Here is a 57,671-nt window from a genome sequence, read left to right as displayed (position 1 = left end):
GCTATTTATCAGGGAAATCATTAAGAGAGAGTCAATTAGGATTGATTTTTAATGGGCTGTTAAAAGTACCGATGCAGTTTTTTATTCTGTTAGTAGGAGTAATGGTGTTTGTATTTTATCAGTTTAATCCGTCACCATTAAATTTTAACCCAAAATCAGGAGAAGCAATAGCAAATTCCAACCTTGAAACAATAGAACAATATGTAAAATTAGAAGAGCAACATCGTTTTATTGAAGGAAGAAAAAAAGCGCTGATTTTTGAAGGGTTAACTCCTGATAATGTAGCACAGATTCAAGAGTTTAATGAACAAGATAAGATACTAAAGGAAGAGGCGAAAACTATTATTTCAGAAGTAGATCCGTTAGTAGAAACAAACGATAAAGATTATGTGTTTATTCACTTTATTCTAAATAATTTACCCAAAGGATTAATAGGTCTATTATTAGCAGTAATTTTATCAGCAGCCATGTCTTCTACAGCATCTGAATTAAACGCTTTAGGAGGTACGACAGCAATTGACTTGTACAAACGCAATACCAAAATAGAATATAGTGAAGAGCATTATGTGAAAATGTCAAAATGGTTCACTTTAGGTTGGGGGATTTTAGCAATTTTAGTCGCCTGTGTAGCTAATTTATTTGATAATTTAATTCAACTCGTAAATATTATAGGTTCCATTTTTTACGGAAACGTGCTAGGGATATTCTTATTAGCCTTTTTTATAAAATATGTAAAAGGGAATGCGGTATTTGTTGCAGCAATAATTACACAATTAATTATTATAGTAGTTTGGTATATTGACTTGCTACCTTATTTATGGTTAAATGCTTTAGGATGTGGATTAGTAATGTTATTAGCAACACTAATCCAAACATTTTCTAAAGACAACTAACTTTTTTCTATTCGTAAAGCATCAATAATATCAGAAGCAATTAACGCTTTGTATCCTTTTTTACAAGCGGCTTCGTCACCTGCTTTTCCGTGGAAAAATACGCCTAACAAAGCGGCGTGTAAAGGAGTGTAGTTTTGTGCTAATAATCCAGTTATGATTCCTGTGAGTACATCACCGCTGCCCCCTGTTGCCATTCCTTGGTTTCCAGAAGTGTTGAAGTATAAGTTTCCTTCAGGAGAAGAAATCACAGTATATGCATTTTTTAAAACTACGATGCATTGATGTTTTGCAGAAAACTCAAGTTGTTTCTGAAAACGTTCAGTTGAGGTGTCAGATTTTCCAACCAATCTATCAAACTCTTTAATATGTGGAGTTAAGATAGAGTTTTTAGGAAGTAACGATTTTAATTCTTCGTTTTGAGCAATAATATTAATAGCATCGGCATCTATTACTAACGGACTATTACTTTCCGATACTAATTTTTTCACAAGTTGTGTCGTTTTTTCGTTAACACCTATTCCAGGACCTATCCCGAGAATGTCGTATTTAAAAATTTCTGGGAGTTGGGTCACGAATTCTTCATTCTCATCGGTTAGGCACATTGCTTCTGGAATAGAAGATTGTATAATTTGATACCCGCACTTAGGTATATAACTAGTTAACAAGCCTGCACCACTTCGTAAGCAAGCTTTAGAAGATAGTACGGCAGCACCCATTTTTCCGTAAGAACCAGCTATTAACATTGCATGACCATAATTTCCTTTGTGAGATTGGCGAGTTCGAGATATTAAAAGATCAGTAATTTTTTCGTTTAGAATGTAATAGTTGCTCTCTTGTTGCTGAATAAAATCTTCATCTAAGCCAATATCAACCGTTTTCCAATTTTTTACAAACGTTCCATTTTCAGGAAAAAAGAAAGAAAATTTTGGTCGTTGAAAACTTACGGCTAAATCTGCCTGTACAACAGTTTCTGAATCAGGTAACTTGTCACAATATAATCCTGAAGGAACATCAACAGCATACACAGTTTTTTTAGCATTATTAATGCTTTCAATAACATGTTTTATAAAACCAGTAATTGGTTTGGAAAGTCCAAAACCAAAAATAGCATCAATAATCACGTCATATTCAGAAAAATCAGGAACTTCACTAATAGACTTTATAGTAATGGTATCATCAAGCTTTTGAAAATTAATATCACAATCTGGGCTAAGTGTATCTTTAAACTGAATTAAAAAAGGTTGTACAGTATATTTTTTACTTCTTAAAATTCTGGTAATAGCAAATCCATCACCACCATTATTTCCAACACCACTAACAATGGCAATTTTTAGAGAGCGATTTAATAAAGGCTCAATGGCTTTTACAAACGCTAAAGATGCTTGCCCCATCAAAGCAAAAGAGGTAATTCCTTTTTTAGTAATAGTGTGTTCGTCAGCTTTTCGTATTTGAGTAACGTTGATTATTTTTCGAAGATTTTTCATGTAAGAAATTTACAACTTTACATAAAAAAAGCAAAAATAAACCCACAAAATTCTTGTGGGTTTATTATACTAATAATTAAAAGTAGTTTTTATTGAATTCTAGCGTTAACTAAACTCATAATACGTTCAAATTGTTCTTTAAGTCCCATATCAGAATTATCAAACTCAATAGCATCGTCTGCCATAACTAAAGGAGAATCTTCTCGGGTAGAATCTATTCTGTCTCGCTCTTGTACATTTTGTAAAATTTCTTCATAATTTACATTATCACCACGATCTAATAATTCTTTGTAGCGACGCGTAGCGCGTTTGTCGGCAGAAGCAGTCATAAATAATTTTAATTCAGCATCAGGAAAAACTACAGTTCCAATATCGCGACCATCCATAACAATCCCTTTGTTTTTACCCATTTCCTGCTGCTCACGAACTAACTTTTTTCTAATTTCAGAAACTTCAGCAACTTTACTTACGAATTTAGAAACTTCAATGGTTCTAATTTCTCTTTCAACATTGGTTCCGTTTAAAAACATTTCAGCAAAACCAAGTTCTTCATTAAATGTAAAAGACAAAGAAATATTATGTAAGTCAGCAATTAACTTTTCTGAATTAAAATGATTTTCAGAAATATAATTATGCTGCATAGCATATAAAGTTACAGCTCTATACATAGCGCCTGTATCAACATAAATATAGGTTAATTCTTTGGCTAATTGCTTTGCTATAGTGCTTTTTCCTGTAGATGAAAAACCGTCAATGGCTATGGTGATTTTCTTTGTCATGATTCAAAAAAATAGATAGCAAATATACATTAGAATTTTAATATAGGTAGCGAGTTTATTAGCTCAAAAAGAACTAGCCATCGATGTGGTTTTAATGTGTTGGCTAGTATAGATTTACGATGAAAAACTAAGATGTTTTAATAGAGAAAAAAACTTTAGTTGCCTGTTAAAAATAGATTTTATATATTTCCCTATTAATTTTATTAGTTTTATTATAGTTTTGTTAAGAAAAACTATAAATTTGACACCCTTAAAAGAATCCCTTAAATGAAAAGAAGCACTAAAAGCATATTATTACTTTTAGCATCATTTCTACTGTGTATAAATTCAAGCGCTCAAGTGCTTGAAAGCGTCGTTGTTAATGATTTAGTGGGGGTGAGTAATAGATCTCTTTGTGATCAAGTAGGAGGGACAGATTATTCTTTAGATATAAGTTTTACTGGAATTTTTGAAGATACTAATACTTTTACAATAGAACTTTCCGATGAAAATGGATCTTTTTCAGATTCTTCTAAAGTAAAAACGTTAAGAACACTTATCAGTACAGCTGCAAATGACTATAACAAAGGTCAAGGTATGGATAATATCAGTTTTCAGTTGCAAGAAGGAACTTATGGAAAGAACTATGTAATACGTGTAACTACGAGCAATCCTGTACAAACAGTACAAACAGCTTCGTTTGAAGCGTATTATGATATGTTTACAGAAGGTGAGTTATCTATAAATAATGGTAATAATTTTACATTGTGTAATGGTGAATCAAGAGAAGTTTTTTTAGATACTGATGTAAATAGAGAGTATTTATGGTATAGAAGAGTTGATGGTATAGACGAGTTAGTAGTAACTACTCAAGAGCCAAAATACACTATTACAGAGACAGGAAAATATTTTGTAGTAGTAGATTATGGTTTTTGTGGGGGGCCAAAATCAAAGTTTTTAACCGTTGATGGTCTTAGTGGGGCAGATACGCAAATTAAAGGGGCTTCGACTATTGAAATTTGTGGAGACCAATCTCATACATTTGAAGCAAATGCTACCAATACTACTTATGTATATAATTGGTATTTAGATGACGAATTAAAACAATCTTCAAACGACCCAACATATACTACACCAACTGTAGGGCAATTTGGTACATACCGTTTAGAAATAGAAGCAGGAACATGTACTACAGTTTCAAATGATGTTGTACTACAACAACAAACAGATGCAGGATATACGGTAACTAATGAAGGTGCACTGAAAAGAGTTATATTATTTGGAGAATCAAAAGAGCTGTGTATAAGTCATGATGCTACACCTGTTGAAGATGTAACTATTGAATGGTTTAGAAACGGACAAACATTAGGAACAGCAGTACAAGATCAATTATGTATTGATGCAACAACAGCAGGAACTTACTTTGCAAGAGTTACAAAAAGTACAGGGTCGGCTTGTGATGCAGTAGTTGATTCAGAGGAGTTTGTATTATTAGCTGTAGATTCACTTAATGTAGTAATTAGAACTGCTACAGATTATGAAGAGTGTAATTCAGCTACTACTAAGTTAAGTATGGTAGGTGTAAAAGCTATAGCAGAAGATGGAAACGAGTATGATTTAACTTCCGATCAAATAGCGATGCTAAACTTTGACTGGAAAAAAGATGGAGTTTCTACAGGAGGAACAAGTGAAGAGTATACTGTCAATTCATATGCTGATAATGGTTCATATATATTAACAGTAAGCACAAATACTGGAAAGAGTGGTGATTCTAATGCTATTGATGTAAAGTTAGTAGAGGTACCTCAGGTATCTTCTACATCAACTTCAAATTCTTTGTGTGCAGGTTCTTCTATTGTTTACACAATAGATAACTTTAATATGAGTTATACTTATCAATGGATAAAAGATGGGGATGAAGATGTAACCCCTTCAGACCCTCAAACATTAGTAGTAACTGAAGTAGGTGAGTATGTGTTACAATATTCAGATTCAAGCTGTAGTAATGAATTAGCACCTATAAATGTAATTCCTTTTGATGATTCAGCAGTAACAGTTACTCCATCAGAAATTGTTGTGTTGGAAGAGGGCGGTTCAGCTATAGTTGTGGCAGCTGGTGGAGAAAATTACGAATGGTATCAAGGAGAAGATACTTCAGGAGCTTTGTTGTCAACAACAGAACAGTTAGAGGTAACTGAATTAGGTTTTTATACAGTGCAAGTAAAAGTAGGTAACTGTACATTATATAAGACAATAGAAGTAGTAGAACCTGATGGACAAATTATAGTGCCTAATATTGTGTCTCCTAACCAAGATGGAATTAATGATACTTGGAAATTGTCAAATTCATATGCATATCAGCCTAGTGTGGAGATAATATTGTATAATTCAGGGGGAAAAGAAATTTTAAAAACAACTGATTACAAAAACGATTGGCCTGTAGAGAGTTTAGGCAATCAAAAAATATTTTATTATAAGATTATTAGAGAGGGCAAGCTGATTAAAGCAGGGACGATATCAGTAATAGATTAAATTTTAGATGATTAGAAAAATTACTTTACTTATTATTTTAGTATTAAATGTGTTTGTGGTACAAGCACAATTTTCTGGTGGTGAACAGCAATATAGTAGCTTTAGTTCACGTAATTTCATGAAGTTTAATCGCTTTTTAACCGTGCCGACTTTTTCTGCGTTAAGAGAAAATAAAACATCGCTTTCTGCAATCGTAAGAAATAGTAATGTAGAATTTGAAGATAATCCAAGATTATATTTGGCTACATACTCAGGAAAAATGCGGGAAAATGTAGGAGCAGGTCTTGCTATTTATCAACAAGAAGTTGGAGTTTTTAAAGATTTCGGTGCCTTAGCTAACTATGCGCACCGTTTACAGTTAAATGAAACGATGGATTTAACTTTTGGATTTAACTTCCTGTATAGTAGAAGAAGTGCAGATGGTTTAAAGGTAAATTCAGCAGAACCAGATCCTCAAATTTCAAATTACCAAGATCTTCCTATCGTTAATTTTCAACCAGCTATAACATTATCTATTGGAAAGTTTGATGTAGGAGTATTTTTTGAGAATCTAGTAGATTTTAACTTGAAAAAGAGTGAAATGGCTACTTCTTTTGGAGAAAAAACATTTTCAGGGCATTTAATGTATTCACATGAATTAACCTATGCAAAAGGACTTTTTGAAGGAGCTGATATACGAATGTTAGCAATGGCAAGAAAGCCAGGAGATGGCGAATTTGGTTATGGAGCAAATGCTATTGTAGATTTACCTAAAGCAGGTTGGGTAAAAGCAGGTTATGATAAAACGTACGGTATCTCAGCAGGTGTTGGAGTAAACTTGTCTGATAAGTTAGCAATTGGTTTTACCTATGAAAAGAGCAGTTTTGCTGCAACTAATGAAATAGGGTTGATTTATAATTTTGGAAAAAAATCGTTTACAAGAGAGCGTCCTAAAAGAAGAACTGGTAACGTAAAAGTAAACCTTCCAGAACGAGCTCCAAAGAAAGAAATTGAATATAAAAATCCAGAACACAACGATTTATCTGATGAAATTCAAAAAGCGCAAGATTCTATTGATATTTTAAATAAAAAGGTTGATGAAGTATTACGTTTATTGAAAAATCAACCAGCGCCAAAAACAACTACAAATACTGTAATAATAAAAGATACAGTTCAAGCAAAAGATACTTCGTTAAAAAGAAGATCAAATACACCATGGCGTAAGAGTACAATAACACGCTCAGGCGGTGGAGGTACAATGTATTATGTAGTTTCTGACCAGTTTAGAAGTAAAGAAAATGCAGAAGCGCTAATAGATAAATGGTCTCGATTAGATATTGAAGCAAAATATGTATTTGAGCCTAAGAAAAAGTTATATTATGTTTACCTCGATAGGTTTGCAAAAGAAGAAGATGCAGAAGAAGAGGTTGATAATTTTAATGATAAAACTCGATTATTTGAAAAGAATGATGAGAAGAAAGATAATTCAACCATAAAAGTTAAAAAAGCAACAAAAGATCCTGTCTATGTGGTTAAAATTACTTTAGGAGGCTCACTGAGTAGCTATGAAGAACCTAAAACACAACCGCCAGCCAAAGTTTACCCAATGGAGGCTGAAGGAGTAGAACCAGGATACTATTTAAGAGTATATGTTAACTCAAAAAAAGCATTAGCAGATAGAAATGTAGATGAATTACGAAATGATGATATAGATGCAGATTATTTTGTAGATCCAAAAACAGGATTTATGCATGTTTACATTTTTAAAACAACAGATAGAACAGAAGCTATAAAAATGTACAATACAAATTTAAACGGAGCCTTTTACGATCGTAAAGCAATCGTACAGATAAAATAGAATACATAACTTAAGAACTTGATTAATTAATTCCCCCAATTGAAATTATGAAAAGAATAATTACTTTACTAATACTTGTATTACAAACCTTTTTTAGTTTTTCGCAAGAAGAACCAGAAACAACTTCAAGAGTTATAAATGAGGCAAAGGGTTATGCTAAATTAAAAGCATCCTTATCATTAGAGACTCAAAATACAGCTGCCAAGTTAGCAGCTGGTTTTAACCAACGTACTATAAAACCTGATGGTACTTCAGGTGGTATAAATATAAAAGGAGATATTACATTTATAGCCAATAATGTTTTAAGTAGAGATAGAGGTAATCAATATGATCCTGAGTATCCGTATGATGGTTCTAGTTCAAATGGAAATCTCAATATGCAATATATTGATATAGATAGTGATGCGTCTACATTTTCATCAAGTTCGGATGTTTTAAGTTTACCTACTTGTTCAAGAGTAGTATATGCTGGGTTATACTGGGCTGGTGTTTATCCATATGAAACATGGAATTATGATAATAGGTCAGGAAATCCAAATCAAATTAAATTCAAATTACCAGGGGGAGTTTATCAAGATATTACTGCAGACGAAACAGTTTATGATCAAGGCTTTAGTTATGTTTACTATAAAGATATTACATCTGATATTCAGGGACTTTCAGCTGTTGACCCAGAAGGACATAATGGTACTTATGTAGGGGCAAACATCAGAGCTACAAGAGGTAATGACCCAAATGGTCTAGGAGGCTCTGCAGGTTGGACCATGGTAGTAATTTATGAAAACCAAACATTATCAAGTAAAAACATAGCTATTTTTGATGGTTATGCTGATGTTGATGGAAATAATGATGTGGAATTATCATACTCTGGTTTTACTACGGTACCTGTTGGAAATCCAGCAAACCCAGCACCAGTAAGAGTTAGCTTGTTAGCAGCGACCTTAGAGGGAGATAGAAGTATTTCAGGAGATAGATTTCAAATAGAAGATATTTATGGTAACTATGTAAGTCAATCAACACCAAATATAAATCCAAGTTATAACTTTTTTAATGGGTCTATAAGTATAAATGATCAATATTTAACTTCTCGTATTCCAGATAGTGAAAACACCTTAGGTTTTGACGTAGACTTATATGAACTAAGTAATACTAATAATAGTGTTATTACAAATGGACAAAATTCTGCTAACGTTAGATTTACCACAAGTGGAGATGTTTATTGGCCTTTTTTAAATGCTTTGGCGGTTGAAATAATTGAACCGGAATTGCAAATGGTCAAATCGGTTTTAGATGGGAGTGGAAATGATATACAAGGAACACCTGTAGGTTTAGGTAGTGAATTATGGTATAATATAAGTTTTCAAAATGTAGGTACAGATGATGCTACGAATACGATTATAACGGATAGATTACCTAAAAATGTAGATTTATTAGAAACTTCTACAGGAGGAACAGTATATAACGGTATGCGTTTCGACATCGATTTACCAGCAGGAGTATCAATTGTAGGCTATGAAGGACCTTCTGCGGCTAATGGTTTTAGAGCGCAAGTAGAGTTTGGTATACCAGATGATATGGTACGAGAAAATGGAGCAGAATATAATATCCGTTTGCATGTACAAGTAGTTTCTGACTGTAATGAGTTAAGAGATGTATGTTCAAATGTAGTACAAAACCAAGCTTTCGCAAGATATGAGGGAGTTAAAGGTGGAGTTGTAGTAAACAATGAACCTAGTTATTCTGGTTTTGATAGTTGTGACTTTGGAATTGTAGGTTCTTCAAACTTCTTAGTTAATTTAGATGATTGTGATTTCAGAAGAGAAGAAGTACTTTGTGGCGGAAGTATTGAGTTAACTGCAGGTGACGGTTTTGATACCTATAGTTGGGAAGATGAAAACGGTCAGTTTTTAGGAAGCACTCAAAGTATTACAGTTAGCAGTGCTGGTGTATATACAGTAACTAAAACAACTACTTTGGGTTGTATTACAAAGCCAGAAATCATAGAAGTAATAAGTTTTGCAAATGTGTCAAATCCATTGGCACCACCTTTTGCAGATAGATTCAATACTTCTTGTACTAGTAATACTACAGAGTTAGCTGAAATTTATCTATGTGGAAATACAACAGAAACTAGAGACATTACTTTACCTTTTGCAGGATCTAATACAACTGTCGAATGGTTTAAATTAAACGGTGATGGTGGTTGTGGATATAACTTTGAAACAGAAGATTGTGCACCTACATCTACTGGTTGCTCTTGGGGATCGTTAGGTACAGATTTAACTCAATCTTTCGGTGAAACAGGAGCTTATAAATTAGAAGTTTTATACGATGGTACATGTCCAAGAACATATTATTTTAATGTATTTAGAAACTCATTAACTCCTACTGTTGTACCAACAGATATTTTATGTGGAACAAACGGAAGTATTGTAGTTAATGGAGTACCTGATGGGTATGAGTATAGTTTATCTGGCAATGGTTCAACGACTGCTTTTCAAACAAGTAATACTTTCTCAATAACTAATCCAGGAGATTATACTGTAACAATTCGTCAGGTTGGTTCTAACGGATCTTGTAATTATGTTACAGATAGTGTAAATATACAAAGCTTAGATATTGATTTAAATGTACTTACAAACATTGATACATGTGGAGGAGCATCAGAGCTTACAGTACAAATAGGAAATGTACCTGGTAGATATTCTTATGAGATAAGAAAGGATAATGTGTATATGGCTGGGTCTAATGGCTTTATTGATAGCAATGACCAAAGATATGCAATAACTGAGAGTGGTACGTATGAAATTTTAGTAACCACAGAAGGTGGATGTTCGGCAAACGAAACAAGAGTAATAACTCTACCTGAGCCAATTACATTGTCAGCAATTACCACAAAAAATATTACTTGTGAAAATGGTAGTTCTTCAGGAATTATAACACTAACACCAAGTGAAGGAACTTCACCATACGAATATGCTGTCATTTCAGTAAATGGTAACCCAGTTGCTGATGTTGATAAAGTGTATTTTACTGACACAACCTACGAAGTTCCAATGGGAAGTGAGGGAACGTATGTTTTTGAAGTAAGAGATGATAATAACTGTAGTGCGACAGCGGAAGCTACTGTTGTAGTTGAACCAGCATTGCAGTTTACAGCAACACCAACAAATATTGCATGTAATGGAGATAATAATGGTACCATACAAGTAACGTTAACAGGAGGAGATGCTACAGGGTATACTTTAGAGTATAGTATAGATGGTTTTTCTACAACGAATAATACAGGTGTATTCTCAGGTTTATCAGCTGGTTCTTATACTATTGATATTAGAGCCTCAAAAAACACCTATCAATGTACTTATCAATTAAGTGCTACAATTACTGAACCTCAAGCGTTAAGTGGAGGTAGTGCAGTAGGAACAGATTTAGAGTGTAACTCATCTGGTGGAACTACGTCTGGTACTATAACCTTTACAGTACCTACAGGAGGAACACCTAATTATACATACTATTATAAGTTAAGTAGCGAATCAACTTATACATTAGCAGCAAATAATCCTGTTACAGGACTTTCTGCAGGAACGTATAACACAAGAGCAGTAGATTCAAATGGTTGTTCTTTAGATTTAAATAATGTAGTAATAGATGGTTTACCATCTGCACCAAGAGTAACGAGTTCAGTAGTATACAATTGTGATGGTACAGGAAACATAACTATAACAGCTACACCTGCTGGAACATATACCTATACATTAAACGGAAACTCTAATAATACAGGGGTATTTGATAATGTTGCTGTTGGCGCACATACAGTTGAAGTAACATATGGAGGTAGCTGTATAGAAAGTACAACGGTAACAGTAAATGCAGGAAATGAGTTCTCAGGAAGTATTGTAGGATCTACAGATAGTGAATGTTATGGATCAGACAATGGAACTGTTACTATTTCAGCTAATAACGTTATTGGAGGAAGCTTTGAGTATTCTACAGATGGAGGAACAACTTGGTCAATGACTGCTGATAATCCATATAGAGTTGTAGGATTGGCTGCAGGAACATATAACATATTTATAAGAGAAACAGCTAACGGGCAAACTTGTCCAATAGATTTAGGAAATGTTGTTATTAATCAACCTGAGGAATTAACACTTTCTGCTTCAGCAACTCAAGAAGTAACTTGTAATACAGCAACAGGAACAATAACAGCTTCAGCTACAGGAGGAATTCCTCCTTATACGTTTAGTATTGATGGAGGGGCTACTTGGCAGTCATCTCCAGTGTTTTCAAATGTACCACCAAGAGCAACTGATTACATTGTAATGGTTAGAGATAGTAGAAGCTGTAATGAATGTGGGTGTACGGCAAATTTATTTGAAAATGGAGGGTTTGAGTTACCTGCTAATTCAGCAACAACATACCAGCAAATGAATGAAGATTTAGTTCCAGGTTGGGATTCCACAGCTTCAGATAATTTGATTGAAATTTGGTACAATGGTTATAACGGAGTTAATGCTCATGAAGGTAATGCCTTTGCAGAATTAAATGCAAATACGGTTTCTTCTTTATACCAAGAGTATTGTACACAACCAGGAGATGTAATCAATTGGTCAGTAGCACACAGAGGTAGAAGTGGTACGGATGTAGCAACTGTAAAAATAGGAAGTGATTTAGCTACCGCTTCAGTTGTTGAAACTATGAGTGATGGTACTTCTGCGTGGGGGGTATATTCAGGTACATATACTGTTCCTGTAGGACAATCAACTACGGTTATTGCGTTTGATGCATTGTCGACAGCAGGAGGAAATAACACTATAGGAAACTTTATTGATGATGTACAAATTAATATTAATAGAACTAACTGTGTGCCAGTTAGTGTACCTATAGTAGAACCAGCTTCTGTAGATTTTACGGTAACACCAATAGTTTGTTACGATGGATCTAATGGTACATTAACGATTAATGTAACTTCAGGTAATGATGATTACCAGTTTAGTTTAGATGGTGGAGCGACATGGCAAACACCTAATGCGGCAACACCAACAGAATACATTTTTACAGGATTAACAGATGGCACTTATGATGTTACCGTACAAGATGGTAAAGGATGTAGTGATACACAATCAGCAACAATTCTTCCACAGGTAACAGCAACAGTTACTACAGTAAGTGCAACATGTAATGATGGTCAAATCGTAATTACCCCAAGTGGAGGTGATGGAACTTATCAATATTATATAGAAGAGACATCAAGTGCTATTGCACCAATAACGACAACGACAAGTCCAGTAAATGTACCTTCAGGTACATATACTGTATATGTAAGAGATAAGAATGGAGGAGCTAATTACTGTGAGTTTATGACTACAGTAACAGTAAATCAAATAGCAGATCCAACACTTACAACATCAGCAGTACAACCTGACTGTAGTACAGATACAGGAACAATTAATGTAACTGTAGCCAGTGGTACTGCACCATATACAGTAACAGTAACAGGACCAGGAGCACCACCAGCACAAGGACCATTAACAGATGTAAATTACACCTTTACAGGTTTAGGCGATGGAACTTATCAAGTAACTGTAACAGATGCTAATGGCTGTACATCAGCAGCATCAACAGAGACTATTACAGTACCATCAGCATTAACAGGAGGAAGTGTATCATCAACAGATTTAATGTGTAGTCCTTCAGGAACTGTTTTAGGAACCATTACTTTTACAGCTCCAACAGGAGGAACACCAAATTATCTATACTTCTATAAGTTAACGACAGATACTAACTATACACAAGCAGGAAGTACAACAGTAACAAACTTGTCACCTGGTACATATGATACTAGAGTGGTAGATGCCAATGGATGTATTTTAGATTTAAATCAAGCAACTATTTTAGATTTACCAACAGAGCCAGTATTAAGTAGCTCTGTAGCATATAATTGTGATGGAACAGGGAATATAACAATAACACCATTAGATGCGACTTATACATATACATTAGATGGAGGAACACCACAAACAGGGAATAATGTATTTAATAATGTATCTGTAGGAGCTCATACAATATCTGTAGGTTATGGAAGTAGTTGTACAACAGATATTACAGTAAATGTAGAGCCAAGTCAAGAATTTACGGCTGCAGTTATAGGACAAACGAACCCAACATGTATTGGAGACTCAGACGGAACAATTACAGTTGAAGCTTCTTTCCCATCAGGAGCCCCAGCTTCTTTTGATTATTCAATAGATGGAGGAGCTACTTGGGTAAATTCAGGAGCAAATCCATTTGCAATACCAGGATTTTCAGCAGGAACACATAATATTCAAATACGCCCAACAGGAGTGGCTTCAGGATGTGATGTACCGTTAGCAAGTGTTACGTTATCAGATCCAACAGCGATTACAGTAATAGCACCTGTAACAAAAGAAGTAACGTGTAATCCAGCAACAGGGGCAACAATAACCCCAACAGCGAGTAATGGGAATGGAGGACCATATACCTATGAATTATTTGATTCAACAAATACTTCAGTGTCAACTACAAGTCCATTTACAGATGTCGCAGCAGGAACTTATACTGTGGTAGCAACAGATAGGCTAGGATGTACATCTGCTCCAGTTTCAGTGACAGTAAACCCAGTAACAATAGTTACTTTTACGGTAACACCAGTAGTTTGTTACGATGGATCTAATGGTACATTAACGATTAATGTAACTTCAGGTAATGATGATTACCAGTTTAGTTTAGATAACGGTACTACATGGCAAACACCTAATGCGGCAACGCCAACAGAATATACATTTACAGGCTTAACCGATGGTACGTATGATATAACTGTACAAGATGGTAAAGGATGTAGTGATACACAATCAGCAACAATTCTTCCACAGGTAACAGCAACAGTTACTACAGTAAGTGCAACATGTAATGATGGTCAAATCGTAATTACCCCAAGTGGAGGTGATGGAACTTATCAATATTATATAGAAGAGACATCAAGTGCTATTGCACCAATAACGACAACAACAAGTCCAGTAAATGTACCTTCAGGTACATATACTGTATATGTAAGAGATAAGAATGGAGGAGCTAATTACTGTGAGTTTATGACTACAGTAACAGTAAATCAAATAGCAGATCCAACACTTACAACATCAGCAGTACAACCTGACTGTAGTACAGATACAGGAACAATTAATGTAACTGTAGCCAGTGGTACTGCACCATATACAGTAACAGTAACAGGACCAGGAGCACCACCAGCACAAGGACCATTAACAGATGTAAATTACACCTTTACAGGTTTAGGCGATGGAACTTATCAAGTAACTGTAACAGATGCTAATGGCTGTACATCAGCAGCATCAACAGAGACTATTACAGTACCATCAGCATTAACAGGAGGAAGTGTATCATCAACAGATTTAATGTGTAGTCCTTCAGGAACTGTTTTAGGAACCATTACTTTTACAGCTCCAACAGGAGGAACACCAAATTATCTATACTTCTATAAGTTAACGACAGATACTAACTATACACAAGCAGGAAGTACAACAGTAACAAACTTGTCACCTGGTACATATGATACTAGAGTGGTAGATGCCAATGGATGTATTTTAGATTTAAATCAAGCAACTATTTTAGATTTACCAACAGAGCCAGTATTAAGTAGCTCTGTAGCATATAATTGTGATGGAACAGGGAATATAACAATAACACCATTAGATGCGACTTATACATATACATTAGATGGAGGAACACCACAAACAGGGAATAATGTATTTAATAATGTATCTGTAGGAGCTCATACAATATCTGTAGGTTATGGAAGTAGTTGTACAACAGATATTACAGTAAATGTAGAGCCAAGTCAAGAATTTACGGCTGCAGTTATAGGACAAACGAACCCAACATGTATTGGAGACTCAGATGGAACAATTACAGTTGAAGCTTCGTTCCCATCAGGAGCCCCAGCTTCTTTTGATTATTCAATAGATGGAGGAGCTACTTGGGTAAATTCAGGAGCAAATCCATTTGCAATACCAGGATTTTCAGCAGGAACACATAATATTCAAATACGCCCAACAGGAGTGGCTTCAGGATGTGATGTACCGTTAGCAAGTGTTACGTTATCAGATCCAACAGCGATTACAGTAACAGCACCTGTAACAAAAGAAGTAACGTGTAATCCAGCAACAGGGGCAACAATAACCCCAACAGCGAGTAATGGGAATGGAGGACCATATACCTATGAATTATTTGATTCAACAAATACTTCAGTGTCAACTACAAGTCCATTTACAGATGTCGCAGCAGGTACTTATACCGTAATAGCAACAGATAGATTAGGATGTACATCTGCTCCAGTTTCAGTGACAGTAGATGCTATTGAAACAATTACATTTACAGCTGAACCTCAATGTTATGATGGAACTGACGGACAAATAGTTGTAACAGTTAATGCAGGTAATGGTGATTATGTTTTTAGTTTAGACGGAACCACATGGCAAACACCAACACCAGCATCTTCAAATACATATACTTTCTCAGGTTTATCTGACGGAAATTATACAGTATATGTACAAGATGGTAGAGGATGTACAGAAAATACGCCAGTAACAATTAACCCACAACTAATAGCTACTGCTACACCAACGAATGCAAGCTGTACCCCTACTGGAGAAATTTTAGTAAACCCTACAGGAGGATCAGGAGGGTATGAATTCTCAGTCGTAACTGATGGTTCATCAGCAGGAACTTATGCTGCAACAAATCCTGTTACAGGTTTAGCAGCAGGTACGTATGATGTATATGTAAGAGATGATGTAGGTTGTGAATATGTTGTTCAAGATATAATAATAGATTCAGTAGCTCCATTAGAAATAACCGCAACAGATAATCAACCTACTTGTAATGGAGATACAGGTAGTATTGATGTTACTATTGTAGCGAACACAGGAGAAGCTCCATATACAATAACAATTTCTGATAGTGGAGGAGTTATAAATACAATTAATAATTTTGTAGGTTCTAGTATTAGTTTTGACAATTTAGCTCCTGAAGATTATACAATATTAATTGAAGATGCTTTAGGTTGTGATGATTCTGAAACTGTAGAATTAGTAGATCCTACAGCCATAGTGATGGATATTGACCCTGTATTACCACCAGGGTGTGTGGTAGATCCAGCACAAACAGGATTTAACTTTATTAATATTGATCCTAATGACTATTTACCTAATACATTACAATATAGTTTAGATAATGGAGTAACATGGGTAGATTTTACAACTACTAATGGACAAATACGTGGATTAAACTCAGGAGATGTGGTACACCCTGTACTACAAATTGTTGAAAATGGAACAGGAACGCCCTTATGTTTAGAAGCATATGGTCCATATGAAATACCGTTTAATGTTACTGGTTTAATTGTAAATCCAATCATAACTCCAGGAAACTGTTCAGTAGGGTTAACAGTTACTGTTGAAGCTGTTGATGGAACGGGACCTTTTGAGTTTGCAATTAATTCTCCGACAGGTTGGCAACCAGCTGATGCTGCCTATAATGGAACTTTAGGTGACCCAGATAGAACCAGAACTTATACTGGCTTAACACCAGGAGTAGACTATAAGTTTTATGTAAGAGATGCTACTGGTTGTGTAAAAGAAAATAATGAAAATATTTATGATGATTTTACACCTACTGTGCCTATTACTAGTACTATAAATAACCAAGCGTGTTTTGGTGCCAATTCAGGTCAAATAACATTTTCAATAGATAATACTAGTGGAGATTTATCGAATGACTTTACTTGGACATTATATCAAAGAGACGCAAACAATGAAGGAGTAGCAGTAGCAGGTTATACTAATATTGCTCAGAGTGGTTTTGCAGATATTGTTGTAACTGGTTTAGCTCCAGGTACATATTATATTGTTTTGTCAAACACTGGAGGTGTAGTTTGTGAGTTTGGAGCTCAAGATGTAGAGATTATAGAAGGAACAGAAATCTCAGGTCAAGTAACCAAAGTAAGAGATATTACATGTAGTGTAGATGGTTTAGTAAGAATTGAAAATGTAGTAGGAGGTTTCCCTGGATATACTTACACTTTTAATGTAACAAATGGAACAGGAGTTTTATCTGGGAATACAATAACTGTTGCAGCAGGTACTGTAACTGGTTCACCAGTCACAGTTGAAGCTTTTGCTCAAGATACAAATGGTTGTGGTCCAGTAAGTTTAGGTACAGTGGCTTTAACTCTAAGCCCTTCACCAAATATTGTTTCTGCAATTCCAGCAAGCTGTGATGTAAATAAAACAATAACAATTAATGTAAATAATGGTACGGCCCCTTATAGTTATTCAATTGACGGAGGTACAACATTTACATCACCAACAACAAATACTTCATATGTAGCTCAAGGATTAACTCCAGGAAGTTATGACGTTGTAGTTAGAGATGCTAATGGGTGTACAGATACTTCAAATGGAATAATTGTAAATCCTGACATAGATTTTAACTTAACTGTAACTCAAAATGCTACTTGTATACCAGGTAATGATGGAGAGGTAGAGATAAATGTAACTTCAGGTGCTGGAGGAAATTATAATTATTCATTTGATACTGGAGAAATAGGAACAATAACCTCACCTGCAACTTCAACTACTGTAGTTTCACTTGCCCCAGGAGTACATAATGTAACTGTTACTGATGTAAACTCTGGTTGTTCAGAAATGAAAGCAATTACTGTTCAAGATCCTGTTGAACCTAGTTTTACCTATGTAGCAGAAAATAGTTTATGTTCAGGAGATAATTCAGGAACTATTACTTTAACGGCAGTTGACAATGGTATTTTACCAGTAACTTATACAATTAGTCCTGTAGCTGGTACATACGATGGCGATAGTACGTTTACTAACTTACCTCCAAATACGTATAGTATTACAGGTACGGCAGCTAATGGATGTACAACAACAGTTACCGATATTGTAATAACTGAATATATAGCAGTAGCTCCATCAACACCAATAGTAACAGAGTTTGCTTGTACAACAGGTAATACTGTTAACGTTGCAAGTGTAGAGTTGCCATCAGGTACAGCTGGAGGTTCAGGTACTTATACACGAGTTGTTTTTACGTACACTCCAAATTCAGGGTCAGTAGAGATATTAGATTCAAGTAACTTTATATTTACAACAACTAATACTTCAGGAGGAACAGTAGATATTACAGTTTATGATGATCAAGGATGTTCAGGAACAACTTCAGCAACAATTCAACCATTTAATGAATTAAGTAATCCTGTAGTTACGTTAGATAATGCAATAACTTGTTCAATAGGAGAAGATATTACAGTAACATACACATCTACAACACCGGTAGTAGCTAACATTACTATTGAAGGAACAAGTAATGGATACGGACCAGTAACCAATACCACTGGTGATTTTGATAATCTACCAACAGGAGATTATGAAATAACGATAGAGAACCCAACAACAGGATGTGAGTTAGTAACATACTACACTGTTGATGATGAGCCTACCTTTGATATTATTATAACAGATATAGAAGATGTAGATTGTCAAGGAGATAGTAATGGGAGTGCTGTTTTAAGCTTTAGTCCAAGTACACCATACACTAGTGGTTATACCTATACGGTGTATACTTCAACAGGAACAGCAACATCAGTTACAGGTGCAGGTACAGGAGGTACTCCAACAACAATTACAGGATTATCAGCTGGTACTTACTATATAAGAATAGACATGGGAGCTAATTCTCCATTCTGTGAGGCACAAAGTGCAAACTTTACAATTTCAGAACCAATTAATCCATTATCGGTATCAGGAGTTGTAAACCCAGTAGTAAGTTGTAATAATGGTTCAGATGCTACCATTACAGCAACAGCAACAGGAGGTTGGGGTACTTATGTATACCAATTAGAGGAGACTTCAAACCCAGGAGTCGCTTATGCAGGAAACACATATAGCTCTAACAATATTTTTACAGGCTTGCCTGCTGGAGATTATACAGTTGTAGTAAGAGATAAAGATGGAGTAGCAGGAACGTATTGTGAAGCAAGTAGTCAGATTATCGTTGCAAACCCAACACTAGTAACATTTACAGTTAATCATATTGACAATGTATGTGATACTTCAGTAGGAGGAAGCATTGAGGTAACTGCAGCAGAAGGTACAGGAACTTATACCTATACTTTATCAAATGCAGGTGGAGTTGTTGAAACACAAATTTTAACAGCAACAACCTATACATTTACGAATTTACCAGCAGATATTTATACAGTAAATGTTGTAGATTCAAACGGATGTGATGCAGGAACACCAACAAATGTTACAATTAATCCAGATGTGAACTTCTTATTAGTAGAAACTAAAAAAGTAGATTGTTCTGCATCTCCTGATGGAGAAGTAACTGTAGACTTAGTAAATTGGACTTCAGGAACGAGCAATTACACGTATGATGTTTCAGGTTCTGTAGATGGATCGTTGATGACGAATGTTGTAGTAACAAGTGATCCGTTTACGGTTACAATTCCTAGTGCGAATAACACTCCGCAAACTTATACAGTTACGGTACGCGATTTAGATGCAACACCAATATGTGATGTTTCAAGAACTATTGAAATTCAACCAGAAATAAGACCAGACTTTACCCCAGAAGTAACAGCAAGTTTATGTTCAGGAGATAATTCGGGTATTATAACATTAACAGCTATAGATAATGGAATTTTACCAATAACCTATACTATTAGTCCTATAGCAGGAACTTATGACGGAGATAGTACATTTACAGATTTACCACCAGGAACGTATGATATTACAGGTACAGGAACAAACGGATGTACAACAACAATTACTGGAATTGTAGTAACTGAATATGCACCAGTAGCACCAAGTACACCAAATGTTACAGAATTTGCATGTACAACAGGTAATACTGTTAACGTTGCAAGTGTAGAGTTGCCATCAGGTACAGCTGGAGGTTCTGGTACTTATACACGAGTTGTTTTTACGTACACTCCAAATTCAGGGTCAGTAGAGATATTAGATTCAAGTAACTTTATATTTACAACAACTAATACTTCAGGAGGAACAGTAGATATTACAGTTTATGATGATCAAGGATGTTCAGGAACAACTTCAGCAACAATTCAACCATTTAATGAATTAAGTAATCCTGTAGTTACGTTAGATAATGCAATAACTTGTTCAACAGGAGAAGATATTACAGTAACATACACATCTACAACACCGGTAGTAGCTAACATTACTATTGAAGGAACAAGTAATGGATACGGACCAGTAACCAATACCACTGGTGATTTTGATAATCTACCAACAGGAGATTATGAAATAACGATAGAGAACCCAACAACAGGATGTGAGTTAGTAACATATTACACAGTTAATAATGAACCAGTATTTGACTTATTAATTACAGATGTTCAAAATGAAAGTTGTAGAGAAAATGATGATGGTAGTGTACTTATGGAATTTAGTTCGTCTACACCGTATACTGGACAATATGATTATGTAGTATATGATGCTAGTGATGATTCAATTTATAGAACAGTAACTGGTCAAACAGGAGCATCTCCAATTGCTAATTTAGATGCAAATCCAGGTACTTCTCGTACATATTATGTAATTGTTACGATGACAAATACACCTAATTGTCAGGCAAGAACTCCTAATTTTACTATTTATCAACCAGAAAATTCATTATTAGTTTCTGCTGTAGTCGATCCATTAGTAAGTTGTACTAACAATTCAGATGCTACTATTACAGGAACAGCATCAGGTGGTTGGGGTAATTATGAGTATCAATTAGAACTGCAATCTACTCCTAATGTAGCTTATGGAGGGTTTACATATAGTAGTGATAATGTGTTTGAAGGAATTCCTTCAGGAGATTATAGAGTTCGCGTAAGAGACGGAAATGGATGTTCACGTTCTACAACAGTAAGCGTAGCTAATCCAGCACCAGTAATATTCAATGTAACTCATAATGATAATGCATGTGATACATCTGTAGGAGGTAGTATTGAGGTAACAGCAGCAGGAGGTACAGGAACTTATACCTATACTTTATCAAATGCAGGAGGTGTTGTAGAAACTCAAATTTTAACGGCTACTACTCATACCTTTAGTAATTTACCAGCAGATACGTATACTGTAAATGTGGTAGACTCAAACGGATGTGATGCAGGTACACCAACAGATGTTACAATTAATCCAGATGTAAACTTTTCATTAGTAGAAACTAAAAAAGTAGATTGTTCATTATTACCAGACGGAATTGTAACAGTTGATTTAGTGAATTGGACTTCAGGAACGAGCAATTACACGTATGATGTTTCAGGTTCTGTGGATGGATCGTTGATGACGAATGTTGTAGTAACAAGTGATCCGTTTACGGTTACAATTCCTAGTGCGAATGACACTCCGCAAACTTATACAGTTACGGTACGCGATTTAGATGCAACACCAGCTTGTGATGTATCGAAAGATATCGTAATTCAACCAGAAATAACACCTGTATTTACAGCGGTTGCTACGGTAAATGATATCTGTTTTGGGAGTGCAACAGGAGTAATTCAAATGAATGCTACGGATAATGGAATTATACCATTAACCTATTCAATTACTTCTGTACCAGCAGGAGCAGCTGCAGGTGCTACATTTAATCCTACAAATCAAACATATGAGAACTTAGCAGAAGCGGTTTATACGATTACAGCAACAGGAACTAACGGTTGTACAACGTCTATTGACGTATCAATTAATGACAATGATGAGATCGATATCTCAAACGCTATTACAGTAACACAGTTTGCATGTACAACAGGTAATACAGTTAATACTGCAAAAATAGTAGTAGATAAAGGAGCGATTACAGGAGGTACAGGAAACTATGTACGAGTTGTTTTTGAAGATGCAACGGGTAATGTATTACAAGATGATAGTAACTTTACTTATATATCAACTGACTTAGCAGGAGGAGATTATACTGTAAAAGTATATGATGAAAACACAGATTGTTTTGTGTCTCGAGTAGTTACTATCGATCCGTTTACATCAATGACTAATGCTACAATTACAGTAACAAAAGCTATTGATTGTAGTACAGGAGAAGATATTACTGTTAAAGTAAATCCAGATATAGCGAATGTAGAGTATACAATTACAGGAACTAATACAGGGTACACAACAACAGTAATACCTGCAACAGCAACTGATGTAGCTGTGTTTACAGGATTGGCAACTGATAGTTATACAATAGCTATTTTAAATCCAGCAACAGGCTGTATTTTAGAAGCATATCATACAGTACAAGAGACTCCTTCTTTCGATATATTCTTAACAAATATTGAAAGAGCATGTTTTGGAGGTACAGGAAGTGTAGATATATACTTTAGTCCTGCTACACCTTATACTGATGTATACAATTATGAAGTGTTTACTATTGGAGGAACATCAACAGGTATTACAGGAAATGGAACAGGAGGAACACCTACTACCATTTCAGGTATAGCTCCAGGAGAGTATTATGTACAGGTTACAATGCCAAATACGCCATTCTGTACATCTCAAACAGTAAACTTTGAGATTACTCAACCAGATAACGATTTAACATTAGCAAGTGATTTAACCTACTTAAAGTGTACACCACCAAACTCAGGAGGAGTTAAGTTAACAGCTAATGGAGGTTGGGGAGCTTACCAGTATGAATTGGTAAACAACACTTCAGGTTCAACAATTCAATCATTTGATAACAATGCAATTATTACTGGTTTAACAGCAGGAGATTATACAGCAACTGTTAGAGATGTTAATGGATGTACAGAGACAACAACCTTTACATTAATACCAGGAACAACGATTACAGGAAACTTAAATGTCACGCCAAACCTTTGTGAAGGAGAATATACAGCAACTATTGAAGTAACTAATATAGCTGGAGGTCAAACACAAGATCCTAGTATAACATATAGTTATGTGTTAGTATATCCTGATGGAACAGAAAGTGCAAGTCAGTCATCACCTATCTTTACAAATTTACCAGCAGGAGTTGGATATTCAGTAAAAGTAGCAGATGGATATTCTTGTGATGGTCTTTTAGGCCCAGTAGATATCATAGATCCTATCGAAGTAGTTGCTTCAGCAGAAATTACAGTAGATATTACATGTAATGATCCTCAGGGAGTTATAGAAGTTACAGGAGCAGGAGGTACAGGTCCTTATATGTATAGTATGGACGGAATAACCTTTGGAAACACAAATACATTTAATGTAGATGCAGGAGTACACCAATTCTATGTTAGAGATAGTGAGTTATGTGTTTCTGAACCAGCAACAGTAACAGTTGGAGCTTATGAGCCTTTAGTAGCGACATTAAACATAGATTCAGCATTTATTACCTGTAATGGAGATAGTAACGCAGTATTATCTGCTAATGTACAAGGAGGTTTCGCAAACTATGAATACCAATTATTAGATGGAAACGATGCACCTTTAAGCAGTTGGCAAACGTCAAATATCTTTAGTGATTTAAATGTTGGTACTTATAAAATAAATGTAAGAAGTACGAATAGATTTGGTGTAGAGTGTTATGCTATAACAGGAGAACACACAATTACTGAACCAGAGATATTAGCAGCTACAGTAACATCAACACCAGTTACATGTTTTGGAGGTAACGATGGTACTATTACAGTTAATGCAGAAGGAGGTAACAATGATTACGAGTTCAACATTGCTTCAGATCCAAGTAGTCCTGACTTCCCTGAAACTAAGTTTGTAAAAAACAATGTATTTGAAAACTTAAGAGCAGGTGTGTATTGGATTACTGTAAAAGACGTTGTAGGATGTTATTTAGACCCTATAAGAGTTGAAGTAACACAACCAGATGAATTTACAGCAACATTAGTAGGAGTTACTGAACAAGTGTGTATTGATGATCCTACACCAACAATTGAGTTAAATGTACAAGGAGGTACACAACCTTATTATGTAAGTATTAATAATGTTGAGTTACCAACTCAGTACACTACAAACTCAATAGTATTAGGAGCAAATGAAAACATTCAAGGAGGTACATCGTACTTTATCACAGTTAGAGATGAAGCAGGATGTAACGTAGTAGATCCTATAAGAGTAACTACAGGTGAACCAGTAGATATACAATTAACAGTAGATTTTGAATATACTTGTCCAACAGGTAATATTATCTTAGCAATAGTAGACGAAGCTTACAGAAATAACATGTCATATACATTATATGACGGTGCAAATACACTAATAGCTACAAATACTACAGGAGAATTTATTGATGTACCAGCAGGATCAGGTTATTATGTTACAGCTACCCACACAATAAGTTCTTGTTCTCAAAGTTCTACTAGTAGTCCAATAGATATAGTGGATTATCAACCATTAACCTTAGAAATTGATGATTCAGTTAAGAATACATTAATAGCAAATGCTGACTTTGGTTTACCGCCATATGAATACAGTGTAGATGGAGGTGATTTTGGACCAGATAATGAGTTCTTAATCTTACAAACAAAAGATTATACCATTACGGTAAGAGATGCTAGAGGTTGTGAGGTTACCTTAACTGTTAGAGGAGAGTATATTTCTATTTTTGTTCCAAACTTATTTACACCAGATGGAGATGGAATAAATGATTACTGGTATCCTCGTGAAGTAGAAGATTATCATGATATCAAAGTATATATTTATGATAGATATGCACGTAATATTGCAGACTTTAAAGGTACTGTAGAAGGATGGGATGGTACTTACGAAGGTACACCACTACCATCTGGAGATTATTGGTATACAATTTACTTTAAAGAGTTATCTGGTCAAGAGAAGAAAATAATGGGACACTTTACACTATATAGATAATAACAGAAATGAGAAAAATAATATTAATTTTATGTGTAGTATTAAGTAGTGTAAAAGTTACTGCACAAGAAGTAGAATTACCACAATATGTGAGTCATTTAGCTGATAACCCGTTTTTAATATCTCCAACTTATGCAGGTATTGGTACTGGATTACAGGTTAGATTGAATGGAGTAAGCCAGTGGATTGGAGTTAAAGATGCACCAGACACGCAATCGTTAACAGTTGAAGCTCGTATAGCAGACACTTTTGGTGGTGGTATTACTTTATTTAATGATAAAAATGGATATACAACTCACAAAGGAGCTAAATTATCGTTTGCAAGTCACTTAACATTAAGTGACTTTCACGATAGTTTCTTATCATTCGCTTTAAGTTATAGTTTTATTCAATTTGGTATTGATACTTCTGAGAATAATTCAGGACAAGTAGTACCAAATAGAACATTAAATAACTCAAATTTTGATGTAGGTCTATTATATCGTTACGAACGATTTAGTATAAGTCTTAACGCGGTAAATATTCTAAATAAGGAAATTGAAGATTTTCAAACTGGTGAACCAGAAGTATTAAGAAAGTATACAGTTTTTACTTCTTATACTTTTACAAGGTTAAGTAGAAATTTTGAATTAGAGCCTTCAATGTTAGTAGAGTATAGAGAAGCAGATAAACGATCTAGAACAGATATGAACGTTAAAGCCAGAAAAGGAATTAGAGACGGATATGTTTGGGCTGGGGTAAGTTATACATTCTTAAACGATCAGTTTTTTCAACCAAACGCTATTGCACCATTATTTGGTTTAAAAAAGAACAACCTATACTTGTCGTACGGATTTAGTATTAACATGAATAAGACACAAGAATATAACTATGGTACACATATGATAACACTTGGGTTTGACTATGAAAGAAGACCAAGTTTAGCACGTTGTACACAAAAAATGATTATGTTTTAATAAGAAAAACATATAAATTATGAAATCCTCAAGTGTTAGCTTGAGGATTTTCTTTTTCTTTGTACTAATGGAAAAAAATAATGACACATCAATAAATCTTAATAAGTTTATAAGTAGTACAGGTATTTGTTCACGTCGTGAAGCAGAACGCTTTATTACAGAAGGAAGAGTAACCATAAACGGAAAACCTACCCAGTTAGGAAATAGAGTTAATGAAGGAGATGTGGTAAAAATTGATGGAAAACCGTTAAAAGCAAAACCAAAAACTATATATATAGCGTTAAACAAACCAGTAGGTATTGTTTGTACTACAGATAGTAAAGAGCGTAAAAACATAGTAAAGTTTGTAGGACACCCACAACGACTGTTTCCTATTGGTCGATTAGATAAACCATCAGAAGGATTAATATTTTTAACCAATGATGGAGATATCGTAAACAAAATTCTACGCGCAGGAAATAACCACGAGAAAGAATACATAGTTACAGTTAATAAGCCAATCAATGAACGCTTTATAAAGAGAATGAGTAACGGAATACCAATTTTAGGAACCGTAACAAAGAAATGTAAAGTAGAGCGTGTAAATGATAATGTATTTAAAATAACTTTAGTACAAGGCTTAAACCGTCAAATAAGACGTATGTGTGAATACTTAGGATACGAAGTAAAAAAACTAAAGCGCACACGTATTATGAATGTAACTTTAGGAAACTTAAAGGTAGGAGAGTGGCGTGAATTATCATCTAAAGAAATGGATGAAATTAATAAACTAGTAGCAGGCTCATCAAAAACATATGAAGGAGCAGAGAAAAAGACTCAAAAAACTTCTCCTCAAAAAACTACTCAACCAAAGAAAAAAGCAGATTTTAAATCCAAGTTTGGAAGAAGAAGAAAGAATTAAAAAACAGTAATAAGAAACTTTTAACTTTCTACTTTTAAACATTCAACTTACATGTGTATCTTTGCCACTTATGCAATTTGACTTAAAAATAACCGATCCTAAAAGTAAAGCACGAGCAGGTGTTATTACAACTGATCACGGAACTATAGAAACTCCAATATTTATGCCTGTAGGTACAGTAGCTACAGTAAAAGGAGTACATCAATCAGAATTAAAAGACGAAATAAATCCTGATATAATTTTAGGAAACACTTATCATTTATACTTACGTCCAAAGTTAGAAACTTTAGAAGCAGCAGGAGGGTTGCATAAGTTTATGAATTGGGATCGAAATATTTTAACGGATAGTGGAGGTTACCAAGTATATTCTTTATCAGGGAGAAGAAAGATAAATGAAGAAGGGGTAAAATTTAAAAGCCATATAGATGGTTCAACGCATTTCTTTACACCAGAAAATGTAATGGAAACACAGCGTACTATTGGAGCAGATATAATCATGGCTTTTGATGAATGTACACCATATCCTTGTGATTATAATTATGCAAAGCGATCTATGCATATGACACATCGCTGGTTAGATCGTTGTATAAAACACTTTGAGAATACCCCTCCAAAATACGGATATAGCCAATCTTTATTTCCAATTGTACAAGGAAGTACTTATAAAGATCTACGTAAACAATCAGCAGAGTATATAGCAAATTCAGGAGCTGAAGGAAATGCTATTGGAGGATTATCAGTAGGAGAACCAGCAGAAGAAATGTATGCCATGACTGAAGTGGTAACAGCAATTTTACCGGAAGACAAGCCTAGATATTTAATGGGAGTGGGTACACCTATTAATATTTTGGAAAATATTGCATTAGGTGTAGATATGTTTGATTGTGTTATGCCAACCCGTAATGCACGTAATGGAATGTTATTTACAGCACACGGTAGCATAAATATTAAAAATAAAAAGTGGGAAAAAGATTTTTCTCCAATTGATGAAATGGGTATTACTTGGGTTGATAACATGTATTCAAAAGCTTATTTACGCCACTTATTTGCTTCAAGAGAAATGTTAGGAAAACAAATAGCATCTATTCATAACTTAGGATTTTATTTATGGTTAGTTCGTGAAGCACGTAAACATATTATAGCAGGAGACTTTGCTTCATGGAAAGACAAGATGGTAAAACAAATGGATAAACGTTTGTAATTTGAAAATACTAGATTGGTACATATTAAAACGTTACTTAACAACTTTTTTGTTTACGTTACTTATTTTAATACCTATTGCAGTAGCTATTGATATTGCAGAAAAGGTTGATAAATTTTTACGAGAAGAAAATCTAACACTGTTTGAAATAGTTAACGACTACTATAAAAACTTCATTATTTACTATGCTAATACGTTTATGCCATTAGCATTGTTTATAGCAGTTATTTTATTTACTTCAAAGCTAGCAAGTAACACAGAAATTGTAGCAATTAATAGCTCTCAAGTATCATTTACACGATTCTTATACCCATATTTTATTGGAGCAACTATTGTTTGTGCGGTAGCGTTATCAATGAATCACTTTTTTGTACCATCAAGTAGTAAAACAAGAAAAGCTTTTGAAAAAAAATATTTAAAGAAAAAGAAATATTCAGATACTACTATCCGCGAATTTAGTTTGCAGCTTAACGATAGTACCTATGTATATATCCAAAACTTTGATTTAAAGCGAAACTCAGGGTTTAATTTTTCAATCGATCTATATGACGGTATTAAGTTAAAAAGAAAACTTACTGCTGATAATATTAATTGGAATGAAAAAGACAGTACGTTTAAGTTATATACATGGAAAGAGCGAAAAATTTTTAAAGAAAGAGATAGTATCTTTTCAGGAAGAAGCTTAGATACCACATTTACATTTACACCAGAAGATTTTAATTACAAGAATATTATGGCACAAGAAATGAACTCTCCAGAGTTGGTTAAGTTTATTGAAGTGTCTAGAAAAAGAGGGATAAAAAACTTAAACGCTTACTTAGTAGAACTATACAAAAGAACAAGTTTACCAATTGCCAGCTACATACTAACATTAATTGCTGTGGGGCTAGCACATAGGAAAAGTAGAGGAGGTATAGGAGTTAATTTAGCCATAGGTATTAGCGTTATGTTTATTTATGTTTTCTTTTTAAAAGTAGCAGAAGTATTAGGAGCTGTAGCAGGAGCAAATGCCCTGTTAAATGTTTGGATACCTAATATAGTATTTGGTTTATACGCTATTTATTTATATTTCAATGCAAGGAGATAAATTAAAAAACTACCTACACTTACATTTAATCGTTTTTATTTGGGGGTTTACAGCAATATTAGGAGCATTAATATCAATTGATGCAGTTCCTTTAGTTTGGTACAGAATGCTATTAGCAGTAGGCTTTATAGCTATCTATTTCATAATAAGAAAGAAGTCGTTTAGGGTTGATAAAAAGGCATTAGCTAAGTTTGCTATTTCAGGAGTAATTATAGCAGTACACTGGATAACTTTTTTCAAAGCAATAAAAGTATCAAATGTATCAGTAGCTTTAGTTATGATGAGTACTGGAGCTTTTTTTGCCTCATTTATAGAGCCTTTTTTCTTTAAAAGAAGAATAAAATTAATCGAAATAGTTTTAGGACTGTTAGTAATAGTAGGCTTGTATATTATATTTAATTTTGAAAGTCAGTATACACTTGGAATTATTTATGCGTTAATTTCAGCCTTTCTATCCGCATTATTTTCGGTGTTAAATGGCGTGTTTATAAAAAAACATGAAGCCAATACAATTTCATTTTATCAACTATTATTCGGAGTTTTAGGAGTAACGATTTACTTATTATTAACACAAAAATTTTCAGTAGAATTTTTCCATTTACAAGCAAGTGATTGGATATATTTATTAATTTTAAGTAGTATTTGTACAGCATATGCTTTTATTGCTTCAGTGCAAGTAATGAAGTATTTAACTCCTTATACAGTAATGCTTACTATTAATTTAGAACCTATTTACGCTATTATCTTGGCACTATTAATATTTGGAGAAAAAGAACAAATGAATCCAGAGTTTTATTATGGAGCCTGTATTGTTTTAATAGTAGTGTTGCTGAATGGAGTACTTAAAAATGCCTCTTCTATAAAAAAGAAAATTATAAAAAAATAGTATTTTAAGAAAAGGGATCAAGGTAAACTGTACAATTTTTTAGTATGTTTGCCTTTACAAACAACTAACTAGTAAATTAGAAAATCAAACTATATACAACAATACAATGGAATATTTAGATTTTGAAATGCCAATAAAAGAGCTAGAAGATCAGTTGGCAAAATGTTTTGATATAGGAAAAGAAAGCGATGTAGACGTAACAGCTACATGTGAGAAGATTGAAAAAAAATTAGAGAAAGCTAAAAAAGATATATATAAGAATTTAACTGCATGGCAACGTGTACAGTTATCTCGTCACCCTAACCGTCCTTATACTTTAGATTATATCAAAGCACTTTGTGGAGATACTTTTATGGAGTTACACGGAGATCGTAGCGTAAAAGATGATAAAGCCATGATTGGAGGTTTAGGTAAGATAGGAGATCAATCTTTTATGTTTATCGGGCAGCAAAAAGGATACAATACCAAAACACGTCAGTATCGTAACTTTGGTATGGCAAATCCAGAAGGATACCGTAAAGCATTACGTTTAATGCGCATGGCTGAAAAATTTGGTATTCCTGTAGTTACTTTTGTTGATACTCCAGGAGCTTACCCAGGGTTAGAAGCAGAAGAAAGAGGACAAGGAGAGGCAATTGCTCGTAATATTTTTGAAATGACGCGCTTAAAAACTCCAATTATTACTATAATTATAGGAGAAGGAGCTTCAGGAGGAGCTTTAGGAATAGGAGTAGGAGACAGAGTATATATGCTAGAAAACTCATGGTACTCAGTTATTTCACCAGAAAACTGTTCTTCAATATTATGGCGTAGCTGGTCAGAGAAAGAAAAAGCAGCTGAAGCATTAAAGTTAACAGCAGAAGATGGTATGAAACTAAAAATAGTAGACGATATCATCAAAGAACCATTAGGAGGTGCACATTCTGATCGTGAAGGAACTTTTAAAGCTGTGCAAGAACAAATCATAAAAGCTTACAAAGAACTTAAAGATATAAAAGAGAAAGACTTAATAGCTCAACGTATGGACAAATATGCCAATATGGGAGTATATAAAGAGTAGTTCTAAAATCTTCAAATACACAATATTAAAACTCGCCATTTGGCGAGTTTTTTTGTTTTATAAATATTTTACAATATTATTTGTTTGTTAAATGAATTTATATATATAATTTTGCCGACCGAAATGAGTAATACATTTAACAAATATCTTTTTCTATTAATATTCTTATTAAAAGGATGGTCTACATCATATGCAGATCATAACAATTTTAATAAGAGTATATCAGTGCCTGTTTTAAATTCAGCCTGTGTAGAGACCCAAATTGTTACTCAAAACACCATTAACTTAGCTTTTGATAAACAGCATCAAGATTCTGAAAGGGAGAATTATTTTGAAATCAGCGAGATTGAAGACAAAACCCAAGACGAAAATGAAGTAGATGAAAATTTATCAAAATTCGGAAGTTACTTATCAGCCATCTTACATGCGCAGTTTTTTGAGTGCCAGTTTTGTGTAGTAAAAGAAAAAGCACAACGCTTTAAAGAGTACACTTTTAGTGCTATAGTAAAACTCCATGTAAAATTTCAAGTTTTTATAATTTGATACCCTCTTCGGTAAAGTATGCCTAAACCTATCATTTAGCTTACTTTATTTATTCACGCATAAGAATTTAATTAAATTTTTAGAATGACCATTGGTTTTCAGTGGTTAAACACTCACTCTAACTTTACAAATACATACAAAAAATGAAAAAAATCTTCATTTTCATGAGCCTATTTGCGCTATTAATTAACATTAGCTGCGAATCAAAAAAGGAATCTAAACATCCAGAAACAAAGTTCCTTGTAACCAATCCTATTAAAAAAGATACATCAATAACTAAAGATTATGTAAGTCAAATACATGCCATTCAGCACATAGAACTTAGGGCACTAGAAAAAGGATATTTAAAGAAAGTATTTGTTGATGAAGGACAACATGTAAAAAAAGGACAAAACATGTTTCAAATATCAGCAAACGTTTATAAAGCAGATTTACAAAAAGCAAAAGCAGAAGCAAAAGCTGCTGAAATTGAATATAAAAACACGGAATTATTAGCAGATGGAAACGTAGTTTCTAAAAACGAATTAGCCTTAGCAAAAGCAAACTACGAAAAAGCAAAAGCTGAAGTAATGCTAGCACAAACACACCTAGGTTTTACAAGCATTAAGGCACCGTTTAACGGTATAATGGACCACTTACATGTTAGAAAAGGAAGTTTGTTAGATGAAGGAGAACTCCTAACAACACTATCAGACAACAGTAAAATGTGGGTATATTTTAATGTGCCAGAAACAGAATATCTAGACTACATAATGAGTCAAGATAAAGACAAGAAAAAAGAAGTAACACTTTTAATGGCAAATAACAAACCATTCAATCAAAAAGGAATAGTAGAAACGATTGAAGGAGAGTTTAACAATGAAACAGGAAATATTGCCTTTAGAGCAACTTTCCCAAATCCAGATGGAATTTTAAGACACGGAGAAACAGGAAGTATTTTAATGGAAGTTCCATACGAAGGAGCCTTAATAATTCCACAAAAAGCCACTTTTGAAGTATTAGATAAAAAATATGTTTTTGTAGTAGATAAAAACAATACAGTAAAACAACGAGAAATTACTGTAGAAGCAGAATTACCACACTTATTTATAGTAGAAAAAGGACTTACAGAAAACGATAAAATATTGTTAGAAGGAATCCGTATGGTAAAAGACCAACAAAAGATACATGTTGAGTTTAAAGAGCCAAATGCTGTAATGTCTAGTTTAGACTTATATGCAGAGTAATAAGAAACTAAAATTCAACAAAACATGTTTAGTCAATTTATAAAAAGACCAGTACTAGCAATTGTTATTTCGATAATAGTTGTTTTTACAGGGTTGTTATCAATAAAACAACTCCCAATATCACAGTTTCCACAAATTGCACCAACCACGGTAAACATATTTATAGCGTACCCAGGTTCAAGTGCAGATGTATTGGTAAACTCAACACTAATTCCTCTAGAAACAGCCATTAATGGAGTACAAGGAATGCGTTATATCGCTTCTGATGCTACAAGTGCAGGAGAAGGAACCTTACGTGTAATTTTTGAACCAGGTACAGATCCCAACCAAGCGGTAGTTAGGGTAAAAACAAGGGTAGATCAAGTAATGCCTTTATTACCTGAATTAGTACAACGAGAAGGAGTAATTATAACTCCAGTACAACCAAGTATGTTAATGTATGTGAACCTTTTTAGTAAAGAAAAGCATAATGACGAAAAGTTCCTATACAACTATGCGTACACCAAAATGATACCCGAGATTCAACGTATTAACGGTATCGCCAGTGCTAAAATTTTAGGAAGTAGAAAATATGCGATGAGAGTTTGGTTAAAACCAGACCGAATGAGAGCCTATAATATTTCTGCGGAAGAAATTTTAGAAGCGATGGAAGACCAAAGTATTTTGGCAAGACCCGGAAGATTGGGAAGAAGTTCAGGAATCAAATCACAATCACTAGAATACGTACTTACCTATCAAAACAGGTATAACGAACCAGATCAGTACAAAGACATTATTATTCGAGCAAATGAAGAAGGAGAAATTTTAAAGCTAAAAGATGTTGCCGAAGTAAAATTAGGAAGTGAGTTCTTCGATATTTACTCAAACTTAGATGGGCATCCATCAGCATCTATTGTTTTAAAACAAACCTTTGGAAGTAATGGTAGTGATGTAATAGAATCGGTAAAAGAAAAACTAAAAGAATTAAAAGAAGATCTACCACCAGGGATTGATTTTCAAATTAGTTATGACGTTTCTAACTTCTTAGACGCCTCTATAGAACAAGTAATACATACACTTAGAGATGCCTTTATTTTAGTAGCAATTGTGGTATTCCTATTCTTGGGAGATTTACGATCGACCTTAATTCCAATTATAGCAGTACCAGTATCCTTAATCGGAGCTTTCTTTATAATGCAGCTTTTTGGACTTTCAATAAACTTAATTACCCTGTTTGCATTAGTGTTAGCGATTGGTATTGTAGTAGATGATGCTATTGTAGTTGTAGAAGCAGTCCATTTAAAAATGGAGAAAGAACATCTAACACCTTATCAAGCATCTAAAGCAGCATTAGGAGAAATAGGTGGTGCTATTTTAGCAATTACATTGGTTATGGTTTCTGTATTTGTGCCAATTTCATTTATGACAGGGCCAGTAGGAGTTTTCTACAGACAGTTCTCTATAACAATGGCGGGATCTATCATTATTTCAGCAGTGGTAGCATTAACATTAACACCAGTATTGTGTGCAATGATGTTGAAGAACAACCACGGAAAAGAAAGAAAAAAATCAATAGTAGATAAATTTATTGATTGGTTTAACAAAGGATTTGAAAAGCTTACAGGAAGATATGTAAAAGTGTTAAACAGAATCGTAGCACGAAGAATGTTAACCTTTGGAGTATTACTAGCTTTCTGTGCAGGAATATTTATTACCAATAAAACATTACCAGCAGGTTTTATTCCTAGTGAAGATCAAGGAATGATTTACGCAATCATTCAAACACCACCAGGTGCTACCTTAGAACGTACAAACGAAGTAGCAAGAAAACTACAACAAATTTGTGAAGAAACTGAGGGAGTAGAGTCAGTTTCATCTTTAGCAGGATATGAAATTATGACCGAAGGTAGAGGGTCAAACGCAGGTACCTGTTTAATTAACTTGAAACCATGGTCAGAACGTCATCATTCAGTTCATGAAATCATGGAAGAACTAGAAGAAGAAACTAAAGACTTAGGAGCGGTTATAGAATATTTTGAACCACCAGCAGTACCAGGTTTTGGATCTTCAGGAGGATTCTCAATGCGTTTATTAGATAAAACAAACTCAACAGACTACCACGAGTTTGAACGTATCAATAACAAATTCATGGAATCGTTATCAAAACGAAAAGAGCTTACAGGGTTATTTACTTTTTATTCTGCAAACTATCCGCAGTACGAATTAAAAATCGACAATAAAAAAGCGATGCAAAAAGGAGTAACCATTGGTAAAGCCATGGAAAACCTAAACATTTTAATAGGTAGTACCTATGAACAAGGTTTTATTCGTTTTGGTAGATTCTTTAAAGTATATACACAAGCAGCACCAGAATACAGAAGAATTCCTTCAGATTTAGAAAAACTATATGTTAAAAATGAAGAGGGAGAAATGGTGCCTTATTCAGCGTTCATGAGTTTAGAAAAAAAACTAGGACCTAATGAGATAACACGATACAATTTATATAATTCAGCAGCTATTAGAGGATTACCAGCACCAGGATACACAAGTGGAGATGCTATTAACGCAATTAAAGAAGTAGCAGCAAAAGAATTACCAAGAGGTTATGATGTAGCTTGGGAAGGACTTACCTATGATGAAGCAAGAAGAGGTAATGAATCAGTGTATATTTTCATCATTGTATTAGCCTTTGTATATTTTGTATTAGCAGCACAATATGAAAGCTTTATACTGCCATTAGCTGTGATTTTATCACTTCCAGTAGGAGTGTACGGGTCATTTACACTATTAAAATTAATGGGCTTAGCTAATGACGTATATGCACAAATTGGTATAATAATGCTGGTCGGTTTATTAGGTAAAAATGCAGTGTTAATTGTAGAATTTGCGGTACTAAAACGAAGTCAGGGAGCTACAATTTTTGAAGCAGCTATTGAAGGAGCTAAAGAACGATTCAGACCAATTTTAATGACTTCATTTGCGTTTATCGCAGGGTTAATACCGTTAGTTATAGCTCACGGAGCAGGAGCTATTGGTAACAGAACTATTGGTGGATCTGCTTTAGGAGGAATGTTAATAGGTACAATTTTCGGAGTTTTAATTATACCAGGTCTCTATTACATATTTGCTAAAATGAGTGATGGAAGAAGCTTAATTAAAGACGAATCGAGCGAACCAGTTTCTGAAGAATTTATAAGAATAAATGAAGTTGAAGGAAGTAAAACAAAAGCTAAAATAGCAGAGCTTAAAAAACTTCTAAAGAAAATAATTAAAAGAGAAAACAATGAAAACTAAACAAAGAAGTTTATTTGTAATAAAAAAAGCACACTTTTTAAGTGTGCTTACCCTCTTAGTTTTGTGCTCTTGTGTATCAAATCAAGTAGTAAGAGAAGAAAATAAGGCGGTACCAGAGAATTTTAAGAACCAACCTGCAGATTCATTAAATACAGCTACTATTAAATGGCGTGACTTTTTTTCAGACTCACATTTAATTTCTCTGATAGATACAGCTTTATCAAACAACCAAGAGTTGAACATAATGTTACAACAAGTAGCTATTTCAAAAAATAATATCAAGGCAAAAAAAGGTGAGTATTTACCATTTGTAAATATGTATGCCGGGGCAGAAGTAGAAAAGGTAGGGAAGTATACTAGAAATGGAGCCGTTGAAGAAAATTTAAATATTCGCGAAGATGAAAAATTTCCAGAGCCATTAACTGATTTTTCAATAGGACTTTCTGCTTCATGGGAGTTAGATGTTTGGAAGAAGTTACGAAATGAGAAGAAAGCAGCAGTACTAGAATACTTAGCTAGTGTTGAAGGAAAAAACTTTATGGTAACTAATTTGGTTTCAGAAATTGCAAATTCATATTACGAATTAGTAGCATTAGATAATGAATTATCTATGGTTTCACAAAACTTAGAAATTCAAAAAAATGCATTGCAAATGGTGAAGCTTCAAAAACAGGCTGCAAGAACAACTGAATTGGCAGTACGTAGGTTTGAAGCGAGTGTACTTAAAAACCAAAGTCACCTATATGAACTTCAACAAGAGATAGTAGAAACTGAAAATAAAATTAACTTTTTAGTAGGAAGATACCCACAGCCTATAGAAAGAAACTCAGATAATTTTATAGATAAACCTATTGAAGGAGTAAAAGCAGGAATTCCATCACAACTGTTACAAAACAGACCCGATTTAAGGAGAGCTGAATACGAATTAGCAGCAGCCAAATTAAATACTAAAATAGCACGAGCTAATTTTTATCCATCAATCGGTATAAAAGCAGGAGTAGGGTTACAAGCATTTAAACCTAAGTTTTTAACATCAACACCAGAATCGTTAGTGTATTCTTTAGCAGGTGATATTGTAGGACCTTTAATCAATAGAAATGCTATAAAAGCAGCTTATAAAACAGCCAACAATAAACAATTACAAGCTGTTTACGAATACGAAAGAGCTATTTTAAATGCGTATTTAGAAGTAGCGAACGAGCTTTCGAAAATTGATAACTTAAAAAACAGTTATGATTTAAAAAAGCAACAAGTAGAAGCGTTAAACGAATCTATAGACCTTTCAATTCGTCTGTTTAAATCGGCAAGGGCAGAATATACAGAAGTGTTGTTAACGCAAAGAGAAGCATTAGAATCTAAAATTGAAATTATAGAAACTAAAAGAAATCAATTATTAGCAAACGTAAAAGTATATAAAGCCTTAGGAGGAGGCTGGAACTAATTTTTTCATTCGTTATTAAATATTAATTGTTGTTAAAGTGGTAGTTTTATTAACTATCCAAAAGACTCGCTAACTGGCGAGTCTTTTTTTAGTAATAGATTTTCTATTGTACAATCTAGGGTTTTTCAATACTTTTCAAGTACCTTCGTAATACCTCATAAAAAGAGATTGTAATATCATAATTCAATGAGTAAAGAAGAGTTAGCTATAAAAACCACCTATTTTAGTATTCTTAGTAATGCTAGTTTAGCAATTATTAAAGGATTAGCAGGTATTTTCGGAAACTCATACGCATTAATAGCAGATGCAATTGAATCTACTACCGATATTTTTTCCTCTATTTTAGTATTGTTAGGGTTGAAATATGCGAAAAGACCCGCAGATAAAAACCATCCGTACGGACACGGAAAAATAGAACCTTTAATCACCTTTGTAGTAGTAGCCTTTTTGGTAACTTCAGCTACTGTTATAGCTTATGAAAGTATACAGAATATCCAAACACCCCACAAAACTCCTAAACCATGGACTTTACTCGTTTTAGGGGCAATTATTATTTGGAAAGAAATATCTTTTCAAGTGGTTATCAGAAAAAGTAAAGAAACTAATAGTTCTTCCTTAAAAGCAGATGCGTGGCACCATCGAAGTGATGCAATTACTTCTGTAATGGCATTTATAGGAATCTCAATAGCTCTTATTTTTAAAGAAGGTTATGAAACTGCTGATGATTGGGCTGCTTTATTGGCTTCGTTCTTTATTTTATACAATAGTTACCTGATTTTTAGACCAGCTTTGGGTGAAATAATGGATGAACATGTATATGATGATTTAATAGAAGAAATAAGAGAAAAATCTATGGAAGTGACAGGTGTTTTAGGAACAGAAAAATGTTTTGTTCGTAAAGCAGGAATGAAATATCATGTAGATTTACATGCCATTGTAAACAGTACCATTACAGTAAAAGAAGGACATGAAATTGCTCATAAATTAAAAGACTATTTAAGAGAAAAACTCCCAAATTTAGGACATGTTTTAATTCATATAGAGCCAAGTGAATACTAAAAAAGCAACCCAATTAGGTTGCTTTTTTGTTTATGGTATATTTAAGTATTTATGAGTTTGTAAGGAAATTTTCCATTGTGGATGCTCCATCACATAATCAATAATTTGCGGTGTCATTTTTTCCTTTTTACTCCATTCAGGTTGTAAAAACAACTTACATTTTTTACCAACTTTAGCAGCCTGTTCCTCAGCAAACTGAAAATCATTTTTATTATGAATAATCATTTTCAACTCATCCGCTTCTTGGTAAGCACGTTCCAAAGGTAATTTGGTTTTTTTAGGTGATAAACAAAACCAATCCCAAACACCAGAAAAATCGTAAGCTCCAGAAGTTTCAATATGTGTTTTAACACCTTTTTCTTGAAGTTGTTGCGTAATATAATCCAAACTCCACATTAAAGGCTCTCCACCTGTAATAACTACAGTTTCAGCATATTTCTTTGCGTTTTCAACAATAATATCCGTTTTTGTAGGTGGATGTAAATTAGCATCCCAGCTTTCTTTTACATCACACCAGTGGCAACCTACATCGCAACCACCAATACGAATAAAATAAGCAGCAGTACCAGTGTGTGCTCCTTCTCCCTGAATCGTATAAAACTCTTCCATTAACGGAAGCATTTCTCCTGTATTAATTAACTCTTGTACTTCTTTTTTCAACATAAGGGTGCAAAGATAGGCAACATTAAAAATTAATGAATGATTTTTGTTACTTTTACGTGTTTTTATCACAAAAAAGGTCATAAATAATGAGTAAAACCCAAGAGTTTTTCAATTACATCAAAGAAGGCTATACAACAAAAGGAGAGTTTATTACACTCGGAGCAGGAATGTTAGGAGAAGAAACTGTAACAAATGCTCATGTAAATATTCCTTTAAAAACATTAAACCGTCACGGATTAATTGCTGGAGCAACAGGAACAGGAAAAACAAAAACCTTGCAAGTGCTGGCAGAAAACATGTCAGAAAAAGGAATTCCTGTATTGTTAATGGATGTAAAAGGAGACTTAAGTGGATTAGCACAACCAAGCCCTGGGCATGCTAAGATTGATGAACGCCACGAAAAAATCGGAATACCATTTACTCCAACAAAATTTCCAATAGAAATTTTATCAATTTCAGAACAAAACGGAGTTCGTTTACGTGCTACAGTTTCTGAATTTGGACCTGTCTTATTATCACGTATTTTAGATTTGACTGAAACACAATCTGGAATTGTAGCGATTATTTTTAAATACTGTGATGATAACCAATTACCTTTATTAGACTTAAAAGATTTCAAGAAAATCCTTCAATATATAACCAATGAAGGAAAAGAAGAGATTAAAAAAGAATACGGACGAATTTCTACCGCAAGTACAGGGGCAATTCTCAGAAAAATTGTTGAAATAGAGCAACAAGGAGGTGATTTATTCTTCGGAGAAAAATCATTTGAAGTTGACGACTTAACCCGTATTGATGAAAACGGACGTGGAGTTATTTCTGTATTACGTTTAACAGATATTCAAGATAGGCCAAAATTGTTTTCAACCTTTATGTTACAGTTACTAGCTGAGGTATATGAAACTTTTCCAGAGCAAGGAGATAGTGGGCGACCAGAATTGGTAATTTTTATAGATGAGGCTCACTTAGTGTTTGATGAAGCTTCAAAAGCGTTGTTAAGTCAAATAGAAAGCATTGTAAAATTAATTCGATCTAAAGGAATAGGATTGTATTTTGTAACACAAAATCCAAAAGATGTTCCAGAAGATGTATTAGCACAGTTAGGAATGAAGATTCAACATGCTTTACGTGCATTTACAGCAAAAGATAGAAAAGCAATTAAATTAGCCGCAGAAAATTATCCAGATTCTGAATATTACGATACTAAAGAAGTATTAACACAGTTGGGAATAGGTGAGGCGTTGATTTCTGTATTAAATGAAAAAGGAATTCCAACACCATTAGCACGAACAATGTTACGTGCACCTATGAGTAGAATGGATGTATTAACAGAAAAGGAAATCAAACAAGTTTTAGATAATTCAAGACTAATTCCGAAATACAACGATACTATTGATAGGGAGAGTGCTTACGAAATGCTAAACGAGAAGATAGAAAAAATTAACGAGAAGAAAACAGAAGAAGCACGCAAAGAGGAAGAAGAAAAGACAAGAAGAAGTTCATCAACACGTAGTAGAAGTACACGTATGAATCCAATAGTGAAGGTATTAACAAGTGCTACTTTTATAAGAGCAGCCTTTGGAATTTTGAAAAAAGTAATAAAATAAGAAATACAAGAAATAGACGTTTTAAATATAAAAGAAGACAAATGAGAACATTAATGAAACCTTTAGTTATCGCAGTAATATCAGTACTATTCATCCAGTGTGGTAATAGCAAGTTTGATATTGCTAAAGGAAAAGTAGGGAAGTTAACTACTAAAACAACTGTTAACGAAATAGAAAACGTATTTAAGCAAGACTCAGTAGTTAAAGTACTAAGTGAAGGAGCTAAAGGTGAAAACTTTTTTCAAGAAGACGATAAGTATTTAATATATGAAAAAGGAGGAAAGCACTTGTTAACAATTACTCCAAAAGAACAATTAGACTCTACATCAACAATTAAGAGTATTGAGATTTTTGATGAGCGTTTTAAAACAAAATCAGGAGTAAATATAAAATCTACTTTTCAAGAAATTAATGCAAATACTAAAGTAAGCAAAGTAGAATCATCATTTTCATCGGCAACTTTATTTATTGATGATCTAAATGCAACAATAACGATTGATAATGAAGATTTAGGTTTAAAAGAATTTAGTACTCAAAAAGTAACCAAAGATCAAATTCCAGATTTAGCCAAAATTAAATCATTTACCATTTGGTTTAACTAAAATATATTCGAAGCCGAAACATTTGTTTCGGCTTTTCAATAAATAATAGCTATGTAATTTTAAAAGATGGAAGTAATAAAAATAGCATTTTTTGTATTGGGAGTTTTCTTTGGAGAAAATAGTAGAATAGGGGCGGAGAAAACAACCGTTACCATAAACCCAAATGAGCAAACAGTAATCATAGTTCAAGAAAATATATTTGCACTTATAGCCAATGAAGCAGATAGTATGCAAGTTAGTTCAGAACTAAAAAAAGTGGTAGCAAGAAACTGGAGGAAAGAAATAGAAAGCTATCCATCAAAATCATGTACTTTATATGTTACTGATGAGGGTAGTTTAAACGCAAAAATTACACTGAAGTATCCTTCTGAAAATGTATTAAGAGATTTTGCGCTAGATTTTAATAAAGAAACCAAAGAATTCTCTTTAATTAATATCCCTGATTGGAATGTTGAAACAGAAGATGGAGCGTTAAAAGGAAATTATTGGAGGTTTAGTGCCAATAACAGTTTTACCTTTGTTGTTACTCCTTTTAAAAACATGCCAGATAGGTTTAAAGGTGTTAAAAGAAGTCTTCTACCAATTTGGGAATCTGAAAAAAAGAACTAAAAGAGATACCACTCATTTTTTTATTTACCTAATGCCTTGATACTAAAGGGGTATGCCGTGATATCAGCGACCCATGCCGTGGTATCTTCGGAGCATGCCGTAGTATTAGCGACTCACGCCGTGATATCAACGACCCATGCCGTAGTGTCTTCGGAGTATGCCGTAGTATTAGCGACCCACGCCGTGATATCAACGACCCATGCCGCGGTGTCTTCGGAGTATGCCGTAATGTTAGCAACTTATATATACTTTGATATACAAAGGAGAAGTTTACAGAGTATGGTTCTATTTTATAGTTTTTTGGAAGTTTTTTCTAAGAATTATGCTTCTAAATGAAGGACTCTTTATTTATATTAATTCTAGTTTTGTAATAAGATAAAATTGTTAATTTTGTGTTAATAATCACTAACCGAAATGTACAGTAATACAGCTGGGGGGCTAGTAACTGTGCATGGAAAAGATTGAGCATTCTTTTAGGGTGCTCTTTTTTGTTTTTTTATATAGGAATAACTTTTCGTCTATTTTAATTAAGTTCGTAAAACAATCATAAGCTTAAAAATTCGAAAGAAATAAGTAAAACAATATGAGTAAAAAATATACCATTCAAAAAAGTCCGTTTGTAGTACCAACTACCGATGGAAAATTAATTGAAGAACATTTTGGAAATGCTACTGATGGAAACTCAAAAGTAAGTATTGCACATATGATAGCCCCTCCAGGTTGGAGTGAACCTTTTCAAAAACCAGAATTTGAAGAATATACCTATATAATCAAAGGAAAAAAGCAATTCAATATTGATGGTGAAATTGTAGTATTAGAAGCAGGACAATCTATTAAAATTGAAAAAAATACACGTATTCAATATTCCAACCCATTTACAGAACCTTGTGAGTATTTAGCAGTTTGTTTACCTGCTTTCTCAATGGGGTTGGTGCATCGAGAAGATAGTTAGTAATATTCCTAAAATAATAGCAGCAAATTTTTTGTAGTTGAATTTGTGGTTTTCAGTACTTTCAAAAAGGATAATGGTTGAAATGTGTAAAAATACTCCAACTATTAAAGCTGTAATTTCTGTATGATATTGTTCTATTAAAGGAACTTTATTAGATACTAAAATACCTAAAGGACTCATTAATGCAAATACAGTTAAAAAGAAAAAGATTATTTTCTTTGAATACTTTGTTTGTAACAAAAAGGTGGTTAAAACTATTGCAATTGGAATTTTATGTACAATAATTGCCCATAATAAGTTATCATCTGCATGATGAATTGGTAATCCTTCTGAAAAAGCATGAATACATAAACTCACAAAAAGTAACCAAGGAAATTTAGACGAGTCAGAATGTAAATGTATATGCCCGTGTTCAGCTCCTTTTGAGAATGATTCTAATACCGATTGAATAATAATTCCTATTAAAATTAAAATACCTATTAATTTAGTATCATCGGTATGGTGATATACTTCGGGTAATAAGTGTAAAATAGTTACCGAAAGTAAATAAGCACCACTAAAGGCTAATAATAAGCGAACCAAGGTGTTACTAGGTTTTAGTGTAAAAACGAATAAAACACCTACTAAAACAGAAATAATTAGCAATAAGTAACTCATTTAGCAACAATAATTAAGCGGTCAGAAGATTGTGAATTAAACACATTAAGATTGTAATCGCCAAAAACATGTGTTACTTGTAAGCCGACACTATCAAAATATGATTGTAGTTTTTCTAAAGTTAAAAATTTTACACGTTCAGTATATGAATGTGATTTACCTTCAGCAGTAAAAGAAATATGTTTTAAGATAAATCCGTCTTTGATTTCTTTTTGAATATTGAATTCAATGCCATCAATAGTCTTTACTTCTTCTTTTACTAGTGTGTTTTTTACTTTTTCAACATTTAAAAAGTCTAACACAAAAACACCGTTTTCTTTTAGTCCGTTTTTAATACTTCTTAAAACAGCAATGTCTTCGTTATCATCTTCAAAGTAACCAAAACTGGTAAAAAGATTAAATACAGCATCATATTTACTTTCGATAGGCTTTCGCATGTCCCAAACTTCAAAATGAAGCGTGTCATTCTCAAATTGTTTGGCATGTTCAATACTGTTTTCACTTAAATCACCTCCCACAACATCATAGCCTAACGAGTTTAAGTATACTGCATGACGCCCTTTTCCGCAAGGTAAATCAGCAATACGACTCAATTTAGGTAACTGTAAAAAAGAAGTAATGTTTCGCATAAAAAACTGTGCATCGGCATCGTTTCTATGCTTGTATAAAATATGATAGTATGGTGTATTAAACCACGAAGTAAACCAATCTGTTGTTGTATTCATAACTATAAGGTCTGCAAAAATACGTAAAACTTACGTTTTTTATATTCAAAGTAGAAAAGATTCACAACAACCCAAAATTAGCTGTACTTTTGCAATGAAATTTTACAGTTACATGGAAAAAGATTTTAAAATGACTGCCATAACCATGGCAGGTTTAGAAGGAGTTTTAGCAGATGAATTACGACTGCTAGGAGCAATGGAAGTGAAGGAGGGAGTACGTAGTGTTACTTTTAGAGGTGATAAAGGTTTTATGTATAAAGCTAATATAGCTTTACGTACTGCTATTCGTATTTTAAAACCGATTAAACGCAGTAAAATTTTTGATGAAGAAGATTTATACGAAGCAATTCAACGTATAAAATGGGAACGATTTTTAGATGTTGATGGAACATTTGCTATTGGTTCGGTAGTAAACTCAAAAAACTTTACTTCAAACTCGCACTATATTAGTTTGAAATCGAAGGATGCTATTGCAGATTATTTTATGCATAAGTATAAAAAGCGTCCGAATGTAGATTTAAAGTATCCAGATGTAAAAGTTCATATTCATATTCATAAAGAATGGTTAACTATTTCGTTAGATTCTTCAGGTGAATCGTTACACAAGCGTGGTTATAGAAGTGCAACAAATATTGCGCCGATTAATGAGGTATTGGCAGCAGGATTAATTTTGCTTTCAGGATATAAAGGTGAAGAGAATTTTATTGACCCAATGTGTGGTTCAGGAACTATTTTAATTGAAGCTGCAATGATAGCGAATCAAATTCCTGCAAACATTAACCGTAAGCATTTTGCTTTTGAAAACTGGAAGGATTATGATGAAGATTTATACTTTGTTATTCAAGATTCGTTGTTGAAAAAAATACGAAGTTCGCATTTTAAAATAATGGGCTTTGATAAGGCTCCATCAGCAGTTAGAAAAGCACAACAGAATATTATCAATGCAAATTTAGAAGAGTTTATAGGAGTACATCACGTAAACTTCTTTAACTCTAAGAAAGAAGTGTTTGGTAAAACTACAATTTTGTTCAATCCGCCTTATGGTGAGCGTTTAAATATTGATGTAGAAGAGTTTTACACAAAAATAGGAGATACTTTAAAGAATAATTATCCAAATTCAACAGCGTGGTTAATCACATCGGATATTCAAGCTTTAAAGCATGTAGGTTTACGAACGTCGAAAAGAATTCCGCTTAAGAATGCTGATTTAGATTGTCGTTTTGTAAAGTACGAACTCTACGAAGGAAGTAAAAAAGCAAAGAAGAATACTTCATTTAACGATGAAGAAGAATAAAAATAAAAACTCCGCTTTTTTAGCGGAGTTTTTGTTAGTGCCAATTATTCATAGCCAATAATTCGCGTAACTTCTCCCTTCCATTTAAGTTCTCAGGGTTTATTTCTAAACTCTTTTGATAATTTTTGATAGCTTTTTTTATCTGTCCGTCTTTCATGTAGGCTTCTCCTAAAGAATCGTATGCATTGTATGATTCAGGATGAGATAGTATTTCAAGTGTAAATAAGTCAATTGCTTTTTTATAAAAACCTTTTTTTATCATTTCGTAACCTTTCGTATTTAAGTCAATTTCAGAAATTTTAAATTTTGATTTTCGGATTAAAGCTTTTGCTTGTTCAATGTCTTCATTTAAACAAGTTTTTATGACTTCTTTGGTAAAAAAGTAATTGTTTAGTTTTGAAGTGTTTCCAGAAATAGTTTTTTGAATAAAGTAGCGAGCATCTAAAAAACCTTTATCAGCGTCTTTGTTTGTTAGAATTATAACTGAGTATCCTTTTTGTTTATAAACACGCCATTCGTTACCTACACCATAATGTCCTCCAGTATGTCCATATATAGTACCTTCTTTTGGGTTAGGAAATTGCATTCCATAACCATAGTAACTGTCTTTCTTTAAAGGAGAAGTGAATAGTTTAGTGTATTCTTTATTAAGTAGTTGATAGTCTTTTAAAGCCTTAGAAAACTTATACAAATCATCTAAGGTGGTATATCCGCCCCCATGAGCACCGCCTCTTACAGGATACGTATGAATATTTATTTTAAGCTTATTCGGGTGGACTTCAGAAGTTGTATAACCCTCTGCGGCATTGTCAATAGGATGATCTAAGTCATAGTTTCCTGTATTTTTCATCGAAGCAATGGAATAAATATTGCTTTCTAAATAATTATTATAATTTGTACCAGATACAACTTCAATTATTTTACCTAGTATTAAGTAATTAGTATTACGATATGAAAATATTTTACCTGGTTTGGATTCCATTGGTTCATTTTCATATAGAGAACTAAAGTCATTTGTAAGTCTAAATAAATCTTTAGATCCTCTGATAAAGGATTCTCTGGCAAAAAAATGTGGCAGTCCACTTGTATGTGTTAAAAGGTGAGCTATTGTTACAGAATCTCTAACAGTTTTATTAGGGTAATTTGGAAGAAATTTTCCAATATTGTCTTGTAATAATAATTTACCTTTTTGTATTAACTGTAATATGGCTAAAGCAGTAAATGACTTACCAATAGAACCTTGATTGAATTTTGTATCTGTTCTATTTTTAACTTTATGACCTAAATGAGCATATCCATAAGCTTTCTTGAATAAGATGCTGTCATTTTTAGCAATTAAAATTGCTCCACTAAACCCATCTAAAGAGTCTAAGTAATTAGTAATTTTATTTACATTAGAATCTTTAATAGATGTAAGTTTCTTATTTGTACAAGAAAGTATGATTATAAGTAAAAGGGAATAAGTTATTTTTTTCATTTTTAGGACTTACGTTTTTTATCCATATTCTTAAAGAGCTAAAACAACTCTTTAAAATAATGTTTAAGGCTTGGGTAGAGTACTATTTAATTAACTATAGTTTTCTTTTTAATTTCAGCGACTCCAGCTTTTCTAACTATAATTTTGATGACTTTACCTTTTTTGTTTTTAATAAATTTAATAGTCTTATAATTATTAGCAATAAAAAACTTGACATCAGACTCAGGTAATAATTCAGTATCATAATTAGAGTAGTATAGTTTTTTATTCCTTTTAAGAATTGTAACGCTTCCATATTTTCCAGCATACTCGTTATATAGTATAGGGTTTATCTTTACTAGTTGATGTTTGTATGGAAGCTCGACAGACTTTTTGAAAAGAATTGCAGCAAGTCCGTAAGCAATTAAATATGAAGGGGATTGATTGTTAGATAATACGGTAATAAAAATGTTATCATTGGTAAATTTATTAAACGAAGTCATGGCTCCATAAAAGCCCCCATCGTGGGCTATTAATTTATGGTTTTGATTATAAAAAGGATTTACCATTAAGCCAAAACCAAATTTGTGATCATTATATGAGGTAAGTACCTTTTTTTTAGAGACTTTGTTTAGTATAGTTGTACTGTTAAAAAGAGCTTTATTCCAAAGATATAAATCTTCTACAGTAGAATAGATACCATCATGCCCAATATTAAAATTCCAGTTTATGTAAGGGGCTTTTATGAGCGTATCATCTTTTTTATAATAGGTTTTAGCAGATTTAAAAACGATTGAATCATTGGTGCTTACACCTGTATTGTACATTTTAGCTTTATCAAATAGATTTACTTTAAGGTATGCTGCATAGGATTGATTAGAAATTTTTTCAATAATACGTGCAAGTAAATAATACCCAATATTACTGTATGCTGTATTTGAACCTGGTTTAAACAACAAAGGCTTTTGCATAATGTAATTTGCCACAGAATCTTTATCTAATGATGTTTTAGCAAGGTATAGCTCGTCATAATCCATCTGGAATCCAGCATTATGTGTCAACATCATTTTAATTGTTATTTGGTCTCCTTTAGGAAAGTTTGGATAATACTTAGTAAGTTTATCATCTAATGAGATCTTTCCTTTTTCTACTAACTGCATGATAGCAACAGCTGTAAATTGTTTTGATACTGAAGCTAAACTAAATTTTGTATCAATTGTATTTGGAACTTTCCATTCATAATCAGCAGTTCCATACGCTTTTTTTAATAAGATGGAGTCATTTTTAGTTACTAATACTGTTCCTGAGAAATGATTAATACTTGCTTGAGAATCCATGTAACTTTCTAATGTTGTCTCTTGTTGAGCAAAAGCTAATGGTGTAATTAGTATGAGTAGAATAGTGTAGTATTTCATTTAATTACAATTAAATAGATTTTAATTCTTTTAGTTTCTCTACAGCATTAGTATTATCAGGATTAAGCTCGAGGCTTTTTTGATAATTTTTGATAGCTTTTTTTATTTGTCCGTCTTTCATATAGGCTTCTCCTAAAGAATCGTATGCATCATAAGACTCAGGGAAAGAGAATACTTCAAGCATAAATAAATCAATAGCATTTTTATAAAAGCCTCTTTTTATCATATCATAGCCTTTAGCGTTTAAGTTTATTTCAGAAAGTTTGAATTTTGAGTTTTTAATTTCTGTTTTAGCTTCTCCAATACCGCTATTCAAACAAGTTTTAATTATCTTTTTAGTAAAAAAGTAGTTGTCTAGCTTTGGAGTTGTGCCTGAGATTGTTTTTTCTATAAAAAAACGAGCATCAAAAAAGCCTTGATCTAGATCTTTATTAGTTAAAAGTATTACGATGTAATTTTGTTTTTCAAAAACTCGCCATTCAGCACCAGTACCGAAATGTCCTCCACTGTGACCATAAATTCCTGAACCTTTAGCTCCTGCAAACTGCATTCCGTACCCATACCAATCGTTTTTTGGTTCTTTTTTCATAAGGTCGGTATAGGTTTTGTTTAAAAGCTTATTGTTTTTAAAAGCTAATGTAAAATTATATAAGTCATCCACGTTTGTGTATCCACCTCCAGCTGGAGTACCTTTTACACCTCCCATAAAAATTGTTTTTTGTAATTGGTTAGGGTAACTGTTTGAAAGAGTATAGTTTTCAGAAGCATTTTCAATAGTATGATCAATATCAAAATTACCTGTGTTTTGCATACCAGCTATAGAGAATATATGCTCTTGTACGTACTCATCATAAGGCAATTTTGTGATAGCTTCTATAATTCTACCTAGTACAATATAATTAGTATTTCTATATGCAAATTGTTTGTTAGGTTTAAACTCTAAAGGCTCATTTTCATACAGAAGAGAAAGTTGCTCCGTAGTTCTATATTTATCTTTAGAGGTATTTAAGAACTTTTCGGAATGAAAATAATTAGGTAATCCACTTCTATGTTTTAGTAATAACTCTATAGTAACAGAATCTCTAGCTTCTTTATTTTGATAGTTAGGAAGAAACTTACCGATATTATCTTGTAATGATAATTTTCCTTCTTGAATTAATTGAAATATAACAACAGCAGTAAAAGATTTGCCTATAGAAGCGTACGAAAATTTAGTTTCTGTATTGTTTTTTATTTTGTGTCCCAGATGAGCAAACCCATATGCTTTCTTGAATAAGATGCTGTCATTTTTAGCAATTAAAACACTACCACTAAATCCATTTAAAGAGTCTAAGTAATTAGCAATTTGATTTATTTTTTGATTTTTAATAAGAGTGGATTTCTTCTTTGTGCAAGAAAAAGTAATTGTAAGTACAAGTAAATAGATTAATCTCTTCATTTTAAGAATTGCAATTTTTAGTTATTTTTTTTAAAGTATTGTATAACTGTTCTAATTCTTTATTAGATACATTATTTAAGGCAGTTTGTCTGTTTTTTTGTATTACAGGCTTTAGTTTTTTTATAATTTCTTTTCCATTATCTGTAATTTCTAACTTAGCTTTTCGCTTGTCTTTTCTATCCGTTGTTTTAATTAAATAGTTTTTAGATATCATTAGTTTCACTATACGTGTCATAGAGGCATAGTCTTTAAAAACTAAATCGGCAATTTCTGTTTGAGTTTTATTATTATTTTCTAGCATTAATAAAATTAGAGCCTGATCTACAGTAATATCAGGAATAACTTGGGTGATATTATGTTGACTGAGCTTACGATATGCTTTTATAGTTTCTTCTATGGAATATAAAACAGTAGTTGTTGGTGTATTAAAATTCATTTTATTTGATATATCAAGCAAAAATATAAATATATTTGATATATCAAATATATTTATGTGTGATTTTTTATTTACAACATTCTTTTAAAGTTATTATAGGAAATACTATTTGCTTATAATATGCATGATGTTCTGGGTAATTAATATTAGAACTTTTCATAACTCCTACTTCTTTAACAGCTCCCTTTCGGTTGTAATAGGTACCAAATAACAAGTCCCAGAAAGGAAAAGTGTTGCTAAAGTTTTTAGCCTCTTTTATATTGATACTATGATGAAAATGGTGGATTTGAGGTGTAACAATAAGATAATCCCAAAAACTTTTTCTTGTTTGAATGTTGGCGTGTGAAATATAGGCAATAACAGTATGTGTAATTCCAACTAAAAAAATTACTTCTTTACTGAACCCTAAAAGTAGAATAGGAGCCATCTTTAAAAATGTGTTTAAAAACATATTAAGAGGATGTATCCAATTCGTTTTAAACCAGTTCAAACTTGTTGGCAAATGATGAATTGAATGAATTTTCCAGAGTAAGAGACTTAGATATGAGTTGGAGTTACCTTTATGACTAATACGATGGTATAAATATGGAAGAAGATCACCAATTAAATTAGCAATAATATAACAAGTCCAAAAAGGGAGAGTGTCCCAGAAGTTGAATAAAGTAAAAGTATTTTCTTGAACATAAATGGTTATTGATAAGGCGAGTGTTTTTCCAAAAGCATCAAATAAAGCTGTAGAGAAAATTAAATGTTTAATATCTGTCCAAAGTGAGTTTTTTTGAGGAGTCCATTTTCTTTTTAAAGGAATAACACGTTCTAAAATTAAAATATATAAAAGTGTAAAGCAGAAAATAGCATAAGAGGCTATTTCAAAGTTCCATTTATTTATTAGGGATAAATAGCTAAATATAGCAGTTGAGATTAATAAAAAAGGGACAGCAAATAAAGATGTTTTTTTATGTATCATATGTTTTTACTTTCCTTTGTAGTCGTCAACGGGAAGTAAAAAGATGCAAGATTAAGGCATAAAGTTTATTCTTTTCATTTCATTTTTTAATTCTTGTGGGAGTTCACAGTTTTTCTTTAGTGTAAAATTAGTTATTTGGCCTTTATTATTATAAGAAATATCAACACATTCAATAGCTAATTCTTTTAGCTTTTTACGTCCTCTCTGTATTCTAGATTTTGTTGCTGTTAAGCTTAGGTTTAGAGTGTCAGCAATTTCTTGTTGAGGTTTTTGTTCGATATCACTTAAATAAAGAGGTTCACTATATTTTTTAGGAAGGTATTGTTGAATAATAAAAGAGGATAAGTCACAAACACAAGGATCAAAATTAATATTTGTTTCAGGCTGATTTATTACAATTTTATCTTGTTTTACTTGCTTTCTATAGTAATCAGCAATTGTGTTTCTGGTAACTTGAAAAAGCCAATTCTTATAATTTTTTATTTCTATTTCTTTAGCCAAACTCTTATATAGTTTTAAGCTAACTTCCTGTAGAATATCATCTGCAATATGTTTGTCATTAACTTTAGTATTGACAAAATTTAGTAAATGGTCTTTATGAGTATCCCAAATTTTATTGAATGTCATTATTCTTTGCTATGATGATTAAAGTAGTTGTTGCTTATATAAAAACAGGTTACAATTCAAATTAGGTTTTAAAGGTAAAAAAAGTTTATGATTTTTAAATAATTACCCAGTTTATTAGAAAGTAAAACAAACTTCGTAAGAATTCTTACGAGGTTTGTTTTTAGTGTTTTAATAATGATTACTCAGCAGTAATAGGGTCAATAATAGTTGAAACTTGATTGATTTTGTTTGCAGGAAAACCTCCTTTTTCTGCATGTTTAAGAATCATCTCCTTATCAGGTGCATTGTAGATACAATATATTTTGTCTTCTGCTACATAACTATGAACCCACTGTATTTTAGGTCCTAATTCATCTAAAATCCCACAAGAATTCTGTGAAATTTCTTTTAGTTGCTCAGGGGTTAAGTCGCTAGCTCCTGCGAGCTCTCGTTCAATAACATATTTAGGCATGACATTAAATTTAATTCCTACTCGTTTGGTTTTTCGGATTTACCCCGTTTTTGAATGGTTTCTGGACTCCATTAGTAGTTGTAGGTTTGAGGGTAAGAAGTTGTATACTAAGTTAGTGTAATTAATAATAAGAGTCAACCTAAATTTTAAAGGGCAAAAACTCGTAATACCTATTACGAGTTTTTGCCTTTAGCTTAAGTGTATTTTTTTAACTTCTTATATATGGGAGGATAGAATAAAGTTTATCTTTTCATTAAATACTTATTAAAACTTTTTCCATTTATTTTAGTGTATTTTGAGTCTATATCAAAAGCTACTTCCATTCCTGTGATATCAAACTCACCAGATACTTTGGTATATTTAATATTTAAGTCTTCTTCAAATTTTACATTTCTAAATGATACCCCGTCTTTAAACTCAGTATATTTAAAAATAGCACTCTCATTAAAAACAGAGTTTTTAAAGCTTACAAAACGTTTAAAATCTGCATATTTAAAAGTAGCTGGTTCTTCAAAAGATGTATTTTCAAAAGTAATATCTCTATCAAATTTTGCATATTTAAAGGTAGAATCTCCTTTAAACTTAGTATTGGAAAAATTAGTGTTTCTTTCAAAATCAGAGTATTTAAACATAGCTTTTTGTTCAAAAGTACAGTCTTTAAATACAACCACGTCTTCAAAGTTAGCTACAAAGGTATATCCGCTTTTTTCATGAGGAATGTAAGCTAACACATCATCATCAAAAACACAATTAACAAAAGAGATTTTATTGGTAATTTGCTTTTCAATGGTATTAGATCCACCATTGTTCCACCAACTTTTTCTTTTAGGTAATTTAGGTAAGGCTTCATCCATAAAAGTAAAGTCTAATCTACCTTTAATAGTGGCATTAGAAATTTCTACCGCTTTTCCGTTTTTAACATCTTTCATAATATCTGATGCATTGAAGGTTCTTTGGGCAAAAGCTGTAGAAAAGCAAAATAAAAGTCCGATAACAGTAACTATATTTTTCATTTTAAAAGGTTTTAAGTTCTATATAATAGACAACCAGTATTTATTTTTTGTGACACTTAGATATAAAAAAAACAGCATTTAGTTGCCTAAATGCTGTTTGTAATATGTTTCGTGGAAAATATTAGTTTACTGAATTGCTTAAACCAGCACCAGCTTTAAACTTAACTACATTTTTAGCAGCAATCTTAATTTCTTTTCCTGTTTGAGGGTTTCTACCAGTTCTAGCAGCTCTCTTAGAAACAGACCAAGTTCCCCATCCAACTAAAGCAACTTTATCACCTTTCTTTAAAGTTTTTGTTACGTTATCAGTTAAAGAGTCTAATGCAGCTTTAGCAGCAGCTTTTGAAATTCCTGCATCAGCAGCCATCGCATCGATTAAATCTGATTTGTTCATAATTTAAATAGATTTTAAAATTAATTAATGTTTTTTTTGCTTCAATAGCTCAACAAATATAGACGGAATGCGGGATTGTGCAAGATTTGACTTAAAAAAAATACTGTTTTGTTAATAAGTTGCCTTGAATTGTTAATAACCACTGACCGTTTTTTGTTAAAAACGTTAAAACCCTATAAATAAAGGGCTACAGCACTTTTGCTCCTTTATTAAACTGATAACCGTTTAATAAACTTTGAGCATCCATTAATTTTTTACCAGAAATTTTAATTTGATGAATATTTAAGTAACCATCTGTTACAGCTACTTTTAGTTCTTTTTTAGAAGTAACAATGGTACCAATATCATGATTATGTGAAGAAGGCTCTTTGCTAACTCCATATATTTTAGCTGAAAGTTCATCCTCTCCGTTAACTATAGTAGTCCAAGCAGCAGGATATGGATTTAATCCGCGAATATGATTGTAAATATCATTTAAAGATTTAGACCAATCTATTTTACAATTATGTGGATATAATTTTGGTGCAGATTTTTCTTCTAGTTCAGGTTGTTTAGTAGTTGTTACATCACCTTTAGCTATTAAGTCTAAAGTTTCAGCAACTAGTTTAGCGCCTAAATGCATTAATCTGTCGTGTAATTCACCAACAATTTCATCTTCTTCAATTGTTACCTCACTTTGTAGAATAATTTCACCAGTATCAATTTTATCATCAATAAAGAAAGTAGTAACCCCCGTTTTTGTTTCACTATTTATGATAGCCCAGTTAATAGGAGCAGCACCACGATATTCTGGTAACAATGAAGCATGTAAATTAAAGGTGCCAAATTCAGGCATTGCCCAAACTGACTTTGGTAACATTCTAAAAGCTACAACTACTTGTAAATTAGCATTCCACTTTTTTAAATCTTCTTGAAATTCTTCGCTCTTTAAGTTTTTAGGTTGAAGAATAGGCAAGTTTTGAGATAAAGCATATTTTTTTACAGCTGATTGATTAAGCTTACGACCTCTACCAGCAGGTTTATCGGCTGCTGTGATAACACCAACTACATTATAATCATTCTCCACTAAATGCTGTAAAATAGTAGCAGCAAAATCAGGAGTTCCCATAAAAACGATGCGTAAATCTCTCATTATTTTAAAAAGTATTTATTGTTTTTTGTGTGTATTTTTTCTTCGGAAAGAAGCTCTCGCAAAAGTATTAAAATGTTCGCTTCTTTTTCATTTAATAGCGAGCAGATTTCAGTAACTGTATAGGTTTTTCCTTTTTGTAAGTTAGAAAGAATATCTTTTTGGTTGATACTAGTTTTATTTTTTTTCTGTAAACAAACATCACAAATTCCACAGTTTTGAGAGTGATGTTCATCAAAATAGGAGAGTAGTTGTACACTTCTACAAACTGAATTATTTTCTATGAACTGAAGTAAATCTCTATTTTTCTTTTTTTTCTGTTTAATATAGTGTTTGATGTTTACAGAAATTCGGTTGATGGTTTTATCATCTTCTCTAGGTTGTAAAAAGAAAAGTTCAGCATTATTAGTAGTTTTAGTGTAGGAGATTAGTCCTTTTTGAGCTAATTTTTCCAATGTGTCAATTACAAACCAAGAAGTAGTTTCTAATTTTTTAGCAATATAAAATTCATCAATTTTTACAGGAGTTTCAAAAATACCACCATACATACGTAACATTTGTTGAACAAAATTTTTAGCTTGGGTGTTTTGATTTGTATGTGATATAACTTGTTTACTTGAAGCTAAAAATTGAACGGTAGATTTTTGTTGAAAACTATGGTTTAATTCTATAACTCCATTATTAGTAAGTATTTGAAGTGCATTAAATGTTTTGTTAGGTATGAAATTGTATTTACTACAAAAACCTAAAAAATTAAAATCAAAAGCAGTTTCTATTAATTCTCCTTTCGTAATTTGAAAATGCTGATATAGTTTTTGATGAATAATTTTTATTTCTTCAATGGTTGGTAATGATTTTTCAAGTAATTCATTACTTAAAGAAATATCACTATTGTTTGTTAATACTACAGAGAAAGATTTTATTCCATCACGACCTCCACGACCTGCTTCTTGGATATAATTTTCTATAGAAGAAGGTAAGTTAATGTGTACAACCACTCTAACATTGGGTTTATCTATTCCCATTCCAAAGGCATTCGTGGCAACAATAATTGGAGTTTTTTCAGACATCCAATTATCAAAAGCTATTTTTTTCTCTACAGAAGATAAACCACCATGGTAAAAAGAACTCTTAAAGCCTTGTGCATTTAAATAACTACTAATTTCCTTTGTCTTACTACGAGTATTAACATATACAATTGCAGGAGCCTTTGTTTTGGTGAAAATCTGATTGAGTTTGCCAAGTTTATCTTTAGTTTTAAAAATTTGATAGGCTAAATTTTCTCTAAAAAAAGATTTTTTAAATACTATAGGTTTTTCTAATTCAAGAGAAGAAATAATGTCTGAAATTACTTTTTGAGTTGCTGTAGCAGTTAAAGCAATTATTGGAGAGGTAGGTTGTAGTTCCTTTAAAATAGTAATGTTTTGATAAGATGGACGAAAATCATGCCCCCATTCAGAAATACAATGTGCTTCATCAATAGCAATTAAATTTACATTTAATTGCTTTATTTTTTCTTGAATAAAACGAGATTGTAATCGTTCAGGAGAAATGTATAAAAACTTAGTGTTTCCAAATCGGATATTATCAAATAATGTAATTATCTCATCTTGTGTACTTCCAGAAGGTATTAAAGTTGCTTTTATACCTTTATCAATAAGGTTAGAAACTTGATCTTGCATTAAGGCAATTAAAGGAGAAACTACTATACAAACTCCTTCTTTAACCAATGCAGGTACTTGAAAGCAGATAGATTTTCCACCTCCTGTAGGAAGTAAAGAAACAACATTGTTTCCTGCTAAAACTTCAGTAATTATTTCTTGTTGCGGTTTTCTAAATGAATTATAACCCCAATAATGTTTTAATATTTGTAGTGATTCATCATACATCGTGTTTTAACGAATGTAAAATAAAGTCACAGCGCTCATGTATCGAACCAAAAGGAACGTCAATAATATTATAACCTACTTCCTCGTAAGCCTCTTTTAAAAATGTATCTATTTTTACTGATTGCTCAAAAGTTTCGTAACGTTCATTATCAGATCTATATATGGCTTCCCAAGGGGCACACATAAATACTTTGCTATATAAATACTTATTGCTTTTTTCAATAAAAATTTCTGGATAGTCAGATCCTAAATAATTCATATAAGCATG

General features: G+C 32.8%; 37 protein-coding genes (2 of these 37 only partly in view). 20 read left to right on the top strand and 17 right to left on the bottom strand.

What is annotated here, in order from left to right:
• Positions 1-893: the 3' portion of a sodium:solute symporter family protein gene (locus C8N27_RS11535; RefSeq protein WP_099213721.1), read on the top strand. The gene continues 769 nt to the left of window position 1, outside the view; 893 of the gene's 1,662 nt are visible here — the last part of the coding sequence; the start codon falls outside the window, past its left edge; the stop codon is at positions 891-893.
• Here the strand turns inward: C8N27_RS11535 and C8N27_RS11530 are convergent.
• On the bottom strand, positions 890-2,377 hold the full coding sequence (locus C8N27_RS11530; RefSeq protein WP_121147491.1) for an NAD(P)H-hydrate dehydratase: 1,488 nt from the start codon (positions 2,375-2,377) through the stop codon (positions 890-892). The genes C8N27_RS11535 and C8N27_RS11530 overlap by 4 nt on opposite strands.
• 89 nt (positions 2,378-2,466) lie before the next feature.
• A complete protein-coding gene (cmk, locus tag C8N27_RS11525) occupies positions 2,467-3,156 on the bottom strand; it encodes a (d)CMP kinase (RefSeq protein WP_099213719.1) in 690 nt (229 codons plus the stop codon).
• A 267-nt stretch (positions 3,157-3,423) separates the two neighbouring features.
• Here cmk and C8N27_RS11520 point away from each other — a divergent pair, with 267 nt between their 5' ends.
• The 14 genes from C8N27_RS11520 to C8N27_RS11455 all read left to right on the top strand — a co-directional run bounded on the left by C8N27_RS11520 (position 3,424) and on the right by C8N27_RS11455 (position 39,079).
• Positions 3,424-5,667 carry a T9SS type B sorting domain-containing protein gene (locus tag C8N27_RS11520; protein ID WP_121147490.1) on the top strand — a complete coding sequence of 748 codons (2,244 nt, stop codon included), beginning with the start codon at positions 3,424-3,426 and terminating at the stop codon, positions 5,665-5,667.
• A 7-nt stretch (positions 5,668-5,674) separates the two neighbouring features.
• Positions 5,675-7,504 (top strand): PorP/SprF family type IX secretion system membrane protein, encoded by a 1,830-nt coding sequence (locus tag C8N27_RS11515; RefSeq protein ID WP_121147489.1) that lies wholly within the window; start codon positions 5,675-5,677, stop codon positions 7,502-7,504.
• Between the two features lie 47 nt (positions 7,505-7,551).
• Positions 7,552-25,446, top strand: coding sequence for a T9SS type B sorting domain-containing protein (locus C8N27_RS11510; RefSeq protein ID WP_121147488.1), 17,895 nt, complete (start codon positions 7,552-7,554; stop codon positions 25,444-25,446).
• 8 nt (positions 25,447-25,454) lie between these two features.
• Complete coding sequence (locus C8N27_RS11505; RefSeq protein WP_099216126.1) at positions 25,455-26,402, top strand: PorP/SprF family type IX secretion system membrane protein; 948 nt, start codon at positions 25,455-25,457, stop codon at positions 26,400-26,402.
• A gap of 67 nt (positions 26,403-26,469) precedes the next feature.
• Positions 26,470-27,303, top strand: coding sequence for a 23S rRNA pseudouridine(2604) synthase RluF (gene rluF / locus C8N27_RS11500; protein WP_121147487.1), 834 nt, complete (start codon positions 26,470-26,472; stop codon positions 27,301-27,303).
• Between the two features lie 70 nt (positions 27,304-27,373).
• On the top strand, positions 27,374-28,504 hold the full coding sequence (tgt, locus tag C8N27_RS11495) for a tRNA guanosine(34) transglycosylase Tgt (protein WP_121147486.1): 1,131 nt from the start codon (positions 27,374-27,376) through the stop codon (positions 28,502-28,504).
• A 1-nt stretch (position 28,505) separates the two neighbouring features.
• Entirely contained in the window at positions 28,506-29,591 is a 1,086-nt protein-coding gene (locus C8N27_RS11490) for an LptF/LptG family permease (protein ID WP_121147485.1), read from the top strand.
• Complete coding sequence (locus tag C8N27_RS11485; protein WP_121147484.1) at positions 29,578-30,477, top strand: DMT family transporter; 900 nt, start codon at positions 29,578-29,580, stop codon at positions 30,475-30,477. Before C8N27_RS11490 ends, C8N27_RS11485 begins: the two co-directional genes overlap by 14 nt.
• A gap of 106 nt (positions 30,478-30,583) precedes the next feature.
• Positions 30,584-31,537, top strand: a complete 954-nt coding sequence (locus C8N27_RS11480) for an acetyl-CoA carboxylase carboxyltransferase subunit alpha (RefSeq protein WP_099216121.1) — start codon at positions 30,584-30,586, stop codon at positions 31,535-31,537.
• 123 nt (positions 31,538-31,660) lie between these two features.
• On the top strand, positions 31,661-32,080 hold the full coding sequence (locus C8N27_RS11475) for a hypothetical protein (RefSeq protein WP_099216120.1): 420 nt from the start codon (positions 31,661-31,663) through the stop codon (positions 32,078-32,080).
• Between the two features lie 143 nt (positions 32,081-32,223).
• Positions 32,224-33,306: an efflux RND transporter periplasmic adaptor subunit gene (locus C8N27_RS11470; RefSeq protein ID WP_099216119.1), complete on the top strand. Its 1,083-nt coding sequence runs from the start codon at positions 32,224-32,226 to the stop codon at positions 33,304-33,306.
• Between the two features lie 24 nt (positions 33,307-33,330).
• On the top strand, positions 33,331-36,579 hold the full coding sequence (locus tag C8N27_RS11465) for an efflux RND transporter permease subunit (protein ID WP_099216118.1): 3,249 nt from the start codon (positions 33,331-33,333) through the stop codon (positions 36,577-36,579).
• Positions 36,569-38,020 carry a TolC family protein gene (locus C8N27_RS11460; RefSeq protein ID WP_121147483.1) on the top strand — a complete coding sequence of 484 codons (1,452 nt, stop codon included), beginning with the start codon at positions 36,569-36,571 and terminating at the stop codon, positions 38,018-38,020. Before C8N27_RS11465 ends, C8N27_RS11460 begins: the two co-directional genes overlap by 11 nt.
• Positions 38,021-38,206: 186 nt before the next feature.
• The gene (locus tag C8N27_RS11455; RefSeq protein ID WP_121147482.1) at positions 38,207-39,079 is read left to right on the top strand and encodes a cation diffusion facilitator family transporter; all 873 of its coding nucleotides are present in this window, start codon (positions 38,207-38,209) and stop codon (positions 39,077-39,079) included.
• Between the two features lie 30 nt (positions 39,080-39,109).
• Here the strand turns inward: C8N27_RS11455 and C8N27_RS11450 are convergent, their stop codons facing one another.
• Positions 39,110-39,742 (bottom strand): 7-carboxy-7-deazaguanine synthase QueE, encoded by a 633-nt coding sequence (locus C8N27_RS11450; RefSeq protein ID WP_167444752.1) that lies wholly within the window; start codon positions 39,740-39,742, stop codon positions 39,110-39,112.
• 86 nt (positions 39,743-39,828) lie between these two features.
• On the opposite strand from C8N27_RS11450, the gene C8N27_RS11445 reads away from it, so the two are divergent.
• From C8N27_RS11445 to C8N27_RS11430, 4 genes are all read left to right on the top strand, one after another.
• Complete coding sequence (locus C8N27_RS11445; protein WP_121147481.1) at positions 39,829-41,349, top strand: helicase HerA-like domain-containing protein; 1,521 nt, start codon at positions 39,829-39,831, stop codon at positions 41,347-41,349.
• 41 nt (positions 41,350-41,390) lie between these two features.
• Entirely contained in the window at positions 41,391-41,951 is a 561-nt protein-coding gene (locus tag C8N27_RS11440; protein ID WP_099216113.1) for a hypothetical protein, read from the top strand.
• A gap of 66 nt (positions 41,952-42,017) precedes the next feature.
• Positions 42,018-42,560, top strand: coding sequence for a hypothetical protein (locus C8N27_RS11435; protein WP_121147480.1), 543 nt, complete (start codon positions 42,018-42,020; stop codon positions 42,558-42,560).
• A 583-nt stretch (positions 42,561-43,143) separates the two neighbouring features.
• Complete coding sequence (locus C8N27_RS11430) at positions 43,144-43,512, top strand: cupin domain-containing protein (protein ID WP_121147479.1); 369 nt, start codon at positions 43,144-43,146, stop codon at positions 43,510-43,512.
• Here C8N27_RS11430 and C8N27_RS11425 read toward each other — a convergent pair.
• Entirely contained in the window at positions 43,480-44,169 is a 690-nt protein-coding gene (locus C8N27_RS11425; protein ID WP_121147478.1) for a ZIP family metal transporter, read from the bottom strand. The genes C8N27_RS11430 and C8N27_RS11425 overlap by 33 nt on opposite strands.
• Complete coding sequence (locus C8N27_RS11420; RefSeq protein ID WP_121147477.1) at positions 44,166-44,894, bottom strand: class I SAM-dependent methyltransferase; 729 nt, start codon at positions 44,892-44,894, stop codon at positions 44,166-44,168. The genes C8N27_RS11425 and C8N27_RS11420 overlap by 4 nt, the downstream gene beginning before the upstream one ends.
• 112 nt (positions 44,895-45,006) lie before the next feature.
• Here C8N27_RS11420 and C8N27_RS11415 point away from each other — a divergent pair, with 112 nt between their 5' ends.
• Positions 45,007-46,188, top strand: a complete 1,182-nt coding sequence (locus tag C8N27_RS11415; RefSeq protein ID WP_099216108.1) for a THUMP domain-containing class I SAM-dependent RNA methyltransferase — start codon at positions 45,007-45,009, stop codon at positions 46,186-46,188.
• Positions 46,189-46,222: 34 nt separating this feature from the next.
• Here C8N27_RS11415 and C8N27_RS11410 read toward each other — a convergent pair whose 3' ends face one another.
• The 12 genes from C8N27_RS11410 to C8N27_RS11355 all read right to left on the bottom strand — a co-directional run.
• Positions 46,223-47,665: a serine hydrolase gene (locus C8N27_RS11410; RefSeq protein ID WP_121147476.1), complete on the bottom strand. Its 1,443-nt coding sequence runs from the start codon at positions 47,663-47,665 to the stop codon at positions 46,223-46,225.
• Between the two features lie 86 nt (positions 47,666-47,751).
• Entirely contained in the window at positions 47,752-49,059 is a 1,308-nt protein-coding gene (locus C8N27_RS11405) for a serine hydrolase domain-containing protein (protein WP_121147475.1), read from the bottom strand.
• 10 nt (positions 49,060-49,069) lie between these two features.
• Positions 49,070-50,497: a serine hydrolase gene (locus C8N27_RS11400; protein ID WP_121147474.1), complete on the bottom strand. Its 1,428-nt coding sequence runs from the start codon at positions 50,495-50,497 to the stop codon at positions 49,070-49,072.
• A 1-nt stretch (position 50,498) separates the two neighbouring features.
• Positions 50,499-50,933 carry a MarR family winged helix-turn-helix transcriptional regulator gene (locus tag C8N27_RS11395; RefSeq protein WP_121147473.1) on the bottom strand — a complete coding sequence of 145 codons (435 nt, stop codon included), beginning with the start codon at positions 50,931-50,933 and terminating at the stop codon, positions 50,499-50,501.
• Between the two features lie 67 nt (positions 50,934-51,000).
• Positions 51,001-51,900: a sterol desaturase family protein gene (locus tag C8N27_RS11390; RefSeq protein WP_121147472.1), complete on the bottom strand. Its 900-nt coding sequence runs from the start codon at positions 51,898-51,900 to the stop codon at positions 51,001-51,003.
• Between the two features lie 51 nt (positions 51,901-51,951).
• Complete coding sequence (locus tag C8N27_RS11385; protein WP_121147471.1) at positions 51,952-52,527, bottom strand: sigma-70 family RNA polymerase sigma factor; 576 nt, start codon at positions 52,525-52,527, stop codon at positions 51,952-51,954.
• 178 nt (positions 52,528-52,705) lie between these two features.
• A complete protein-coding gene (locus C8N27_RS11380; protein ID WP_121147470.1) occupies positions 52,706-52,978 on the bottom strand; it encodes a DUF4242 domain-containing protein in 273 nt (90 codons plus the stop codon).
• A 242-nt stretch (positions 52,979-53,220) separates the two neighbouring features.
• Entirely contained in the window at positions 53,221-53,991 is a 771-nt protein-coding gene (locus tag C8N27_RS11375) for a pentapeptide repeat-containing protein (protein WP_121147469.1), read from the bottom strand.
• Positions 53,992-54,112: 121 nt separating this feature from the next.
• Positions 54,113-54,385: an HU family DNA-binding protein gene (locus C8N27_RS11370; RefSeq protein WP_099216100.1), complete on the bottom strand. Its 273-nt coding sequence runs from the start codon at positions 54,383-54,385 to the stop codon at positions 54,113-54,115.
• A gap of 187 nt (positions 54,386-54,572) precedes the next feature.
• Positions 54,573-55,517 carry a methionyl-tRNA formyltransferase gene (gene fmt, locus C8N27_RS11365; RefSeq protein ID WP_208639319.1) on the bottom strand — a complete coding sequence of 315 codons (945 nt, stop codon included), beginning with the start codon at positions 55,515-55,517 and terminating at the stop codon, positions 54,573-54,575.
• Positions 55,517-57,403: a RecQ family ATP-dependent DNA helicase gene (locus tag C8N27_RS11360; RefSeq protein ID WP_121147467.1), complete on the bottom strand. Its 1,887-nt coding sequence runs from the start codon at positions 57,401-57,403 to the stop codon at positions 55,517-55,519. Before C8N27_RS11360 ends, fmt begins: the two co-directional genes overlap by 1 nt.
• Positions 57,396-57,671 carry the 3' portion of an AAA family ATPase gene (locus C8N27_RS11355; protein WP_121147466.1) on the bottom strand. The gene runs 267 nt beyond the window's last position, so the window shows 276 of its 543 coding nt (coding positions 268-543); its start codon lies beyond the right edge, outside the window — the gene reads right to left on this strand; it ends in the stop codon at positions 57,396-57,398. The genes C8N27_RS11360 and C8N27_RS11355 overlap by 8 nt, the downstream gene beginning before the upstream one ends.

The organism is Tenacibaculum discolor (assembly GCF_003664185.1).
Lineage (GTDB): Bacteria > Bacteroidota > Bacteroidia > Flavobacteriales > Flavobacteriaceae > Polaribacter > Polaribacter discolor.
Note: the sequence above shows the minus strand (reverse complement) of the source record. Positions and strands in the feature narration are given on the sequence as shown.

Bases quoted from the DNA above. Each gene is read 5' to 3' on its own strand.
- C8N27_RS11530 (WP_121147491.1), bottom strand. From the start codon at position 2,377: ATGAAAAATCTTCGAAAAATAATCAACGTTACTCAAATACGAAAAGCT.
- cmk (WP_099213719.1), bottom strand. From the start codon at position 3,156: ATGACAAAGAAAATCACCATAGCCATTGACGGTTTTTCATCTACAGGA.
- C8N27_RS11520 (WP_121147490.1), top strand. From the start codon at position 3,424: ATGAAAAGAAGCACTAAAAGCATATTATTACTTTTAGCATCATTTCTA.
- C8N27_RS11515 (WP_121147489.1), top strand. From the start codon at position 5,675: ATGATTAGAAAAATTACTTTACTTATTATTTTAGTATTAAATGTGTTT.
- C8N27_RS11510 (WP_121147488.1), top strand. From the start codon at position 7,552: ATGAAAAGAATAATTACTTTACTAATACTTGTATTACAAACCTTTTTT.
- C8N27_RS11505 (WP_099216126.1), top strand. From the start codon at position 25,455: ATGAGAAAAATAATATTAATTTTATGTGTAGTATTAAGTAGTGTAAAA.
- rluF (WP_121147487.1), top strand. From the start codon at position 26,470: ATGGAAAAAAATAATGACACATCAATAAATCTTAATAAGTTTATAAGT.
- tgt (WP_121147486.1), top strand. From the start codon at position 27,374: ATGCAATTTGACTTAAAAATAACCGATCCTAAAAGTAAAGCACGAGCA.
- C8N27_RS11485 (WP_121147484.1), top strand. From the start codon at position 29,578: ATGCAAGGAGATAAATTAAAAAACTACCTACACTTACATTTAATCGTT.
- C8N27_RS11480 (WP_099216121.1), top strand. From the start codon at position 30,584: ATGGAATATTTAGATTTTGAAATGCCAATAAAAGAGCTAGAAGATCAG.
- C8N27_RS11475 (WP_099216120.1), top strand. From the start codon at position 31,661: ATGAGTAATACATTTAACAAATATCTTTTTCTATTAATATTCTTATTA.
- C8N27_RS11470 (WP_099216119.1), top strand. From the start codon at position 32,224: ATGAAAAAAATCTTCATTTTCATGAGCCTATTTGCGCTATTAATTAAC.
- C8N27_RS11465 (WP_099216118.1), top strand. From the start codon at position 33,331: ATGTTTAGTCAATTTATAAAAAGACCAGTACTAGCAATTGTTATTTCG.
- C8N27_RS11460 (WP_121147483.1), top strand. From the start codon at position 36,569: ATGAAAACTAAACAAAGAAGTTTATTTGTAATAAAAAAAGCACACTTT.
- C8N27_RS11455 (WP_121147482.1), top strand. From the start codon at position 38,207: ATGAGTAAAGAAGAGTTAGCTATAAAAACCACCTATTTTAGTATTCTT.
- C8N27_RS11450 (WP_167444752.1), bottom strand. From the start codon at position 39,742: ATGTTGAAAAAAGAAGTACAAGAGTTAATTAATACAGGAGAAATGCTT.
- C8N27_RS11445 (WP_121147481.1), top strand. From the start codon at position 39,829: ATGAGTAAAACCCAAGAGTTTTTCAATTACATCAAAGAAGGCTATACA.
- C8N27_RS11440 (WP_099216113.1), top strand. From the start codon at position 41,391: ATGAGAACATTAATGAAACCTTTAGTTATCGCAGTAATATCAGTACTA.
- C8N27_RS11435 (WP_121147480.1), top strand. From the start codon at position 42,018: ATGGAAGTAATAAAAATAGCATTTTTTGTATTGGGAGTTTTCTTTGGA.
- C8N27_RS11430 (WP_121147479.1), top strand. From the start codon at position 43,144: ATGAGTAAAAAATATACCATTCAAAAAAGTCCGTTTGTAGTACCAACT.
- C8N27_RS11425 (WP_121147478.1), bottom strand. From the start codon at position 44,169: ATGAGTTACTTATTGCTAATTATTTCTGTTTTAGTAGGTGTTTTATTC.
- C8N27_RS11420 (WP_121147477.1), bottom strand. From the start codon at position 44,894: ATGAATACAACAACAGATTGGTTTACTTCGTGGTTTAATACACCATAC.
- C8N27_RS11415 (WP_099216108.1), top strand. From the start codon at position 45,007: ATGGAAAAAGATTTTAAAATGACTGCCATAACCATGGCAGGTTTAGAA.
- C8N27_RS11410 (WP_121147476.1), bottom strand. From the start codon at position 47,665: ATGAAAAAAATAACTTATTCCCTTTTACTTATAATCATACTTTCTTGT.
- C8N27_RS11405 (WP_121147475.1), bottom strand. From the start codon at position 49,059: ATGAAATACTACACTATTCTACTCATACTAATTACACCATTAGCTTTT.
- C8N27_RS11400 (WP_121147474.1), bottom strand. From the start codon at position 50,497: ATGAAGAGATTAATCTATTTACTTGTACTTACAATTACTTTTTCTTGC.
- C8N27_RS11395 (WP_121147473.1), bottom strand. From the start codon at position 50,933: ATGAATTTTAATACACCAACAACTACTGTTTTATATTCCATAGAAGAA.
- C8N27_RS11390 (WP_121147472.1), bottom strand. From the start codon at position 51,900: ATGATACATAAAAAAACATCTTTATTTGCTGTCCCTTTTTTATTAATC.
- C8N27_RS11385 (WP_121147471.1), bottom strand. From the start codon at position 52,527: ATGACATTCAATAAAATTTGGGATACTCATAAAGACCATTTACTAAAT.
- C8N27_RS11380 (WP_121147470.1), bottom strand. From the start codon at position 52,978: ATGCCTAAATATGTTATTGAACGAGAGCTCGCAGGAGCTAGCGACTTA.
- C8N27_RS11375 (WP_121147469.1), bottom strand. From the start codon at position 53,991: ATGAAAAATATAGTTACTGTTATCGGACTTTTATTTTGCTTTTCTACA.
- C8N27_RS11370 (WP_099216100.1), bottom strand. From the start codon at position 54,385: ATGAACAAATCAGATTTAATCGATGCGATGGCTGCTGATGCAGGAATT.
- fmt (WP_208639319.1), bottom strand. From the start codon at position 55,517: ATGAGAGATTTACGCATCGTTTTTATGGGAACTCCTGATTTTGCTGCT.
- C8N27_RS11360 (WP_121147467.1), bottom strand. From the start codon at position 57,403: ATGTATGATGAATCACTACAAATATTAAAACATTATTGGGGTTATAAT.